Here is a 57671-nt window from a genome sequence, read left to right on the forward strand (position 1 = left end):
TCAGAAATCGTTGCACTGGTAGAATAGTATTGTACGTTGCCGTCGTTATCGGTTTTCAACCATTCGAAAACGTTGGTGCCTACTTCATTACCCAAGGCACGACCTACCATACCTGTAACGGTACGTCCGTAACCCAGTGCAAGTGCAGTAGTACCTGTTGGCTGACCGAACTGACGTACACAGGTTGCTTTCATCTCTGTACCGTCAACGCCTAGCATTACCTGGTCCGCTTTGCCTTTGAATTCCCATTCGTTAAGGCCTTTCATTGCTGACCAAGAGTTACCTCCATCCCAAGTAACAGGAATAGCGAGGTAGTTGCCCCATACACAACGTGTAATTGGGTCAGGCATCTCTTGCAACCAAGGATTGTTGGCATATTCGCCACCACCCATGTTTACGGTTTCGTAGAAAGTAACTTCCATCTCTGAACTGGCAGGCTTGCGTACTTTAGCAGCAGCAGCATTCACATCACCAGCAAAAACGACAGGAGCTTCTCCTCCGTGTGGCAAATCAATTACCCCGTCATGCAAGACAGCGTCCCAGAAAGTCTGGAAGGTGAGGTAACGTGCCTGTGATTGGAAAACAGTGTTTTCCCAATTTTTCTTTAAGTACTCCAGGTATGGCTGCTCTGCAGTAGTATCCAAAGCTGGGCTATTGGCCCAACGGAGTAAGCTTTCTTCTCCAGCACGAGTTCCGGCACGACCAACAGAAGCGAAGATCGGCGAGATAGTAGGCTGAATCAAAGAATATACACCACTCTTAGGCTCGGCATCGCCCCAGCTTTCAAGGTAGTGGTGGGTAGGTGCTACGTAATCACATAGCACATTGGTTTCGTTTGGCGTTCCGCTCGTGCTTATCTTCAGATTCACTTTAGATAAAGCTGCACGGAAGGCCGCTGCACCAGGGAAATTGTAAGCAGGGTTAGCATCATCGAGCACAATCAGTGCATCTACGCTACCACTCTGCATATCTTTTACCAACTTCATCGCTGCACGGTCATCACCCTGGCGGGTCATTAGCGGACTAACGAAGTTCATGGTAGCACCGTAATTGCTCAACATTTCGTTGATGCCGTTTACAAGCACTTGCTCTCCCATGTTGTTAGAGGCTGAAACAACAACACTCTTACCACGGGCGGCCAACAGTTCTTTTGCAATGGCAACCATCTTCTTCTGCTTGTCAGCAGGAAGTTTAGGACCACTTACAGTACTGTTTCCACTTCCTTTAGCAACTTCGTTGTACAAAGCAACAATCGCAGCACCAATTTCAGAAGGCTTCACCGGCACACGGTTGTCAGCATTAGAACCAGAAAGGCTCATGTAGCTTTCTACCTGAATGTGGCGAGACATCTTAGGGTGCTTTGCATTCACCTTACGACCTGCAGCGTACTGACGTGCAAACTCGATAGGAGAAACCCAGCTCCCTAGGAAGTCACAATCGATAGCAACAATGACATCTGCTTTGTCAAAATTGTACTCAGGGATAGCCCGAGTGCCAAAGCTGGCTTCATTTGCCTGCAATAAAGCAGAAGAAGAAACCGGATCATACATAACTACTTCCGTATTAGGGTAAGTAGATGTAAAGTCTGCAATCGCTTGCTTGGTGGTAGGACTGAGGATGGTATTCGCCACGATGCGGACCCGAGAACCTGGCTTCAACTTGCCGGTAATGGTTTTATCAAAATCTTCCCAGCTCATCGCATCAGAAAACTGACCGTCCGCAACGGAACGGGGAGCATCAAAGCGACTAGTATCGTACAAGCCTAATACACTAGCTTGGGCACGAGCACTGGTACCTCCATGAGTAACAGGAGATAAAGAGTTTCCTTCAATTTTGATCGGACGCCCTTCACGAGTTTTCACCAGGATCGGACAGTAGTCACCACCCTGAACGAAAGAAGAAGCGTAGTAAGTAGCGACACCCGGCACGATACTATCCGGCTTAACAACGTAAGGGATAGCCTTACGAACAGGAATGTCACACGCTGCAATAGTCGCAGCACCAATACCAAAACCGAGGTATTTCAAAAAGTCACGGCGGTTTGATTCTAGGCGGGTTTCTACACCACCTTCCGCTGCCAACTCTGCAAATTCAGACTTTTCCGACTGGGCCAACTCCTGATTGTTATTGAGTTGTTCTGTACCTATCCAGACGTTATTCTTATGATTCTTCATTATGCTGATTTGTCTGTCTCTTGATTGCTGTTCTTAATAATGGCATTTCTGGCACTCCAGACCACCGATGTCTTCTACGGTAACTTTGTCCCGTGTTCCGGCCTGAATTTCCTCGTGGTAATTTTCGTACGCTTGGTAGTACTCATTACCCGCAAACTGCACCTCTGTTTGGCGGTGACAGTTGATACACCAACCCATAGATAAAGGTGACCACTGGTAAACCTTTTCCATTTCTTGTACCGGGCCGTGACAAGTCTGACACTCAACCTTACCCACCGACACGTGCTGTGCATGGTTGAAGTAAGCGTGATCAGGCAAGTTGTGAATACGTACCCAGTTGATAGGACCAGCAATTTTATCATCTTCCAGATCGTCGCTGGTCAAGGCACTAACGATGCCTTCCCACTGCTCTTCGATTTGGTTTTCTCCTTCATCATCCATACCACCAGTCGTCTGAACGTACTGATCAGCGATCCACTTTTTGTAAATCGACTCGATCTCGTCACGCTCCAACTGATCGTAGTTCTCAATATATTTATCTGAGCTAGGATCATAACCTACAGAAGCGTAGATTTTCGTCAGCTCGGCAGTCCCATATTGAGAACCATTCTTAATGGCCTTGTGACAATTCATACAGGTATTAGCTGCAGGAATAACAGAATGCTTAGAGCGACGTGCACCATCGTGACAGTACTGACAATCGATCTCCTGAATACCCGCGTGGGTTTCATGCGAGAACTTGATCGGCTGAGTTGGTTCGTAACCTTGCTGACGACCTAGTGCAATGGCGTTATTTACCGTAGTATAACCGCCAAGTACTACCAGTGCAAAAATCACAAAAGCGATAACACCCCGGCTAGTCAATACTTCCATCAAGGTACGACGCTGTACTGCTGCACCTGTTTCCTTTACCTTAATCATATAGTTAAGGTTAGAAACTACGCGAGCCAGTACGACTGCTAACAAGCCAAGCAGTGCTGCCAGGCCGACAAACATCCAAGTATTGTCAGTTTCTACTTCAACTATTTCAGGGCCATCACCACCTCCAGTCTTAGGAGGATAAACACCTGTATAAACTCCATCGATATAAGCCAAGGTATTGGCGATATCCTCATCAGAAAGATTCAGAAAAGAGTTCATTACGGTAGGACCCCAATCTGCCCACAACTGTGTTGCGCGCTCATTGTCTCCACTGGCGACCATCGCCTGTGAATTACGTATCCAAGAATAGAGTGCTTCTTCGCCGCCGTAATCAGCCCAACGTTCTGGTGCACCGCCGAGGTACGGACCAGTAAGATTGGTTTTCATATCGCCAGCGTGGCAAGCCGCACAATTGTTACGGAATATCGTTTTACCTGCTTCGAGGTCTTGACCAAACATGCCGAGGCTGCTCAGTACGAAACCAAGAAGGAGTAAAAAGCGGTGTGTCAAAGACTTATACGTCATCGGTAGTGACCTTTATTACTTTTTCTATTCAAACACAAAAATTCCAGCTGCCTGAAATCGGGGCAAAGATAATTTTGTGACATTTCTTTAACAAACTAATTGCAAAACAACTGCTCTATTTAGATAAATTCTAAACAACGACCCTGATTTGGCCATTCCACAGAATTTTCGGGCAGACAACCGTTGTTGTCTATAATATTTGCAAAAAGCTCATTTAATTCGCTGAATAACAAGCCTCTCCTGATATCAAACTGCTATTGCAGCTTTGATGCCTGGATGAGGATCATAGTTTTTCAACTGGATATCATCATAGGAGAAGTCAAAAATATTTTTGATCTCCGGATTCAATTTCAACGTTGGTAAAGGACGAGTTGCTCTACTTAACTGCAATTTCGTCTGTTCAAGGTGGTTATTATATAGGTGTGCATCTCCAAAGGTGTGAACAAAGTCCCCTACCTCTAAATCACATACCTGTGCAAACATGTGTGTCAATAAAGCGTAGCTGGCGATATTAAAAGGTACCCCCAAAAAAACATCTGCTGATCGCTGATATAGCTGGCAGGACAAACGGCCTTCTGCTACATAAAACTGAAACAAGGAATGACAAGGTGGTAAACCCGCTTTGACCATACCGGGAATATCCGGCGGGTTCCAGGCTGAGACAAGGTGTCGACGTGAATCAGGGTTGCGCTTAATCGCTGCAATAACCTCCGTTATCTGATCTACGCCACCAAAATCTCGCCATTGCTTACCATATACCGGGCCTAGCTCGCCCCATTTAGCTGCAAAAGCATCATCTTCCTTCACCTTGCTTACAAATTCTTTCAGCGCCGTCTTCCATTCCAGACTATGCCGACTGTATTTGTCTGCTAATCCGTTTTCTGAAAGGTAATGCTGAAAAGGCCACTCATTCCAAATATTGACGCCATTACGTACGAGGTACGCAATATTGGTATCTCCCTGGAGAAACCAGAGCAATTCGTGGACAATACTTTTGAAATGAACCTTCTTGGTAGTGAGGAGGGGAAAGCCGTCGCTAAGATCACAACGAAACTGATAACCAAAAACACTCCTAGTACCGGTACCAGTGCGATCACCTTTATCGGTACCATTATCTAAAATATGCTGGAGTAGTTGGTGGTATGCTCTCATGAAAAACTAACAGCTGTTTTGCTGTTTTGTGCAATGGCGAAGGTAGTTATAATTTTGCTTTTCTGTGACACAAGTTTTCCACAATTAGTTTTGGTCGGGTAAATTTAGGAATTCACCTTGGCTAGCCTTCCCCTTATAATCCCCTTTTATTTATTCGTCAGCCCTACCCCGCCAAATGCAACACTGCTCTTTGGGTCACCTGACGCTAGCAACTTAGATACCAGGTAAAATGGCTCATCAGTAGCTACCTTCACCTCCTTATTAAGTAGGCTTTCTAAGTGGAGACGATCATTCTTCCGGCTACTTCCGTCGTCCTTCCAGCTGGCCAACACTGGCCCTTCCGGTGAACCGGACCGCAGCTCAAAACGATAATTCAAAGGCGAGAGATCGCTGGTAAACAGGTCCAAGCCAAGCTTCTCCACGCTCGTTAAATCAAAACCAGGTATTTTTAGCCATCCATCTTGTGGCAACAGTTCCCATACTTCTATTTCTTTCCAGTCACCTTTGCGGAAACCTTCACCCTGATTCCATTCATTGACATTGAAGTAGTTATCACGAAGTACCTTGGCGACGCTCGTCGTAAGTGGCTTGATGCCTTCCTGTGGAACATCTGTGTAAGTCGCCCACAATTGCAACGTTGATTCCCAAGAGGTAGGGTTCCCTCCAATAATGGTACCATTAGCTGGCAGAGAGGCAACCGCAGAGGCTGGGGCATCTACAGACAGAATCCACTCAACGATCAGTGCTGCTTCCGAAGGGGAAATCGTAGGATGCGGCGCCATAGCCGCTTCTCCCCATACACCTCCTCCCCCTCTGATGATCTTTTCGCTCAGGTAGGCCGTTGCTGTTTGTTCTTCTCGGTAGCGATTGGCTATTTGCTGGTAGCTTGGACCAATTGATTTTTCACGTTCTTTATGGCAGGAAGCACAATCCAGGCTCGCAATAATGCTCTCCCCTACCTTATCGCCCAAGCCTTGCAGGTGGCCACCGGCAATTTTGACGTCCTGGGTATATTTGGTTTGTACCATCAGGTTTTCGTTGATCACCATATCGTCATCAGAAACAGCTATCCGGTACATAATCGGCTCTCCCTTAAAATAGATGTCCTGATTACCTTCTACGACAACCTCCACAGTGGGCGCTTCATTACCGGCGTAGACCAGCAGCGTTTCGCTTATGCGCAATGCTCCCTCCGCATCTTTTACGCGACAGCTAACCTGATAATTGCCCTCCTCTTCAAGCCTTAGTGCCAAACGAGGCTCCGTCGTTTCGTACACCTCATACCCCACCTGCCACTCATAACTCAATGACTGACCTTCAGGGTCAGAAACCAGCAATTCCGCTTCTAAAGCAAAAGGAAGCTTTCCTGATAATTTATTGACAAAAATAGAATCTATCTGCGGCGGGCGATTACCCGCATAGAAATCAATCCTTGAAATACCCGCATCCGGATTTTTGGAAAACCAGCCACTGCCGTATTCGAGTAAGTAAATAAGGCCATCAGGCCCTACTTCCATGTCTATGATATTATTAAACGTTTCTTCCGCCAGGAAGGGCTCCAGTTTATCGAGGCTACCATCTTCGTGCATACTAGTAAGGAGTATCCAATTCCGAATCCAGTCGTAGATAAAGAGTTTACCTTTGTAATAATCAGGATAGCGAGTAGCTTCTGGGTATAAATCGGGATAGTACACCGGCCCTGCCATCGCATTGCGCCCACCGCTGCCTACGGCAGGAAACTCATCCGATTCCCCATAAGGGTACCATATAAAGGCAGGCTGTGCGGGAGGCAATTCTTGTAAGCCCGTATTGTTCCGTGAATCATTGATTGGTGCCAGCGGGTCATAAGCGACACCTGTGACCCCATTACGATAATTGTATTGATGGTAAGCGTAGTTATCCCCCACAAACAATGGCCAGCCGAAAAAGCCAGCTTCCTTTGCTTGATTTACCTCGTCGTATCCTCGCGGCCCGCGTGTATCCGTATTGTCAATGCGGGCATCCGGGCCTACTTCCCCCCAGTAGAGGTTACCATTCTTGGCATCCACTGATATGCGGTAAGGGTTACGGTTTCCCATCACGTAAATTTCCGGACGCGTTTGCGGGGTTCCTTCCGCAAAGAGATTACCTACGGGAATGGTATAGCTACCATCGGGTTGAACCTCAATCCGCAGAATCTTTCCACGTAGGTCATTGGTATTTCCTGAGCTTCGACGCGCGTCATAGGGCTCGTGACCAGGGCGTTCATCCAAGGGTGCGTAGCCTTTGTTGACAAATCGCTGGCCACTTTCATCAAAAGGCGTAGAATTATCTCCCGTCGAGAGAAACAGGTACTTGCCGTCGCCACTAAAAGCGATGGAGCCTCCAGTATGACAGCAAATGTTGCGATCAGAGAACACCTCCAATACCGTTTTTTCAGTTGCAAAATCAAGACTATCACCACGAAAGGTAAAGCGAGAAAGGCGGTTGACAGAAGTATCCGCCGGACTGTAATACATAAAAACGTGCCCCGTTTCCGCAAAATCCGGCGAAGCTTGAATCCCCATAAGCCCCTCTTCGGCATTGACGCCTTCAACCTCTGCTTTATGGTAAACGTCCAATTTACCCAAAATGCGGAGTTGCTTGTTGGCTGAAGAATAATGCTTAATCTCTCCGCGTCGCTCAACGACCAGCATATCCAGATTGGGTAAAATGGTAAATTCGGTAGGTTCCGTCAACTGGCCCTCAATGAGCATGGTACGCTCTACTCTATTGTTTTCAGGACGTCGCTGCGCCGTGATATTCTCCTGCTGGTAAGGCTTATTTTCACCGATGGCGTACTGGATACCGCCCAACAAATGTTGTAAGAAAGCTTCTTCCTCATAGCTTTCATCAGTATGCCCTAGTCCAGTATACCAAGCGCGACCACCATCGTATTCATGGTACCAGGCGATGGGGTGTTCTTCTCCATTCTCCCCCCCTGAATAAGACGTTTCATCAAGGTTCAGTAAGACGTTTATTTCGGGATACAGGTTTTTAAAATTGTACCACTCGTCTGTCCGCACCCAATCATGTGGCAAGTGGCGGGTAGACACATGCGTGCTATCCACACAAGTAATATGCGCCTCCTGAATTTTGGGGTGGCTGGCAAACTGCGCCCCCACCAAACGATTGAACCAGCCCCATTGGTACTCGGTATCCGTAGCGGCATGTATGCCCACAAATCCACGACCTGCCTGTATAAATCGTTGCAAATCTGCCTCCTGATTATCATCTAATACATCTTCCGTTGTACTGAGAAAAATGATCGCTGCGTATTGCTGCAGATTTTCTTCGTTGATCAAGCTAGCATCTTCGGTGGTATCTACCAGAAAACCATTTTGCTCGCCCAGTTTGCGAATAGCCTCCTGCCCTTTAGGGATCGATGCATGGCGATAACCAGTCGTTTTGGAGAAAACCAATACCCGCGTCGGACCACTGGAATTATCGCAGGAATTAAAAAACAAAACGGCAAAGAACAAAATGAAGTAACTTCCTTTAAGAAGTACCGGAAAAGCCTTTTTCATGAAGATGGCGATTGATGATATAGAATTGTGCGGCCTAAATTAAGGGAAGTTTTCTATTTTCACAGAATAAGCGTTACTCAATAATGTGCTCGATGAAGTCAATCTACCTATTCTGCTGGTTTTATCTATTCTTTACCAGCCACCCCCAAGCCCAATCCACTTTTTCCAAACGCTACCATTTTGATTTAAATGCTGTAGTGCTTACAGGTGTCGAACAAGTTAGTGACTCCACCTACCTCATTATGGGGATAGCAAGGGATACAATCCCCCCATATTTGGTTTCTTCAATTTCAGTTTTAATTGATGGTCAAGGAAATTCCTTACATGAGAACATCCTACGTAACCCACTGCGCACCGTCGAAGCGGTAGCACAGGACAAACGCATTGATGATCGAATTTACAAACTTGGCTACAGCATTGAACCAGGGGTAGGTACTAAAGCATTATTAATCAGTTACGCCTTAGATGGCGAACCCTTATGGGAAGTGTATCAGCAAGATTTTCGCGATACCGCCACCTTTTTTCGGTTCAATGATATGGTTGTAAGCAATGATAAGATTTATGCCACTGGAAACAATTCATACGTAGGAGAAGGTGACAATTGGTGGGGTGCTGTTTTAGCCATTTACAACACAGAAGGCCAGTTAGTCGGAGGCTTTGTTTATGAAGACCCCCTTCTACGAACCTGGTCAAGGGCCATCAAACAAGTAGATGACAATTTGTTACTTATTGGCGGCGTAAGGGACAACTACAACCGCACCTGGAACAACTACCAGGTGATGAGTAAACTGTGGGCGGTAGATACCCTGGGCAATTTGTTGTGGACCTGGCAATCCGATGAAAACGAACTGCAACAGGGCATTCGGGACATGGCCCTGGCGCCCGACGGCGGACTGGTGATCGCCACCGCCATCGGCGAGGAGTTTCCGATCAATGACGAAGCTGGGATCGTATACTGGGATCACTGCATCCTGAAACTCAATGCCAACCAGGAGGAAGAATGGCGCACCTTGATTGGTAGCCAAGTGTCCTACGATTACAACTCTTATCACCGCATCATTGGGCTGGCAGACAACAGCGGCTACGTGGCTACGGGCTTTGGCTTGCAGTACTACCCCGATGCCGATCCTCTAACTGGCAATGTCTGGGACTACGGAGGGCTGGTCTCCAAGGTAGCCGCCAATGGTGATAGCCTCTGGGCACGCATCATCATTGACCCTACGGTAGACAGCCTTTCAGAGTACCATGAATGCCTGGACCTCATTGAAACCTCAGACGGTGGCTTTTTTGTAGTTGGCGAAGCTTATACCCCCCACCCTACTTTAGCCAGTCAACAAGGCTGGCTGCTCAAGCTCGATGAATGGGGCTGCCTCGTACCCGGCTGCGAGCTGGTAAGCGCCGTCACGGAAGCAGATGGGCCGCGGTTCAAGCTCCTGCTCTATCCCAATCCGGTGCGCGATCAACTCTCCGTTTATCTGGGGCCAGGGGAGTTGCCCACTGGTAGTACCTGGACGATCTACAACACAGCAGGTCAGTTGCTCGATCAACACCCTGCTCGGATGGCCGATGCTACCTATCTTTTGCCCGTGGCTGGCTGGCAGGCGGGTAATTATTGGTTGCAACTGCGCGGCCCCACTGGTGAGCTGCTGGCGCAGGAACAGTTTGTGGTGATGAAGTGATTCCCTTCCTCAATACACCACCAACACATCTCCATTTTGCTGCTGGGTACTACCGTCTACCACTTGCAAAGTCATGGTATAAACATAAATGCCCGCCGGGGCTGCTTTCCCTGCAATCGTACCATCCCATAGACCGGGTGATGAATTAAGTGGCTGGTCATAAGCCTCATAAACCAGCCCTCCCCAGCGATCGAAGATGCGAATCTCTTGAATACCGGAATAACAGGGCTTGGTAAATACCTGAAAGCGGTCGTTTATCCCGTCCCGATTGGGACTAAAGACATTGGGGACGAAGACGTTTATACACGGCAATACTTCTACTTCAAACAAAATGCTATCGGTACAGCCCGACGGCTGATCAATACCCGTAAGCGTATAGGTGCCACTTTGCAGGGGTTCAAAGATTGGATTGGGGCAATCACTACAAGAAAACGCTGCTGGTGGCGACCAGGAAAACCCAGGATCAGTACTCAAACTGCTCGTGGCTTGCAGGGGTATAGTTTCTCCCAACTCCAGCGTTAGGTCGCTCACATTGAGTTCTACTTCAATGCCTGCGGTTTCAATATTGGTGATGACTACACTATCACAGCCCGCTGTGGTCAATAGACTATCTACGTACATACCTGCCTCTGTGTAAATGCTTGGCCCTACTAAGAGGCTATCGCCAAAACACAAAAAGACATCATTGACGATGGTTTGTGGCTCCTGACTGACAATGCGGTAAGGTTGCACCGTCGGACAAGGCCCTGTCATATCAATGGTATCAACAAAATTGATGCTATTGAAATATACTTGCCCATCTATCGTCACGCTGTCTCCTGCACAAAAGATAAAATTGATGGTTGGCAAAAACGGATTTTCACCCGTAAGGGTAGTAATGACGGTACTATCATTGCAAGAGTTAAACAAAGGAATCTGGTCTTCGTAGGTTCCCGCAGCATTGTAGGTATTCCCTCCTACCATAATATTGCCACCAGGAAGATCACATAAATCAAAAACTTGTTCCGTCAGCGGGTTACAAAGGCGAAAGCTAAAATCGTCGATAACCAGATCATTACCACAGCCGCCAGGGGCATTGTTGGTTACCACAATCTGAACACTTGTCTGCATCTGTCCGGTAAAAAAAGTAATCCCGTATTCGTTCCATTCCAGCTCCGCACTCACCGGAATCCCCCCCGTGGTAACCGTACCCAATGTTGCTCCTGTACCTGGATCAATAAGTGTAAAACGAAGATCTGGTTCGCGGCTGCCACCCCCACAAGCAGAGGGCACCACTATATTAGCGACAAAGCAACTGAAAACATAAGTCGTATTGGGGCAGAGGTCATTAAGCGTCGTTTGAAAAAACACACCTGCATCTGCCGAAGCATCGAAGAGCAACATATACCCATCGGTATCATCGGGTGTATGATCGGGAGCGCTGTGCCAAAGGGTACCATTTTGACCACTGTCATTGGTAACATAATAGCGACCGCCAGCACCTAAGCCAAAGGTGTAAGTCGTTGATCCGGCGGGGAGTTCCGGGCCAGGATTAGCGCCACTGCCAAAATCTTCAGAAAAAATGACCGTTCCCAAACTACCATCACAAACCTGGGTATAGCCAACCATAGGGGTAAGCATACAAATCAAAAACAGGATGATTGGACCAATGAATAGCAAAAATGAACTAACTGAGCGCATAAAAAAGAGAGTTGAGGGTGCAAAACTAAAAAGGCTGAGTAGATTATTGCTACTCAGCCTTTTCTTTTAACCTTTAGTTAAATTTATTTCTTAAAGACTTCTGAAAACAGTGCTTTCATCTCCTTCCATGATGCTTCATCCGCCTCTTTGTTATAGGCTAAAGGAAGGTCAAACTTCTCACCATGAGCATCTGCTCCTTCACTGGTAAATGCGTGTACAGCACCTTCATAATTGATAAATTTGTAATCCGCCTCCGCCTTCTCCATTGCAGCGGCGTAAGCAGCAATTTGCTCAGCAGTCACAAAAGGGTCATCAGCACCATTAAGCACAAGTACCTTAGCAGTCGTTTTGCCTTTTTCCGGCATCACTGGCAAGCCCAGGCTACCATGAAAAGAAGCTACAGCATCAATATCCGCCCCCGTATTCGCCATCGAAAGGACTACTCCACCGCCGAAACAGTAACCGATAGCCCCTATATCTTCACTAGCTACTTTAGGATGATCTTTCAACACTTCTAAGGCCGCATTAAAACGCGCCTCCGCGGTTGGAAAATTGCTCATGACGCTCATGGCGAATTTACCAGCATCATCTGGATGATCGGCTTGCTTGCCATCACCATACATGTCTACAGCAAGAGCTACATAACCTAGTTCTGCCAACATTCTTGCGCGTTCACGAACATAATCGTTATGCCCCCACCACTCGTGGACAACCAAAATTCCAGGGCGCTTTTCAGACGCATTTTCGTCGTAGGCAATATAACCCACCATCGCGGTGGTATCCGTCTTGTAGGTAACTTCCTCTCCCATAATCTTGGGCGCTATTGCTGTTTCTTCGGTGCTTGTTTCTTCCGTATCTGTAGCCGCATTTTCTCCGCCACAAGCAGTCAAAAGAAACAGCGTTCCAGTTAAAAACAGGATATAAAAGATTTTCATAGTCGTGAATTTAGTGCTCTAAATATCCTTTAAACAGCAATTACGAACTGAAGTTCAACTCACGAACCTACTCTTACAATTTGTTCCTTTTCAAGCAATTGCAACAATTCTTCTTCCAAAAAATAGCGATAATCCACACGCAGCAAGGGCTCTACTCCAGCCTCTCCTCTCTGAATGGTATAATCTTCCCGAGCGATAAGCCCATCTGCAGTATAGGAGCGGTCAACAACAATTTTTTTACCACCAAGTTCCGTCCATCTTCGCTGGACAATGCGATTTTGGTTATCATAAACCAAGACCATCTTTTCATTAATCTGCCTTTGCCCCAGGTAACTAATTTTCAACTCAGTGACCTTGTCCTCGCGGTCATAACTGACTTTGACCTTAGCTTTTGTACTACTACCTACATTCTGTAGACGAATAATATTGTATAAGTTCTCCGGCGTACCTACCAGCACTTTCGTAAATTGCCAATCACGTTTATTCTCTACCAGGTATTCCATGGAATGGTAATAAACATACTGTCCCCAGCGCTCTGCTATAGGTGATTCCAGTTCTCCGTCTGGTGCAAGATCAATTATTCCGTTGGCTGACTTAGTATTCGCATGTAACCCTGTTACTTCTAGGTGAGAAAGGACATTTTGCTCAAACTGAAGGTTATCCAAATAACGAATGGCAATACCCCACATATTTTCGCCAGGCACCGAGTAAGTATCGTCAAATCCATCAGTACGCACCCTCTCTGTGTTTTCTGTCCCCATAACAATGATAGCATCTGCTCCCATTTCCTGGGCCTGAGCCTTCATCCGATCAAGGAGCGAGCCTAGATTACTGTTATAACTGGTACGTCCTTCTTTGAGTAAACCCAGCCGCAGATAGTCTTGTTGTGGCATATTTTCCCCTGCAAAAAACAATTCTAATTCTTTCTCTTGTTTGGTCAACGGCAAAGCAGTCAATTGACTGTGCTGTTGTTGTTCNTAGGAGCGATAAACATAGCAGGAAGAGCACACCAGTGCTAATAGGATAAGGAGAGTAGCATTACGCATAAAATAGATTTTGAGAGATGTCAGAGAATTTATTAAAATAACAATTGTATTGCAAAAGCAGTTCGTCGGCTCGCAGTACACCTGTCTGTAAGCAATTCTTAAAATCGACAAATAAGCTTAAACAAGAGTAGTTAGACAAGGGTGTTTAACAGGAATTTAACGATTTAGACACCTCAAGAGAACAACCAAGTTTAAAGGAGGCCACTCTATGATTATTTTTTGGGCCATACCGGCAGCGGCGTTGCTTTGCAAACACCACTGCGGCACCAGGCTATCCGGTCGCTATCACTTCCTTCTATCCTTTGGCCCGCTCTCCCGATGGAAAATCGGGATGCGCAGAGCTCCAGGCTACGCCTTTCGCGCTGATACGAGTGGTAATCTTTGACTTACTTTTTCCGATTTTGTAGTGCGGGGTGCGGGGTGCGGGGTGCGGGGTGCGTAAAATACTTCCGATTTCTCTCTTCCGTTTTTTTGCATAGGGTGCGAAAAAAATTGTACAGCCTCTCCTTACACTTTTCCAACCTTTACACCTCTACACCGTCTCAAAGTAGGCATACATCCCTCTCACCTCTTCCTCCATTTCTGGTGAAAGACCCGCCAGGGGAAACTCTAGTGAATGGGGCTCATTGCGCCAAAAGATGGTAAACTGAGGAGCGTAGTTTGCAAACTTTGAAAATCGCTTAAAGAAAGGTTCATTCAGCGTTCCGCCGCCACGAGCAGGCTGCCCCATGGCTGCAGAGGGTTCATCGTCCTTTAATAATTCGTGGTAGCGTAGTCCTAGCTCCGTGAATCCAACGGGCTTGTCAGGGAAGGCTCTCCGCAGGGAGGCGATCACCTCCAAGCCTTTCATCAAAACCTCGCGGCGATGGCTTAGCAATGCCTCTTTTTTGGCGCTCAGGTTATTTGAATAGCAATCAACCCCCAAGATTTCCACAGCATCAGGGTGGATTCCTCTCGCGTAAAGGCTTACCAAATCAGCGTCTTCCTTGAACCAGCTGCCCGCAATATTGGGTGACCAGGTATAAACCAGGTTGTAGATGCCGCAGGTTTCTTCCAGATAAATGCGGCTATTTTTCCATAGTTTCCAAAACAGCTCAGCGGCTTCATTAGGATTATCCGAAAAGCGATCAATAGCCCACCAAAACCAGTGACCATTTGCTTCGTGGTAGGGCCGAAAAACAGCAGTAATTTCTTCCTCCGCCAAGGCATTGGCGAAAATGGCAATACGTTGCAACTTGGCTTGCATGGTTTCCAACCCTTGCCGCTGGCTATCTGTAAGGGCTGCTGGCCACGCTGCCGGGGGCAAATGAATATGCTTTGCTAAACTTTCCAATAGTTCGCGTTCTTCTTCGGTTTTAGTAGCCGCGAATGGGTCAATACCCGGCATTTCGTAAATGCTCTTGTCGCCATGACTCGGATGAAAGGCATGCCAAACCAAAACAGGCACTGTTCCTTCCTTGTGGTAAGCTGCTAAATGCTCTGTCAGTACCTCGATAGCTTGCTGACGATGCAAGAAACTGTGCTGCTCATCTTCCGAGGCTCGCGCTCTGGTTTCGGGAAGCCCCTCGACGACGTGTGCTAAATCATACTGCACCAGGCGAGGCAGATGGATTTCACCGCTTTCGTGAGCTATACCCAAGGCCAACTGCTCTGCAGCGTATTCTGCCTTATTGAAGATCAAATCAGATGTACTTACCTGTTCAGCTTCCTTACTGGCAGGGTCTTTTTCATGCAAGCGCACCCCTGCACGGCCACAAAGGGTAGGTTCCGTAAAGCCGAGCCAACTGGCTCCGTTGTGCTGCATTTGAACTAAAAGATCATGACGGCGAGACTGCCAGATGGCGGGAGATTGTTTCATTGGTGTAAAATACAGTCTTATGTGGACAAAAATCACCTTTGGGTTTGTAAATTTGCGGCTCTTCTATGATTTGGGAAACCTACTGGCCTAGCGATGTGCAGTAGTGGCCCGCAGGGGCAGACCCAGCTCTGCTGGGGCCGAGCGATAGCGAGCTACGGAGCGTAGCGCCCGCAGGGAGGCCCCAAATCATACTAAGTATTGCGCAAAAATAAAGTGCGATTTAGCTTCGCTACTTCTTCGAGGTTTCTCAAGTTTTTCAAATAGCTAACATTTAGACATGACTGATTCTATTGCTAAAGTTTTTAATGGTGAAACCAAACTGGGCATCCTCGGGGGTGGGCAACTCGGTAAAATGATGGCGCTGCCCGCTGCCAACTGGCACCTACCTTACTGGATACTCGACAAAGACGAATCTGTACCAGCTGCACCGTACGCCACAGAATTTGTGGCCGGTGATTTTCGCAAAGAAGAAGATGTACTACGTTTTGGCCGTCAGGTGGATGTGCTCACCATTGAGATTGAGCATGTGCATACGGGGGCTTTGCATCAGTTGGTAAAGGAAGGCGTGATTGTGCATCCTGCGCCCAGTGTGTTGGACATTATCAAGGACAAGGGGGCGCAAAAGCTGTTTTACGAGAAGCATCAACTGCCTAGCTCGCCATTTATCCTGCTAGACGACGAAGCGGCTATTCGGCAAGCCGTAAAAGAAGGTCGAATCCAACTCCCTTTTGTACAAAAAAGTAGAACTGGCGGCTATGATGGCCGTGGCGTAACGGTGATCAAAACAGCTGATGATCTGGCCAACAACTTGCTCCCTGGCCCAGCCTTGATCGAAGAATTGGTGGATATAGACAAAGAACTAGGAGTGGTAGTAGCCCGGAATGCCGATGGAGAAATGAAGTCATTTCCGGTAGTAGAAATGGCCTTTGATCCGGTCGCAAATTTGGTTGACTACTTATTGGCACCTGCTCAAATTACGCAAGCACTGGAGCAAAAAGCCATTGCATTGGCCGAGCAGACGGCAGCAGCCTATGAGCTAAGTGGCCTGCTGGCTGTGGAGCTGTTTCTCACCAAAAGCGGCGAACTGTTGATTAACGAAGTAGCGCCACGGCCTCATAACAGTGGTCATCATACCATTGAGAGTTGCCTGACCAGTCAGTTTGAGCAACATTTGCGTGGTGTACTGAACTTGCCGCTAGGAGATACCCGACTGTTGCAAACTGCCGTAATGCTCAATATTCTTGGCGAGCCCGGTGCTAGTGGCCCGGTCAACTACCGTGGCATGGGCGAAGTGCTGAGTATACCCAATGTGTTTGTACATTTATATGGTAAAAAAGAAACCAGGCCCTTCCGCAAGATGGGCCACGTGACCATTATGGCCGACAATCCGCAGGAAGCATTGCAGAAAGCGGAGAAGGTGAAGGCGGTATTGCGGTGTGGGATATAAGGAGTAGAGGGATTCGGGGCGATTGCATCGCCCTTTGAAGTAGAGGATAGGGTGTCAAATATTGAGAAAAAAATAGGTTCCGCGGGCTTTAGTCCGCATGTCCAGGGTAGTGGAAACGCATGCGGACTGAAGTCCGCGAAACCTGTTAAAACATAAAATAAAAACGATCCACAATGATCAGCATAATAATGGGTTCAGATTCGGATTTACCGATCATGCGGCAAGCTGCCGACGTACTGGAAGAGCTGGGGCTCGCCTTTGAATTGACCATCGTTTCGGCTCACCGGACCCCCGAGCGGATGTTTGAGTTTGCACAAGGTGCGCATGAGCGCGGCATTCAGGTGATTATTGCCGGGGCTGGCGGTGCCGCGCATTTGCCGGGCATGGTGGCCTCTCTATCGCCGCTACCCGTGATTGGCGTGCCCATCAAGTCATCCAACTCTATTGATGGATGGGATTCCATGCTTTCTATTTTGCAAATGCCCAATGGCGTGCCGGTAGCAACTGTAGCTGTTAATGCCGCAAAAAATGCGGGGATTCTGGCCGCTCAAATTTTGGGCGCGCAGGATACAGCAATCCGCCAGCGTTTGATAGACTACAAGAAGTCGATGGCTGAGGGTGTGGCGGTAAAGTATGACCAACTGGAAGCAAAGGGCTATAAGACTTATCTTGAAGAGAAAAAATAGCGCGTGTTCCGAATAGGGTGTCTCGCGCAGAGGCGCAGAGACGCAGAGATTTTTCACAACGGCCCATCGAGTAGTTACACTTCGAAAAAGTGTAGTCAGAACTCGTTGAGTCGTCTCTCTAAAAAATAGTTCCTTATGTGGCGTTCAATGCTCTTTCTGCTGGTTATTGTAATGATGGCGAGTGCCTGCCAGGCCGATCCGGCACCTACCGACGGAGAGGTGGCTCCCCTACCCGACCCTGCTGCCGACTACGAGGACAATCCTTACACTTGGGGCTTTGCTGATCGTGATGGAGAGCTGGTTATTCGCAACAGCTTTGACGAGGTTCGTGCTTTTTCGGATGGCCTGGCTTTGGTGCGCAAGGATGGCCGCTGGCACTACATCAATAAGTCGGGGCAATACGCTATAGACAAAAGCTTTCGAGCAGCCTGGTCTTTTACGGACGGGCGAGCCCGCGCACAAGCTAATGATGGCAACTTTGGTTATATCAACACACAAGGCAAATGGATCATAACCCCTGACTATGAGGAACTTAAGGAATTCATTGATCAACGCGCGGCTTTTCGTCAAGGCCACCAATACGGCTACCTCAATACTGATGGAGAAGTCATCATTGAGCCTCAGTTTACCAAGGCAGGTCCCTTTGCCAATGGGCAAGCGGTCGTCCAAAAAGATGGTAATTACGGCATTATTGACCAGCAAGGAGGCGTTGTAATTGATTGCCAATACGAGCGACTAAAACCATTTGAGGAAGGCCTGGCCCGAGCGCGAAAAGAGGGCCGCTACGGTTATCTTTCGCCGAAAGGCAAATGGATCATTCCAGCGCGTTTTCGCCAAGCTGGTGATTTCAATGAAGGTCTTGCCGCTGTGGCAGAAGAGGACCGCTGGGGTTTGATCAACAAAAAAGGAGAATGGCTGGTAGCGCCACAGTACGAACAGCTATTTTACGCTGGTGAAAACCGCTGGATTGCTGCCAACGCTACTCGGTATCAACTGCTGGACCAAGAAGGGAATGAACTTTTACAAAAACCACTAGACGAAATACACCCCTTTAGTCAGGGGCTCGCCGCTTATCGCGATCTTGAACTTTGGGGGTACCTCCGCCCTGACGGGAGCATCCTCACCTCGCCTCATTATTATCTTGCATGGGCTTTTACCGACGGGCTTGCCCGTATAGCGACTGATCAAGGGCTTTCTTACATTGATACCAGTGGGTTTCTGTTGTTTAGTCCTAAACCCTACTATTTAGAGGTACGGGATTATAGCGAAGGACTGGCGCCGGTACAGGTGTATGAGTAGAAAGTAGTGCATCCCGACAGAGACACAAGCTCTGCCTAACAGATTATAGTGAAGGATTAGCTCCGTTCAGGTGTATGAGGCCAAGGCGTATTGGACATACCTCCCCCGACTCTGTGAGTCGAACCCTCCAGCGGGGTACATGCGTGAGCCGTGGCTCATGTACTTGATCTATATCAAGGCACAACATTTGAGACATTCCCGATTTTATGGCTTTTTCTTAGTAAAGGGAACTAAATCCTCCCCTACATCCTTATTAGGCGTAAAATACGCAATCATGCTTTTTATAAACAACCTTCAGGAAGAACAGTCAGAACACCGCCGCAGGGCTCGTGAATAACTGTTCTATGTTTAATTCTTAAGGAAAAAGCATAGCTAAATAGCCTTCACGAATACCTCGTGAAGGCTATTTTTTTTGACTTCTGGTGTAATGGGTTAGCATATGAGTTTTTGGACCTCATGGTCTGGGTTCAAGTCCCAGGGAGTCGACTTTTTTGAGCTGCCGTAGGCGAATTGGTTAAGCCACCGCTCTTTCACAGCGGAGATTGCGGGTTCGAACCCCGTCGGCAGTACTTTCTTGTAAAAATTGCCTTTTAGTATTCCTTAAAAACTAGGATTCTATTAGGCAATTTTCACCGTACTGAGTACGAAGTATAGGGTATAGGGATTTTAGTTTCACTAAGGGGGGGCGGCATATCAAGAACCATGAATATAGCACGCTCACAGTACAGGACACTTCACGTCTATTAAGTACAAAATAGCGTAATACATCTCTCTACCCTATACGCTTAGTGGCAGTACAACCGCCACCCACCCCTCTACAAATTAATGGAACAACCTACGTTTTCATAAACCTTTGGCTCCATTGTTCGCCGTTGGCCGTAACAATGGTGATTTGATACATGCCGGGGGTGCCAGTTGCTGGTGTCCAGGTAGTTACTTACGCCATCCTTTGACTGATAAATAAGTTGGCCCGCCGCACTGTAGACACTTACCTGTTTGATAGGGGCTTGTGAGGAGATATTCAACTGTTCCTGTACAGGGTTGGGCCAAATCTGAATTTGTGTTTTTTCCAATTTGACTTCCCGAACAGGCGAAATTTCTTCCGTACCATCTACATCCACCATCACCAGGCGATAATACAGGCGTTCAGCACCCGTACGAGGAAGTTGTTGGTCTAGAAAGCTATAAGTCTGTTCCTCCTGGCTGTTTCCAACTGCAGTTTTCTTTCCTACGGAATTAAATGTTTTTCCATCCTGGGAGCGTTCGATCTGGAAATGGCTCAACTGCTCCTCTTGGGCTGTACGCCAATCTAGATGAACATTACTGCCATTTTTCTTTGCTTGAAAATCCAGCAACGCTGCCGGTAATGGTGCGACACCACTATTTTGCACCCACATCGAGTAGGAACGTGCAGGCAGGTCTATGTAAATACTGTTTGTAACGCCTCCCGGACTTGTTTTTACAATAGCCGTAGGGAAAGCCGAGTTTCCAATAACATCATCAAATGTTGCACCAGAAGGGACATTGTCCAGGTTGATTTGCTGATCTACGCGCAATGGTTCATCATCAAAATTAATGGCTACAACAACATCTTCGCCCGTTGGGCCGCCACTTATTTGGTAGATCAAGCACTGGTTTGCATTGCCAGAAAGATAGCTACTTGCATAACCTGTTCCAAAGCTATTCAAGTAGTGATGGTCGGTTGCTCCAAATATAAAATCACGATGCAAATCCATCAATTCAGTGAGTTCAGCCTGCATATTCGTCGCTGGATAGTGGGGCGGTTGGTCACCAAAAAAGTCAGGGTAAAACACACAAGGGAGTCCCACTTTATTGTTGGTAAGAATATATACGTAGGCCAGGAGGGGATTATCTTGCACCGGCTCATTGGTATCCCTAAAATCGTGGTTATTAACAAAGGTAACAGAGCTAAAACCATCGGCACCAGCTGCTACGATACCTGAATTGAAGACGTTTCGAGTATCATAAAAGAAATTGAAATAATGCTGGTCGCAGGCCTCTTTTAGTGCTGAACGCAGGTTAAAATCAAATACACGCACATCTACATTGGCCGTCAGACCGCTCTTGACGCTGTTGACCCAACCATTAAGGGAACCGGTGTTGGAATCAAAAATTTCGCCAACAATCATCCCTGGCTCGATGCCCTCACTGCTCAGGTAGTTGAGCAAATTGGTAATCATAGAGGGGTCAAAATGCTTGACTGCATCCATGCGCAACCCGCCAGAAAAGCCTGCAGTTTCAATCAGCCACTTACTCCATTCGTTGTAGACATCCTGGGTTGACGACTGTCGTTGATCAACATCAAAAAAGAAGTAAGGAAAATCCCAATCTCCCTCCAGGCAGGTAGCATCAATACCGTTGGGTTTAAAATTGAGGTAGTTCATGGCGCCGAGCCCACTGGGGAGGTTGGAAAAATCCGTGCGCGTTTGGAGGGCCAGTTCGTTGATGATATTCGCATTGCGAGGAGCCGAATAAAGATGGTAGGGACGTATATCCACCCCTGTGCCATCTCCACCAGTCTGTGAGACGTAAATTTCGAGAAAATCACCAGAGCTATTAAAATCACCAGGATTTAAGGTGACAAGGAATTCATCAACTGTACAACCGCCAGCATCAATGGAAGCCAGCATATTCCGCCCCAAAGTGATGGTAGTGGAGGCTTCTCCACAACCACCTCCGCCATTAGGCTCTACTTCAGACAAATCGCTCATATTAAGCCATCCTGCCTGTGACGTCTGAAAATAAAGGTTGTATCCCCGCCCATGAAAGCCAGTACCTCCAGAGGCCGAAGAAAACTTAAAATAATAATCGCCCGCATTATTGCCCGTGGCTCCCCCTAGCGGCAAGCGCCAGCGAACTTTGCCGTTGATGGGATAAGGCGTAATGCCGTTATTACAAGTGTTCCCTACATTAGGGTAGTTCATTATATAGTTACGAACAGCCGGGTTGTCCTCGTAGTCGCCACCATCACGGTGGTTATAGACAACATCAGCGACGGCCTCCATACCATTGCTTTGAAGAGCCGAAATCAGGCTATTTAGTTGCGCTCTTGTTCCGAAACGTGTTGCACCATAGTCGCCCAGATCATAGAGGTCTTTGGGGTCATATCCGACGCTACATTCTCCTCCTCCTTTAGCTGGCGGCGGCAACCAAACGTAGGTAAAGCCAGCATTGCCCAGTGTTGTAGCTCTGGATTGCAAATTTGCGGCCCACTTTATTCCCAAGCCTCCACAATTTTCACTGGGATAATCCCAATACCACCCTTGCATCATAAAGTCCTGCGCATTCAGGGCATAGCCCGAAAGGGCTATTACAAGTACTACCAATACTCTCATTACATCTTCTTTTGATCAATGATTAGATTCTAAACCGGACTTTAATAGGATAATGGTGTAAAAATAACAACAAGCTCTTTATATTTACCTAACATTCGGAAAAAATGTATTTTTACCACGCTTTTTTTGCCTATCCTAGTTTAACCCAACAATATTTAGATTACTGGATTGCTATGCTTTGAGTGTAGTAATGAACAGTTATTAATGAGGATCGATCATCGACTTGATTCTCCCTTAAAAGCTTATGTAAAGTGGTCTGAATTTTTCTCGCTTGCTTTCCTATTTAAAACCATAAGCAACTATTGTAAATCTTTTAAAAACCGAATTATGAAACACGTGTTACTTGGCTTTTTTTTAACTTTTTTTCAAACATTAGCAATTGCTCAATCATGTTCTAATCCTTTAATTAGTAACGTAGAAGTCACTAATCAAGGAGAAATAACTCTAACTATTAATACTACAACTAATTTTGGGCAGGGAGTATTAGGTGAAGTAGCTTACAATATCAATGGAGTTCCTCCAATTAATTCCTTTTCAGGTTTGATAAGAGGTAGTTTTCTTTCTGCAAATACTTGGGAAGTAGTCATCGGATCACTTCCTATTGACGAAAGCGTATACATTGAGGTACAAGCCGCATGCTGTAGTGATTTTGATAATTGTAGCACTACTGGTTATGACTTCACTGGATTTGAAATGGCACAAGTAGTTAACTTACCAGTGCAGTTCAAGCAATTAGGAGTTAATGAATTAAAAAACACCCACAACCTCACCTTCACCACCGCCACAGAAACCAACAACGCCTATTTCAACATAGAACGCAGTACCGATAGTCGCAATTGGGAAAAACTGGGCAGCATCGCAGGTGCAGGCACTACGCAACAGGAGCAGCAGTACAGCTTTTTGGACGAGACTCCCCTACCCGGCCTCAATTACTACCGGGTCAAGCAGGTCGATTACGATGGTAGTTTCAGCTACTCGGCGATTGTATCCGCACGCTGGGAGGGCAAAGCACAGGTACACTTGTTTCCTAATCCGACCAATGACCTTCTACAAATTAGCGGCTTGTCAACTACAGATGGGCCGATCACCATCGAAATCATTGACATGGCAGGGCGCGTAATGCTTCGGCAAAACTGGAACCAGTCGGCGATCAATGTTTCATCACTAGCTGATGGGGTTTATTCGCTACGTATCCGTTCTTCAGCGGGGGTGATTGATAATCAGCGATTGTTTATTCATTAATTTGGTGCGGGGTGCGTTTTTTTCCGTGCGAGGTGCGGTTTGGGGTGCGGAGTGCGTTAAATACTTCCCACTTCCGAACTCCCACTTCCGACTTTGGTACAAGGTACGGCTTTGTGCGAAGTGCGAGAAACGTTTACACCTTTACACCTTTCAAGGGTACGAGCTGGTAACCTCTACTTTTCAGAAAGCTCAACCCGCTGGCCCTCAAAAGCTACCTGAAAGCCTCGTTCTGCTACTTCTTGCCGAGCGGGGCTTTTTGTTTGTAAAAGAGGATTCGTATGATTAAGGTGGATAAAATGCACTTTCTGCCTTTCTGTTGAGGGCAGGCCTCCGAGTAAATCCATGGTTTCAGAAACAAAAGGATGGGGAATCTTACTCATGTCTCGGTTAGGCAATTCGCCATCCGCAAAAAAGGTCGCATCCAGAAAGGCGATATCTACTGCTGCAATTTCTTCGGAGAGTGAACGGTGCCAGCGGTCCCATTTGTCGATATCGGGAATAAACAAGAGGCTCTTACCTGGGCCTTCCACCCGAAAACCTACTGTTTCCGAATATTCATCGCGGTGAGGCACCTGAACGGGAGTTACTTTTAGTTGGCCGTTGAGGACTAAGGTGCTATCAGATTTCAGGGGTTGAAGTGCAATATTCCCAAGGTTTACCAATTGAGACCACGGCCCATTGCTGCGCAAAAATGTATCAAGGCGTGGCATAGCATAAACAGGTACAGCTTGTGCGCCCATCACCTCGCGCCCTAACTGAAGCAAGCCGGTATAGTGGCCTAGATGGGCGTGAGTCAAAAACACACCACTAGGCTGGGTAATGGTCGTATTCGGCAATTCTTTCGATAAAAGCTGCCATTGCTCACGGAAATCAGGCGTCGCATCTAGCAACCAAAGCTGCTGAGTGACAGGATCTACCAAACCCAGGCAACTTACTTTTTGAGGTTGCTCCTGCCCTTCCCAAACCTGGGTGCAGCACTCCTTGCGGCAAGCAGTTTGGGGATAACCCGCATCCTGGGCGATCCCTAAAACGATAACGTAGGGACCCGAAGGAATAGCAGCTTCCGGTGCGGGGTCGCTAGCCACAGGCGTGCAAGAGAACACGACCAAGCTGAGGCAAATAATTCCTAAATGATAGGTAAATAAGTGTTTTGACATATTTTTTAATTTATCTTTAAGCATGACAAAACGCCCACCCTTATCTCAATTAATCATCTACGCCCTTGGGCAGCTGGGCTGGTCATTAGCCAGTTTTGGTGCAGCTAATTTACTCGTTTACTTTTATCTGCCACCAGAATCAGATGGGGCGGCCGTATTTCCGGCCTTTATTTACCAAGGGGCTATTCTTGGCGTAGCGACACTCATTGGTTTCATCAATTTTGGTGGCCGTATTTTTGATGCTGTCACTGATCCTTGGATTGCGGCTTGGTCGGACAATCGCCCCATTACGGGCGGTAAACGCAAAAAAGTCTTACGCTTGGCAGCCATTCCTTTCGCAGGTTTATCGTTTTTGCTGTTTTTCCCGCCCGTAGCAGGGCTTAGTGTATACAATGTTTATTGGCTCATAGCCATCGTTTTCCTATTCTACCTTTTTTTCACCTTATATCTGGTGCCTTATAATGCACTCATTCCTGAACTGGGGCATCACCCGCCAGATCGAATGCGCATCAGTACATTGATTTCTATTGCCTGGGCCTTAGGCTTCGTGATAGGAGGAATGGCATACGGCATCCAGGGGTATTTTGAAAATTTCACGGATAGCGTGCAGGCTTTCCAGTGGACGATAGGCGCCTTTGCCGGACTCTCGCTTCTATTAATGCTTATCCCTGCATTTTTCCTGCAAGAAGAAACCTACGCCCAACAGCAGAACGGGTCAACGGTTCCTCCCAAAGAAGCTTTAGGATCGGTTTTTCAAAACAAAAATTTCCGAATATTTATTGGTGCAGACCTATTGTATTGGCTAGCACTTACCTTTATTCAACAAGGCGTAAGCTATTACGTGACAGCACTTTTTGGTTGGCCCAAAGAGCAAGCTTCGGCTTTTCTGGCCATTAGTTTTGTGGCAAGCTTCTTATTGTATTGGCCGGTAAATATTGGGGTAAAACGCTTTGGTAAAAGGAATATGCTACTAAGTGCATTTCTCGTGTTTTGCGCTGTCTTTGCCATAACCGCCCTGGTTCCTCAGATCCCTTTAGGGAAAACTATACTTTTCTATGGGGTAGCCCTTCTTGCGGCTTACCCACTTGCTACATTCGGGATTGTCCCCAATGCATTGATCGCTGATTTTGTCCACGACCATCAAGTCAGTACCGGACAACAACAAGCGGGAATGTTTTATGCTGTGCGCAATTTCATGATGAAAATCGGAATAAGCTTGGCCGTCTTGCTGTTCCCTTCTTTCTTACTCCTTGGAAAAAGTGCAAGTGAACCCACTGGTGTTATTGCCAGTGCGGGTGCCGCTTGCGTGTTTTGTTTACTTGGATACCTCATCATGAGACGAGTAAAGCTTAGTCAGGACTAATAACTCCCATAATACCGCCGCAAGAACCATTCCAAGCTCAACAAAAACAGAATAGCAAAGAAAATGCCCTTTAGGTTGATCAAGGACCTGGTTGTTGTCGTTTCATAGAGTACAGGCTTTACCGTTCCACGTTCCGCTAAAGCTTGTTGCAAGGCATTGAAACCAGCCATATCTAGCAATTCACCTCCGTAACGTTCGCTGAGCAAACGTAGCAAATCATGATCGGCAGTCAGTTCGTACCGTTCTAACTGGACGGCCTGCACACTGAACTGGCCGTTGTAATTCAGGCTTTCCGTTCCCGTATTTACATTGGCGCTAAAGCGGTAATTACCCACTGGCAAGATACCAGCATTGAGCCGGTAAGCCCGTCCTGTTGGGTTGAAGGTATAATTGTACTCTCGTCCTTCTGAATCGGTAATCACCAATTGTGCCGAGGGTTCGTTGATGAGTTCGTAATTGTCATTGTATAGTTCAGCATCAAAAATGATAGGCTCGTTTTCATCGAAAATGTTTGTTGCCAAACTTACGCGAAAACGACGTTTATCATCTTTTACACTCAGGTATTGAATTACCTGGCTGACCAATTCATTGAAGCGGTTATGGTTTTTCTTGTCGAGGTAATCAAACAAACGCCACTTCCAAATGCCAGTTCCGGCAAAAACGGCCATTCTTCGGCCATCTTCTTCACCTAAGCTGAGAAGAGGGTACTCAGTACTGATTCTGCCAATCTCCTGGTACAGCAAAACAGAGGCGTTACTACCTGAGGAGAATTCTCCGAAAGGAGTAACCACAGGGGGCAACACCGGTAGCAAAGCTCTTACCTCTTCATCCACCTTAAACAGGGTGAAATTATTCGCCAACTTGGGTTCTACTTCATTGGTATTCCGTCCGTTTCCGGAAATATTGATCAACTGCTGAGCGCTATTAAAGGCCTGGAGGCCGGACTGATCTCCCGCAAAAAACCAGACAGGAATATTATTGGTTTTTAATTGTGCCAGCAAGTCATTGAGCGATTCGTTACGATTCGGCAATTGATGTAGCACCACCAGGTCGTAATCTCGGATATTGCCATCAAAGGTATTACGATAAGCAACGGTTACTTCATTATTCTGCCCCTCATTGATGCTCTGTTTTAAGGCAGAAATATCCGGGTGGGGAGCGTGGGCCAAAATCAATACTTTTTGCCGGGCTTCCAGTACATCTACATAAATGTCTCTGGTATTGTTGATTGTTGAAGCTTCACCTGCTATAGTTCCAATACTGATACGATAACGATTGACGCCGGCGCGATCAGCGTCTAGAATAAACTCTCGTGTTGAAAAATAGTCGTTCCTGTCAATATTTACCGACTCATTGACGAGTTCACGGCGTTGTCCATTTTCAATACGGGCTATTCTTAAAGGTGTTGTGGTACCTGCGGCGTTCTGTGCCCCGATATCAACCTGAATAGAAAATTTATCTCCGAGGTAAGCTATTTTGTTATGAAAAACCCGCTTGACGAGTACGTCCTTACGTCGTGTCGTATCGCCTAACCCCAGGGTGTAAACAGGAGCGTTAAGCTTAGCATCTGTATAAACGGGATTTGCACCCTCGTTATAAATACCGTCAGAGCTAATAATGACTGCCCCTAGGTTTTGGTTACTGTAAACATCATAAACCTCTCCCAGCAGGTTAGCCAGATTCGTACGTTTATCAGTGAAGGAAAAATCAAGTGTATCTCTTACTTCTTGGCCAAAGGTGTAGTTGACTACCTCGTAATTCTCGGCTAATTGCCCCGTGAGATTTTTCACGGCATTAACGTAGTTTGTACTATCCTCAGGAGACCAGCCAGCAGCCACCGACTCGGAGCCATCTTGTGCAAAAACGATAACGGGCTTCTGTGACTGGGTTTGCGTTGAACGCAAAATTGGAGACAATAACAAAAACGCCAGTACCGACACCGCTAGAAAGCGGAGGATGCTCAGCACACCACTCAACCAAGAGGGAGCGTCACGAAAACTATCGTTGCGATAATACAAGACCAGCGCGTAAATCAGACCTGCCAGTAAACACAAGCCAAGGTACCAAGCAGGATAAGCAAAACTAATTCCCTCCATGTTCAAATTGTTCTCAAAAACGAATCGGATGATCGAAAATAGATAGCTGACAAAGGTAGCAGATTCTACGACATTTACCGGTTGGTGTTTCGTCTGTATTGAAAAATCAACACGACAAATGCCCCACTTTTGTCAACAGATTGTTAAACCAACAGTAGCTTTCCGCTTTTAACTAAGGTTTATCATATCCATTTTTGTATATAGTGCGTTAATTAAACAGCAAATAACAAGCAAATGATGCGTAGAATACTATTTCTTTCTCTTTTCCTTTTAGCTGCCATTCAGATGAGGGCTGCTTATATGATCATCCCTATGGATGAAGAACAACGTAATCACCTGAAAGCTTACGGGATGGCTTACTTCATTCTGGAGAATGAGATTGAAGCTTGGTGGCTGCTCAATTACCGGGGAGGCTCTTTTGCATTTCCCCACACCAGGGTTTTCGAACGGGAGTGCCTGACCAGAGATATTAGCTTCGAAATCATTCCCGACGGAAAATTCAATAGCATCCTGGCTGAAATTGCCGACCCCGAAGCCAACATGGATGCGATGAAGCTTGAAAAAGCGCCAAAAATAGCGGTTTATACTCCTGATGTCAATTTCCGTACAGGAGGAAAAATACAACCTTGGGATGATGCTGTAACCCTTGTGTTGACCTATGCAGAAATCCCCTACGATGTAATTTATGACACCGATGTACTCAATAACAAGCTTGTAGAATATGATTGGCTGCACCTGCACCATGAAGATTTCACGGGCCAATATGGGCGTTTTTACCGGGGGTATCACAACCAACCCTGGTATCGGGAAATGGTAAGCTATCAAGAGTCGTTGGCTGCCGAGAATGGTTTCGCCAAAGTTTCTCAACTGAAGCTTTCCGTCATTCGGCAAATTCGGGAATACGTTTTTGGCGGAGGTTTTATGTTTGCCATGTGCTCCGCAACCGATTCTTATGACATTGCACTAGCAGCAGCTGGCCTCGATATTTGTGCCCCTATGTATGACGGCGACCCTGCTGACCCAACAGCACAGCAGAAACTCGACTTTAGTCAAACTTTTGCCTTTGAGAATTTCTCCCTGACCCGCGACCCCCTGGAGTATGAATTTTCCTCGATTGATAGCGGCACCAAACGCAATGTCAACCCTCAACAGGACTATTTCACACTGTTTGACTTTTCAGCTAAATGGGATCCTGTGCCGACTATGCTCACGCAAAATCACACCCGCACCGTAAAAGGATTTATGGGACAAACCACTGCCTTTTACAACCGATACCTGAAATCAGACGTCCTTATCCTCGGAGAAAACAAACCATCAGGAGAAACACGATATATTCATAACAATTTTGGCAAAGGGTTTTGGACTTTCTATGGTGGACACGATCCAGAAGATTATCGGCACTATGTCAATGATCCCGAAACGGATCTAAACTTACACCCCAATAGCCCCGGTTACCGATTGATTTTGAATAATATTCTGTTCCCTGCAGCAAAGAAAAAAGAGCGGAAGACATAGGGCTGTTCGCTGCGCTCACGGGGGTGCTCGTTTCTCGCGGGGGCGTGCTCTTCCGATAAATCGAAATCGCGGTGATGCTCGCTGCGTCGTGAGCGCAGCAAACACCGCCGTTTATTCCGACCTTTCGTCGGAATAAACACAACCGCGAGCCTTAGTGAACACTTTTATATATCATCAAAAAACAAAAATTACTATGCGTACATTACGTTGGGTTCTTTTAGCCGTAGTTAGTTTCTTGGGAGGCATGTTGCTCATGAAGCAGCAAGTCGCTGAAACCACTCCAGAAGAAGAAAAAAGTGCGCTGTTGGTCAAGAATGAAAACACAGCTCCTGTCGACGACCATTCCCTTACACCAGCAGCATCGACGGTTCCTTTAGGCATGACACCCCAAGAGCAGCATACTATTCGCTTGTTTGAACAAGCTGCTCCTTCTGTTTGCTTTATCACCACTTCTACTTTACGCCGCAATTATTACAGCCGCAATGTAGAAGAAATACCCAGTGGTTCTGGTTCTGGCTTTGTATGGGATAAAGATGGCCATATCGTCACCAACTACCATGTTATCCAGAATGCTGACAAAGCCACTGTTATGCTCAGCAATGGTAAAACGTACCAGGCTACTAAAGTTGGGCAAGCTCCTGAAAAAGACCTTGCTGTTTTAAAAATAAATATTCCTAGTAACGAGCTCACGCCAATCCCGGTAGGGACCTCCATGAACCTACGGGTAGGGCAAAATGTCTATGCAATCGGTAACCCTTTTGGCTTAGACCAAACGCTGACGACAGGTGTTGTAAGTGCTTTAGGCAGGGAAATCAAATCTGTTGCAGGTATTCCCATCAGGGATGTTATTCAGTCGGACGCAGCGATCAATCCTGGAAATTCAGGAGGGCCATTACTCAATTCTTCGGGTGAATTGATTGGTGTTAACACTGCCATTTATAGTCCTTCCGGGGCATCAGCTGGTATTGGGTTTTCCATTCCTGTGGATGTCGTCAATTGGGTTATTCCCGATTTAATCCAATACGGAGAAGTTAATAGACCTCTAATTGGCGTAGAACTAACGCGTCCTTTACGAAATATTTCTGGTGCAGTAGTGCTCAACGTAGTTAAAGACAGCCCGGCTGAAACTGCGGGGCTTGNTGGTACCAAAGCAGATAACAACGGTAACATTATTTTAGGAGACATAATCATTGCTGTAAACAATGATCCTATTACCACCAATAGTGACCTTTATCTTGCTCTCGAAAAATACCAAGCTGGCGACCAGGTAAACATCCGGGTAAAACGAGATGAGCGTGAAGTAGCAGTTACACTAAAGTTAAAAGCTTCCGCTGAACAATAGATGTAACGTAATTTCGCCATCAATATAACAACATGGCTATTTGTAACAAACCCCATGATTTCTATTAGTGAAATCATGGGGTTTGGTTTTTAGCTCTAAGTTATGCGGTTGATCAACACGGATTTGATGACAATCAAAATTCGAGATGAGTCATGTTTGCCCCTAAGGAACCAGCCAGTTGCTTTCCCACTGACCATCTGTCCAAACAAATCGGGCTCGTCGATGCCCTTCCCGATGGAGCTGAAGAAATTCAAGTTCTTTAACCTGGTTATCAATTGCCATAAAATTAGCACGGGCAGCATCCGTTTGTATTGAACTCATAGTGAAAAAACCAGCAGGCAAAGCATCCTTAGGTCGAGTAATAATCGTCCCAGGTGGTTTTATGGACGCATAAGTCGAACGAGCATAAACGGGTAACCCTCTCCATATACGATCCGCTTCCTCAACAGACACTACCACTCCTTCAGATTGGATACGTAGTTGAATTTGGCTAACTGTGTTATAAAAAAGCCAAGAAAACCTCAACCTTTCATCTTTTTGACTTATTTTTGCTGACCTAAGGTCTGTATAAAACCTAAGGTGTCGTTCTTTCTGGCTCACCTTACGCAAAACTACTGTGCGCTGACTTACTTGACTCCCTGTTAAATTCGCGATAACCGGAAGTCGCCATGGATGATTGTTCTCCTGTGAGGCTTCCTCCAATTGCTGCCAGGAATATGTCCAGACCGCAGGTAAGTCATTAAAAATTTCCATAAAATTTTATTTTTTCTTACCCTTTTGAAAAAAAAGGTAAAATTTTTCGTCTAACGTGTATAGTGAATTTTTAATAGGTGTTAAACTATTCTACCAAAATAAAAATTCACATATACAAGAAACTGATTAACAGTCCTTTGAGCTAGATTTGTTAAAAAGTGTTAAAAATAAGTTCTAGGTTAGTCTTTGTTGTGACCTTTTTTACAATCAGCGTCTGAACATCGAACAATACGGAAACAATATCGTTTCAAAAGCAGCGCTAAAGTGCGCACACTATGCACAATGACTAGAAGGTTTTCATGATATGAATATGGGTTTTAGGTGTTTTTAAGGAGGAGGTTACCTCCTCCCTTTTCACCGCCCCCTCATGAACGCTTCAAAGATATTTAAGAATTGAATATGGGTTTTAGGTGTTTTTAGGAGGAGCATTCTTTTGCTCCTCCCTTTTACCCATCTCACGAGTTAGAAGGTTTTCATGATATGAATATGGGTTTTAGGTGTTTTTAGGAGGAGCTACAACAGCTCCTCTTTTTTGTTATAAAGGCTGAGGGAATAAATAATATACGCAAAAGACGTAGCAAACTTTTTGCGAACTCCCTTACTTATTACCTTTGGCGAAAAAGAATGTATATATTATTAATCTCACTTGTCATAGGACTTTTTGTAGCTATGCTCTTCGTCAACATTTACTTTAGAGTAAAAGTGATGAAATCTTACAGAGTCTTGGTACAAAACCGCGTTGAATTTGGAGCTAGCCACGTTTTCAGTAATCAAAAAATGAAAGAAGAGATACTTCCTCAGTATCCCCACCTCACCACCGAGATACAGACTTTTGCTAACCATTTGCGCTACTCCATCAAGATGGCCACCGTCCTGTTGGTACTGATCACTATGTTTGGTGCCATTCTCATGTATTACGGCCGTGGATAGCAACTAATTTTCCCTACTTTTGCAGCCACTTGTTTTCAGCTCCTTATTTGTCGTACCAAGGATAACTATCGTCTTACACCTTACATTTCTCAACAAACCAAGCAGCTGTCTGTAAGTATTTACGTTTAACTAAGGAAAGAGCATATCTCTATTACTTCAAGCAGTACTCATGTTGAAAATTGGCGTTTTGGGAACCGGGCACCTGGGAAAGATTCATTTGAAATGTATTGGCTTGGCAGCTACTACCTATGAATTGGTTGGCTTTTACGACCCTGACCCTACTGTGGCGAAACAAGTAGCCGAAACTTATCAGACCAAAGCTTTCCCGGATGTGGCGGCACTTATTGCTGCCGTAGATGTTGTAGACATCGTCACCCCTACCACTACTCACTACGCGCTGGCGAAACAAGTTATAGAGGCAGGCAAGCATCTATTTATTGAAAAGCCCATTACCCATAAACTTGACGAAGCCAAAGCTTTGGTCAATTTAGCAAAAGAAAAAGGGGTAAAAATACAAGTAGGTCACGTTGAACGTTTCAACCCAGCCTTATTGGCACTCGGAGATACCCCAGTTGCTCCTATGTTTATTGAGGCTCACCGATTGGCAGTTTTCAACCCTCGTGGTACCGACGTTTCTGTAGTTCTTGATTTGATGATTCACGATCTAGACATTATCCTCAGTCTTGTAGACAGTGAGGTAGCAGAGGTTCATGCCAGTGGTGTAGCGGTAGTCAGCGAAACCGTTGATATTGCCAATGCTCGAATTGCTTTTGAGAATGGATGTATTGCCAACCTAACGGCTAGTAGAATCTCCCTAAAGCAAATGCGTAAAGTCCGTTTTTTCCAAAAAGACGCTTATATCAGTTTAGATTTATTGGAAAAGCAAGCGCAACTGATCCGTCTTTATGATGATCAGGAAACCGTGCCTGAAAGTGGGCAACAATTTGAATTGCAGACCAATAGCGGGCAGAAAACGATACACATGGATATGCCGGACATCGAGCCCGTCAACTCCATTAGATTAGAGCTGGAAACTTTTGCCGAAAGTATACTCAACGATTCACGCCCCAAAGTGAATGGAGAAGATGGCTATCGCGCCTTAGCATTAGCTTATCAAATTACAGCAGCCATTGAGGAAAGCTTGCAAAACAATGCGCTTAACTAATTACTGATTATGAAAAATCTTTGGAAACTACTTGGGCTTCTCTCCCTTGTTTTTAGTCTTACAACTTGTGACCTGATCAACCCTGAGGAGGAAGTTCCCGCCTATCTTGAAATCAACGATTTCACCCTGACGACCCAACCAGGTACCCAAGGTTCCGATGATGAATTAATTACCGAGGTTTGGGTTTTTGTGGATGGTACCTTCCTCGGAATGTATGACCTTCCCGCCCTCGTCCCTGTACTCAAGGCAGGCCCAACCGAAATTCGATTAGAAGCAGGTATCAGAGACAATGGCATTGCTTCTTTTCCTGATATCTATCCCTTTTATGAACCTTACAAGGTAACGCTTGACCTCAAAGCCAATGAAACAGCTGTAATCAATCCTTCGACCAGCTACCTCAGCGAGGCCAAATTTGCCTTCATCGAAGATTTTGAAGATAACCGTCCTCGTATATTTACAGATCTTATTGCTGGAAATACCGAGTTAGAAAGAACTCAAGACGATGTATTTGAAGGCAATTACTCTGGCCGTTTTGCCCTTTCCCGTGAATATAGTCCGGTAGTCGAAATTGCCACGTCCGGCCTCTTTAGCGGCTTGCAGGAAGGAGGCGTATATGTATACCTGGAAGTTAACTATAAATCCGATGCTCCAGTAGTTTGGGGTTTTGTTGGTGACCCTGATCCAATTGCCGGCCCACTGCGTTTTTATGACCCTGGTTTTTCGGCAAAAAACGAATGGAACAAGATTTACTTCAACCTGAGTCAGCTTTTATTTAACACCGAATTTGACGAATACCAGGTTGGTTTTCAAGCTTTCCTACTGGAGGAAAGTCCAGATTCTTCTACGATTCTATTAGATAATATTAAACTTGTGCATTTTTAACCCAAGAAGGTGAGTTTGGCTTCGGTCATACCCCGTAGCGTACGATATGAATAGACAGCGTACAATAGACACTTTTATTTACCGCATAGCCGACTACTTAACCGCGTTGCTAGCCTGGGCTTGCTTTTTCTTTTATCGAAAACAGCTAGAAGGTGTTCACTTAGGTTGGGAAGTTTTGAATGATCAGAATTTCATTCTTGGCTGTCTGCTAATTCCATTAGGTTGGATTTCCTTTTATGCCATTTTTGATCAATACCAGGATGTTTATCGCCTTTCCAGATTAGCAACACTAGCCAGAACGCTTTTTCTAAGTTTTTTCGGGGTTCTTTTTCTCTTTTTCACCTTAATCCTGGACGATTTTGTCACTAACTATAAAACCTACTATTCCTCTTTCCTGACCTTGTTTTTTCTTCATTTTACTTTTACTGCAGTAGTTCGAATGGTACTACTCACCCGTGCCAGTTGGAAATTAAAGGCAGGCAAAGTCAAGTTCAACACACTTATCATAGGCGGCAACCAGAATGCAGTAGAACTCTATCAGGAAATTATCAATCAGGAGAAGAGCCTCGGATATCATTTTGTTGGCTTCATCGATGCTAACGGAAATAGCACCAACGAACTGGCCGAGAACCTGACTGCACTAGGCAAGATCGAAGATCTAGCTGCGGTTATCCAGGAATACACCATCGAAGAAGTCATCATCGCCATTGAGACCTCGGAGCACAACCGACTTCGGGAAATGATGAATATCCTCTTTGATCTGGATCGCAATATCCTGGTAAAGATTATCCCTGACATGTATGACATATTATTGGGTACTGTAAAGATGAATCACGTTTACGGTGCGGTGCTCATTGAGATAAGTAGGGAACTCATGCCCCGATGGCAACGACTCATCAAACGAGGTATTGACATCTGTGCTTCTGCTGTCATGCTGGTACTTTTAGCACCCGTTTATGCTTATGTAGCCCTCCGTGTTCGGCTATCTTCAAAAGGCCCTATTATTTATCAACAAGAAAGAATAGGACTCAACAAACAGCCTTTCATGATCTACAAGTTCCGGTCTATGCCTACGGATGCGGAGTACCAGGGCCCACAACTGAGTTTTGACGGCGATAATCGCTGTACTCCTTGGGGAGCAGTTATGCGCAAGTGGAGACTAGATGAATTACCTCAGTTTTGGAATGTGCTCAAAGGAGATATGTCGCTGGTAGGCCCGAGGCCCGAACGTCAGTATTATATAGACCTCATCGTAGCCAAGGCCCCACATTACAAGCATTTGCTGAAAGTTAGACCAGGAATTACCTCCTGGGGGCAAGTCAAATACGGCTACGCCAGCAATGTGGACCAAATGGTCCAACGACTAAAATTTGACATCCTCTATATCGAAAACATGTCGCTGGCGCTCGATTTTAAGATTATGTTTTACACACTTCTTGTGCTCTTACAAGGAAAAGGTAAGTAGTTTTCCAAAAAATGCTTTTCTTGGGTGACCTATTGCGTACTAAACAAATTCGCCCTTCATGCTACCTATCCAAAAGCGACTAAGTAATTTTTTCTACGGCATCCTTAGCCTACCTTCCACTGCACTGGGTTTTGCCCTCTCGGTACAGATATCAGCATTGAGCTGGCTATTGAGCACCAAGTATGAACTGGCTATTGACGAAATCGGATTGGTGTGGGCAGCAGGGCCTATTGCCGGTATTTTTGGACAAATTATTTTTGGTGTGCTCAGTGATCGGGTATGGTTTTGGGGTGGTCGGCGACGGCCATTTATTGTCATTGGTGGAATACTTGCGGCCTTAAGTTTATTGGCGCTTCCCAATCTCGAGATCATTTCCAGTAGCCTTGGTTTAGAAGGTATTCTGGGGGTAGCTATTGCGGTTGCGCTGGCGTTGGATCTATCCATCAATGTTGGCTTCAACCCGACTCGTTCTATCATTGCCGATGTCACGCCGGAGGGTGCCGAACGCACCAAAGGGTTTACTTATATGCAAACCATATCGGGCACCTTCGGAATGATGGCATACGTCATTGGTGCTGTTTTAGACAAATACTGGTTGATCTATATTGGCGCAGGCCTGGTGTTATTGTTTACCGTAATTCCTCCTTTCTTCATCGAAGAGCCTCGTGATTTTGAGGAAGAAGCCGATGAAGAAAAAGAAAGCGGTGGCTGGTTGGAAAGCTTGATGGCTATTCGACCGTTGTGGGGCTTCCTTATCTATGCATTGTACCGCATTCCTGTCAGAATTTTTGAGTGGGAAATCAATAATTATTACGTAGAATACTTGTGTGTTGGTCTTACCGCTTTTCTGATTATTCAGACCTTGTTGCAAAAAGAGGAAGGCAAGCCATTGGCAGTTGCCAGCCGGATTGGTTTTCAAAAAGTACTAGCTGCTCATAGCTTTACCTGGATTGGTGTGCAGACCATGTTTATCTATATGTTTGCCTTTTTGCAATACCGCTTACCGGATTTAGACAACGACGGTGTTGGGCGAGTAATTGACATCTCTTTTCTGGTACTCAATGGCATCGCAGCACTCCTCCCGGCCTTTCTGCTGGAGCCTTTGACTCGGAGAATTGGTCGTGTCCGCACTCATTTAATCTGTGTTGGAATCATGACGATTGGCTACCTGGGTTTATGGCTGATAGGCACCAGTGCCAATATGATTTACCTCTTGATGGTCGTCATCGGTATTGGTTGGGCGGCGACGATTAGCTTGGTCTTTGCGATCATGTCGCAAAAGGTCGAAGCTAAAAAAATGGGCCTCTACATGGGGCTATTCAACCTATCGGTGGTCTTGCCACAGTTGGTAGCCAGCCTCGGTATTGGTGAATTCCTCAAAGAAGCTGACGACAAGAGTCTGACCTTCCTGATTTGTGCCGTATGCCTTGGCGTGAGTACCCTGGCCTGGAGTTTGGTAAAAGAAAACGAGGAAGAGGTATCTATAAGGTAAATTCATTCACCTTATCACTTGAACCACCAAAGAGCACCAAGATTTTTCAACCATATAAGGGATTATAAGGGCATTTAAGAGGGGCCGGCTAGGGGAAATTCACGAATTTACCCGATGAAGGGATATTTGAACCACCAAAGAGCACCAATATTTTTCAACCATATCAGGAAATATAGGGGGTTATAAGGGAAGGGAATTTTGACAAGGTAAGTTCACAGATTTACCCAACATTGGCGAATTTAAACCACCAATGGGATTTAAAAAAAACAATGCGCCACTGTATCTCAATAGATACAGTAGCGCATTATGAACTCCATAGCGAGGCCAAGTCAATAACTATCAGATCTTCTAGGAGTGATTTTGGCTTTCAGGCCTTCCCTATCGGAGAATAGAGAAACTGATTATTTCTCCAAAGTCATATCCAGCATCAAGTCAATCTCGAAATCGAGACCGAAGACGGGATCAGAACCGGACTCTTTGACATTGGCCACCAAATCGATTTTGGTATCAGGAGAGTAGCTGGTATCAAACTCGATAGTTTCCACATCGTTTTCATCACCAGCATCAATATCACTCATGGTTAAGCGACCATCTACAACGGTATATGTGCCGCTGCCAATACCACCGGTGACTTCTTCCGTTTCTGTTTCACCATCTACCGTGGTTGTCAGAGTGTAATCTCCGGTAGAAGTCCAGTTTCCTGTAGCATCAAAGGTAACGGTGACGGTACTGTTGCTGATTGTCGATACCGACTTAGTTGTTTCAAAAACGCCAGCAAAGCCAATCCCTACATCGGCATCAGCGTCGTAGGCGGTAAGGTTCCAGGTGCCTACAATTGCCTCATCGTCTAATTTTACTTCCGGGTCGTCCTTATCACAAGAAGAGAAAGAAAAAAGACCGACCATCAAGAGCGCATAAAATGAAAATTTCATAAAAAAGGATTTTTGTAAAGTGTAAGATTGTTTACCCTTAATTGTGCTTAGTTAAAAAAGGTAATCATCAGAGAGAAAATTTTTAAAAAAAATCAATCCTTCTTTTCTACAGCTTCTCATAAATAGCCAAAAGCTTCTTTTCTTCCTCTTCCCAAGTCAGGTATTTTGCTGCCTCCAAGTTATTTTGTTGAAGCTGAGCGTAGCGGTCGGGAGTATCGACGAGCCCCTGGATCGCAGAAGCAATTGTATTGACCTCCAAGTCGGCGAGCAACTCAAAGGTATCGTACTGATCGTGCAGGGCCCGGTATTCCGGAAAGTCCATGTGCAAAGCTGGTACACCTGACTGGATATAGTCGAAGGTCTTGTTGGCCAGAGAGTAATAATAGCTCAAGCCTGTATTTTCGAGTAGATTGAGGCCCAACCAAGCCTTTTCCGTAAGAGCGGGCAATTCTGCAGGAAGCACAAAACCAAGGAAGTGGACGCGGTCTTCGAGTTGATGATCAACGACCAACTGGTGAAGTTTTTGCTCCAGATCACCAGAACCAGCGATGTGGAGGACAAGCGTTGGTGGTAGTTGCTTCATTGCCAAGATGGCCGCTTCGAGGCCACGGCCTTCATTGAGCATTCCCTGGTAGAAGATGATTTTTTTATCAGGAATAATCTGGTTATGTAAGGCCGATTGGCGATAGGGCACGTTGCGTACCACCTTAAACGAGGTCCCGTAACGTTCTGTCATTAATTCGGCCAATGCTGGTGCAACGGTATAGGCATGTTGGAGGGAAGGGATGATCCAATCCGCCAAGGCCGACCAAAGCCGCTGCACCTTGGGGCGGCGAACGACTTCGGGGACTTCCGTAAAATACTCGTGCGCATCATAAACACAAACGCCCCTTTGGAGACGGCTGATAAGATAAGAAGGTAACAAGGTGTCGAGGTCGACGGCATTGATGATCTCTGCCCGCTGCTGGTAGAGGTAATACAGTAAGCGAAGATTGTACTCGAGGTAAAAGAGTTTGCCCGTATGGAACCAACAACGTAGGCGATGCTGCTGAAAAGGATGATTTACTAATGGGCGGGAATGAGGCAAGCGTCGCCCCACCAGTGTGACCCGATGCCCCGCAGCTTGCAGCGTACTGCAAATACGAATCATACGTTGATCCTGGCTGAGGTCATTGGTGACGGTACAAATTATACTGGACATAGGGCGAAGATACATCGGCGGGGATTTTGAACCACTAAAGGTGCCAAGGTTTTATTTTTTAGGTAAAGACGTGGATACAATCTACGCCGAACGGGAGCCTCTCAGGTAAAGGCAAATTCGTGAATTTACCTTTTTTACCCGACAGGTAGCAACCAAGCGAGGGGTGTTTTTGTTGTAGTGGTCAGGTGCCATAAAGGGTATGCCCGCGCAAGCTGCCTGGAAGGCCCGCGCGAAGCAAGGGGACCGCAGGACGGAACGCAGTGAACCCTGGAAGGGAGCGACCCCACAGGGGATGCGCCCATATAAAAATAACCCGCGAAATAACGGTAGTGATGATTGGATGGAGATTTAAGCATTTTGTGCCCGGTGAGGAAGAAGGGAGCCTTTTTGATCAGTTGCTGAAGCTGTTTCAGGAGTTGATTGTGTATACCTCTGGAGATGTGGCGGAGTCGCTATCGTGGCTGACGCAGCTGGATAAGGAGCATAATCTCACCAATGAGGACTACGGGATGGCGGACTTTATTCAGGACTTGATAGACAAGGGCTATATTCAGCCCCAGGATTCGCAGAACCCCAATTTTGTGCCTTCTGCAAAGTTGGAATTAGAGCTAAGAAAGAAAGCGCTGACTGATATTTTTGGTGATATTAAGAAGACCAAACGCGGTAATCACAATACCCGCTATGGCGGTGGTGGTGACGAGCCTACCTCGGAGTTGCGGCCCTACGAATTTGGCGATCCGCTGGATCAGATAGCTATTAGTGAAAGCCTGCGCAATGCACATATCAACCACGGCATTGATGACTTCAGGCTGACTAACGACGATTTAGAAGTGAGGGAAACCCACTACCAAAGCCAGATGAGTACGGTGCTAATGATTGATATTTCGCACTCGATGATTCTGTATGGTGAAGATAGGATAACGCCCGCCAAGAAGGTAGCCATGGCGCTGAGTGAATACATTACGACGCGGTTTCCGAAGGATACGCTGGACATTATCGTGTTTGGTAATGATGCGTGGCCGATTAAGATCAAGGACCTCCCCTATTTGCAGGTAGGGCCTTACCATACCAATACCGTTGCTGGCCTGGAGCTGGCAATGGACATCCTCCGGCGCAGGCGCAACCCTAACAAGCAGATATTTATGATTACGGACGGGAAACCGACCTGCCTGAAGCGAGGAAAGAAGTACTACCAAAACAGTTTTGGGCTGGATCGTAAAATTGTAAACCGGACGCTGAACCTGGCTGCACGCTTGCGCAAAGTGAATGTACCTGTGACTACCTTTATGATTGCCCGCGACCCCTATCTGGTGGAATTTGTGGAGCAGTTTACGAAAGCCAACAATGGCAAGGCATTCTTTAGTAGCCTGAAAGGTTTGGGCGAATTTATCTTCCGGGATTACAAGAACAACAAGAAGAAGCGGTAGCGCGATATTGCAGGCAATCTTTGATCTGTTTTTCCGTTATTGGGAATGGGTTGCTGAATAACTCGACCGGAAAATCTGTAAGAATTGAAATACGTACTATTTACACTGCTGCTACTCACCCTGGGTAGCTCAACCAATACACTGTGGGGCCAAAATCGCCTAAACGCTGAGGACACCAAGTATGTAAACGCCGTAGAGGACACCCTGGGCTTGCTGGCTTATGCTTTTGTGAACGATTCACTTGAAGAAAATCGTTTTCTAGCCGTCAGAGCTTTCATTCCAACATTGGTAAAGGCGCTTAAAAAGCCGGGGAGCTTCTCCTACCCTTTTGATCAGCTCAACAGTGTGTCTATCCAATATCCGGCGGATAGTACTTTCCGGATTTTCACTTGGCAGCTCTATGTTGATAAAGATACTTACCGCTATTTTGGGGCAATACAGATAAACAGTGATGAGCTGAAGCTCTTCCCCTTGGTGGATCGCTCCTTTGAGATGGAAGAAGACCTGGATGCTGCGGCCTTGAGTCCAGATCGCTGGTACGGCACCGTTTATTACAACCTACATACGGTTGCTTACGGCGACGAAACCTACCATTTACTTTTCGGCTATGATGGCTATGAATTTTTCCGCAAACGAAAAGTTGTGGATGTCTTGCGTTTTGTGGATGGGAAGCCTGTATTTGGCGCTCCCGTGTTTGTAAAACAAGAAAACGACGGCAGCTTTAGCCAAAAGAACAGGCTGCTACTGGAATATTCTGCTGCCGCCAGTGTACGCTGCAACTATGACCCAGCGTTGGATTTGCTGATGTTTGATCACCTGACTATGATTGGCGGAGAATACGGTGAAGGGCCGGTACAAATCCCAGACGGCACTTATGAGGCTTATCGCCTAAACAATGGCAAATGGGAATACGTAGAAAAAGTATTTGATCAAATTCTTGATGAAGCTCCCCGTCCGAGCCCGGTGTTAAATGGCCGAAAAGGGAAGGATTTGATTGGGAATGGGGGGTAGTTTGGTGTAAGGGTTTAAAAAGTGTAAGGGTGAAAGAGTTGATGGTTAGTTTGTTAGGTGGTTGATTGTTAGATGGTTGTTGGTTAATGGTGATCTATCCTGCCATATCTGAAGCGCCGACAAATTGGGCGAACTCTTGGGTGTGCATTTTCATTACAGTCAAGGTATCTTCGTGGGTGACCTCGCCGGCAGGGTTCATCAATTGGGCGATGCTGGAGATCGGGAGTTGGTTGGGCAAAGTTGTTGCGCCCAAATAATGGAGAACTCCTGCAAGGTGGCTCATACCTCTTAGATTACCTGCACGGCCAGTGGCTACGCCTACCAAGGCCGCTTTTTTACCTTTGAAATTGCGGGCATAATTCCGAACGGAACAGGCATCAATAAACAGTTTCAATACACCAGGGAAGCTACCATTGTACTCGGGACTGATGAATACAAAGCCATCCGCGGGTAGGATATATTCGTCTTGAATTTTGGCCAAATCCTGATGTTGCCCTCCTTCTTCGTACATTGCAGAAGACAACCAAGTTTGGGGAATATCTTCCAAAGCAAGGAAACGAACTTCTTCTTTCCCTACCAATTCAGATAAAAATTCGTAATATTTATGAGCAAAGGCCCTACACCTGCTACCTTTGCGATTTGTTCCGGAGATGACCGTAATCATTAACTTTGCTTAAATTTATTTACAGCTTAACATTGGCTAGACCAAAAGGTTGCACTTTTGGCTTGCAAGTGGCAGCACAAGCTCTAAATTTACAAAAACATATTTCATCAATGAAAGTAACCTATTACGGACACGCCTGTGTGGCAGTTGAAACCAAAGGAAAGACTATACTCTTTGATCCTTTTATTTCTCCCAATGAAAAAGCGTCGCATATAAATGTGGATGATATCCATGCCGACTTCATCCTGTTGACCCACGCGCACATCGACCATGTAGCTGATACAAGGGCTATTGCTGCTCGCTGTGGCAGTAAGGTGATCAGCAACTATGAAATTACCAATCATTATGGTGCTAAAGGCATTGCTCACCACCCGATGAATCATGGTGGCAAAGCCAGCTTTGAGTTTGGCACAGCCAAGTATGTTAATGCGGTGCATACCAGCAGTTTCCAGGATGGTTCTTATGGCGGACAGCCAGGAGGTTTTGTGGTGTGGAATGAAGAGGGCTGCTTCTACAATGCCGGAGATACTGCGTTGACCATGGATATGAAATTAATTCCGATGACCTGCCCGAAACTAGATTTTGCGCTGCTGCCGATTGGCGATAATTTCACCATGGGCTATGAAGATGCTGTGCTTGCAGCCGAGTTTGCGCAGGTCGATAAAGTCATTGGAATTCACTATGATACGTTCGGATATATCGAAATCGATACGGTTGCGGCAAAAAAGGCTTTTGCGGATAGCGGAAAAGAGTTAATTTTGCTGTCGATTGGAGAGAGCATAGAGATATAATAGTCTACCTTGACAGACTGTTACCTCGTTCTTTCCGATTTCAAAACAGCTTACAGGATACCTTTTTTAACCATTTACAGTTTTTTAATCTCCATTTCGCTTTATGGGAAAAGTCATTGCTATTGCCAATCAGAAAGGAGGAGTCGGTAAAACGACTACTGCTATTAACCTTGCTGCCAGTCTGGCAATTTTGGAAAAGAAGGTACTCCTTATTGATGCGGACCCGCAGGCCAACGCCTCTTCAGGCGTGGGTGCTTTGGAAGAAGATGTAGACACCTCGCTTTACGACTGTCTCATCAATAACCTGGAGCCACACGACGCCATTTACGAAACCGATACACCGAATCTACACTTGATGCCATCGCACATCAACTTGGTAGGCGCGGAGTTGGAATTGGCTGGTTACGAAGACCGTTCTTTTGTCTTGAAAGGTGTTGTAGACAAAGTGAAGGACGATTACGATTACGTATTCATTGATTGCTTGCCCTCCTTGGGCATCGTTACTATCAATGCGCTTACTGCTGCTGACTCTGTTTTGGTGCCTGTGCAGTGTGAGTTTTTTGCACTGGAAGGGCTTTCAAAGCTGCAAAACAGTATTAATCTGGTGAAGGAAAACTTCAATCCGGATATACAGCTGGAAGGTATTCTCATGAGTATGTACGACAGCCGCTTGCGGCTGGCTAACCTGGTGGTAGATAAGGTAAAAGAGATTTTTGGAGAACAGGTCTATGACACCATCATCCACCGTAATGCCCGTATTGGCGAAGCTCCTAATATGCACATGCCTATTGTACTCATCAATGCCAGTAGCCGTGGTGCGGTCAACTTTTTGAATTTGGCCCAAGAGTTTTTACGTAAGAATAATGACGTACTCGTGTAAGTTCACTCTCTCATTGTTCCTTTGATTAACATGAATAAACCGGTAAGCCCTTTAGTATGGCAAAGAAATTAGGATCAAAAGCTTCGAAACAACAATTAGGATCAGGTATTGACGCACTCTTTGGAGGAGGAGGTACCAGCCGTGCTAAAAAGGCGGAAGTAGATAAGGCTATTGCAGAAAACCCGGCAGAAGTAGTTCGGGAACTGGCCAAGAAGTTTGCGCTAATTCCCCTCGCTCACATTGAACGAAACCCTGATCAGCCTCGCTACGAGTTTGACGAAGAAGCTCTAAGTGAATTATCTGATAGTATAAAAATCCACGGTATCATCCAGCCGCTTACGGTGCGTTACCTGGAACCTAAGCGCTATCAGATCATTTCTGGAGAACGCCGTTGGAGAGCATCGAAGTTGGCCGGCCTAAAGGAGGTACCTGCCTACATTCGCGTTGCCAATGACCAGACGCTACTGGAGATGGCCATCATCGAAAATATCCAACGGGAAGACCTTAACCCTTTGGAAATTGCCAACTCTTACAACCGACTAAAGCAGGAATGTGAGCTTACCGACGAGCTCCTTGCCGAACGCGTAGGCAAGAAAAGAACCACCATCACCAACTACCTGCGGCTACTCAATTTGCATATTAGCGTACAGGATTCACTCCGCAAGGAACAAGTTTCTATGGGGCATGCAAAAGCAATTGCAGGGTTAGACATCCTCTTACAAGCGGACTTCCTTAAAGAACTGATCAATAAGAAATGGTCGGTTCGGCAAACAGAAGCACAAGTTAAGGCGTACCAGAAGCCTAAAAAGGCCGTTAAGAAAACAGAAGTAAAGGTTGCCAATAAGCATCAGGCAGAATACGACAAGATTCTGCAAGACTTCAAAGCCTTTTTTGGCAGTGGTAAAATCAAGATTCAACTAGAGGACAAAGAAACCGGCAAAGGACATGTAGTTATCCCTTTTGACGACCACGACCAACTGACGGATTTATTTAAGTGTGTAGAGCAGTAGACTTATGCCGCATTGGAAAAAATACTGTTGGGTTCTCCTTTGTCTCCTGGGGCAGCAGTTTTCCGGTTTGTCGCAAGAAGTGGACAGTTTACCAACTGCTAACCAAAGCCTTGCCAGGGAGGTAGACCTGGCATTAACCATCCAAGAACCAAGAGTCTATGTACCTCGCACTGCACTGATGTGGTCGATAGTACCTGGCGGTGGGCAAATTTATAACCGCCGTTGGTGGAAGGTGCCACTGGTATTTAGTGCCTTCTCCGGTGTTTTTGCGGTATTGGATTTTAACCAAAGCAACTACCAGCGTTTCAGAGATGCCTATCAATTAGAACTCGCAGGCGAGGAACACGAATTCTCTAGCCGAGGTTATGATGCCAGCAGGCTATTGGTATTTAGAGATAATTTTAACAAATCCCGGCAGACCAATTATTTTATGCTTTTGGCCGTTTATCTACTTCAGGGAGTAGAAGCATACGTGGATACCCACTTGCGCAATTTTGATATGGATGAGGATTTGAGCCAATGGCAAGTGATGCCGGTGATCATTCCAGCTGGCGTAGGCCAAAGCCCAAACGTGGTGCTGCAAGTCCAATATTCTTTCTGATTATTCGTTTTCTTTCTCGGTTTTGTAACTCCTTAATAATTTCTTCTGTCAATTGGCAGACGCGGAATTCAGGAGGTTCCGTGCAGCAATTTCCTATATCACCTTGTCTTAGTAGTGCATTGTTAACTTAAACATCCCCAAAATGACGCGCTTACCACTTCTCTTACTGACTTTTTTATTAGGCTTTTCTTCCCTGTTGGCACAACGCTATTCAGGCATTGGTGTTAATCTTTTTCCTAATTATTCTCATCGCCGGATTGTAAACTTGGACCTCAATATGATAGGTCAGGCTGATTCATTGGAAATCAGCGAATTTGCCCGTCCATCCTACGCCGGGGGAATTGTACTGAGTTACAGAGGCAAAAAAGCCGGCGTGCAAGTAGGCTTAAACTACAGTCAAACAGGCTACAGAGGTAAACGAACCGCTATAGCGTTCAACGACCCCAATCGAGCCAATTTTGACGATGAACAATACAGCTTCCGCGCTCAAAACATTGAGATTCCTTTCTCCGTCCTATTCTATCAAAACCTCTCCGAAAAAGACGACTTCTTCTTTTCATTGGGTAGTGGCCTGAGTTATAACCTCAGCAATCAGGATATTATCACCCGTTTTAACGGAGAATCCAGCGCAAGAGAAGTCAATACTATTGATAGCGAAGATTTTCGAAAAGTCAACTATTGCTTTCAAACCTCTATGGGCTGGGAGCATAAGTTATCCCAAAATATGTTGTTCAGCATTGCCCCTACCTTCCGGCTATGGCTCGCTGGTATCTACCGAGATTCTTTGCTCAACCGAAACCTCTATCAGTTTGGCCTAAGGGCGACGGTAAGATTTGATCGGGAATTGGAGTTTTTTTGATGGTTGATGGTTGAAAATCTGAAATTCTTTAAAGGGTTTTACTGGTTTGTTTGTTGGATAGTTCGATGGTTAAGCCAAAACGAGCGCGCGCATCCTGCCTTCCCTTACAGAACCTATACCGAAATAAAGTCATTTTTGACCATGAGAAGCCTGAACCATCAAACCAACAACGATCTAACTATCAACCTACCCTACTCCGACTTTGCTCCAACTCTTCCAACTTGCGTTCCAACCAAGCGCGGTTGAAAATGGAATCAGTTTGTTTCATATCCTCTTTAATTTTGGCCAGGCGCTGAACGGCCTGATCAATATCCATATAAGAATACTGTGCGCGTAACTTAGCCAAGCGGCGGGTGAGTCGAAAAAGATGGTAGTACCCGCTACGCCGAGAGTCGGCCAGCAAGCGATTGCGCTGAAGGTACTGCCGGAAAGATTCCACCAATGCGTGCAGGGCCTCAAATTCATCCAGCTCGTAATAGGTGCGTAACAACAGGGCCTTAGCACCAAGGTTATATCGCAGATCACTGTATTCAACCTGCGTGAGTAACTCCAATACCTTACCGAACTCTCCTACTGCGTGGCAATAGGCGGCTTTATTAAACCGATAGGCGTTTTCCGCCGAGGCAGGAGCCAAAGCTTCCTTTTGCGTCTCAATAAAATGGTCTACCCATTCCAGTTCGCCTAGTCGAAGGGCAGCGGTGACTATATTCTTGTAATGCCATTCAATTAAGTAACCACCTTCGTGGAGAAGCTCTCTTGCCAACTGGGCATTGTACAGGCCGAACAACTCGCGAAGAAAGGGCAGTTCGTTGCGATTAATTCGCGCAATGCAAAAGTTTTGCAAATAATTATAAATAGCGGTAAGCTCGTGCGTTTGAAACCTACTTTCATTTTGTTGAAAAATCATCAGGGCCGCCTGGTAAGCACTCAAGGAGGGCTGATCTATCATTTGATACAGTTGATAGTACACTTGTACCGCAGGGGCTTTACTGTATGCTTCGGGATTGAGGCGGAGTTCTTCCAATACCCCTTCCAAAAGACGGGCCGAATAATCATCTTGCAAAATCTGCCGGCGCATTTGTAACTGTACCGCGTCCCGCAATTTTTCTAAAACATAGTATTGATCTAGCGCATGCTCTTTCTCTACCAGACTCTGGTCCTGAGCACGCGGCTCCCATACCGTATAAAACTCGTTCGCTTCTTCGGCCAGAGCCATCACCTGACGGTAATAATCGGTATCTCTATGGCTGGTATTATTCAATGCCTTTTTGCTCTTTTTAAGCTGTCGCTCGTAAATGGCCCACTGCCGGCGTTCGCGCAAAGCGATCAGTAACCATTGCTCCCTTTGCTGGTTCTTAGCGAGTTGCTCCTCAATCAAGAAATTTTCACAAAGCCGCCATGCGTATGTAAACAGAAGCGCTACCTTCGATTGATCGAAATCATCCTTGGGAAAAAGCTTCTTCCAGATCATTTTCCGATCACAAAGACGTTGAGGAAACTCCGGAAAACATTTATCCAAATAGCTCACCAATGCTTGCGTTGCTTCGTGCTTATGATGGTAAGGAGACAGCGAAAACTCCGTAAAGCGGGTCATCTCTTTACGTGAAAAGGTTTTTAAAACGTTTAGCAAATGATGATTGTGCATATTTTTCTCAATAAAAAAAGATCATTAACCATTAAAAATCAATAGATTACAATAAATAAATTGACGTTTTTTATCAAAAACAGGAATACAAAATACTAAAAATTACCTTATACAAACAGCACATTTGTATTGTCACCAGTTTAAAATGATGCCAACATGAACAATATCCCACGCTACTTCTTCTTATTCTGCTGTTTGCTGATCACCCTTCAAGTGATTGCACAGCCTACAAATTGCCTGGATTTTACTGAACCAGAAATCGGCACAACCTTCAGTCAGGAGAATGGCAACACCCCTGACGAAGTCGTCTATCAATATGATGGTGTGAACCTGAGTATGGGTTTTTTCACGGATCAGAATGGCAATATCAATTTTGATCGAATCGAGGTGGTTGATCCTTTTATTGAAGACTTCACGGCACCTTCTCTGTATATCAATTATTCCACTGCTACTTTTGAGTATGCCAATTTGGTAAATACCTTATGCTTCACGGGTTTCCTTAGCGGCCATGAAATCAATTTTGGCATCAACGGTGAAGTAGGTGTCTTTGAAAGCCTTCTAGATCCTAACATCCAGGAAGAATGGCCTGATTATGAGATCATTATCACTTCTTTAGGAAACACTGCAGGAAGTTTAGTATCAGTATGCATTTTTGGCCCAATCGAAACATTCACCATTGGCGGCATTGAGTTTTTATTGGATGATGTTTGTACCGATGAATTTATCAACTGCGCCTTCAATGAACCCAACTTACAGGCTTTTTGCCAAAACAGTGGGGCTATCGGCCTTAGTCTGGACTTTGGTGCTATTATAGGTGCCAATGATTTTGTTGACGTCTATATTGAGGATGAGCTCTACGACTTCTACCCTACCGAAGCCTTTCCGCTTGTGCTGGAAAATGCCATTCCTTCCGGGCAACAAAACACCGTGAATGTTACAGTATGTATAAACGATATCCCTGAATGCTGCTACACCGAGGATATAGCACTCCCTACGTGTATCGACGAAAGCTGTATCACCTTTTCAGAGATAATACCGGGAACAACCTATGATCCTGACACAGATGTAGAACCTGGTGATGTTATCATGGAATTTCCTGGTGTAAATGTGAGCATGGGCATCTATAACAACGCAAATGGCGGTAGTGAGTTTGATGAAATTCGAGTTATCGAACCCTGGATTTCCAATCTTGATGCACCTTCCATGTACATCAACTTTGCCACTGCGACCTTCTCCTACTCCACACCGGTAACCTCTGTATGCTTTAATTCAACCGTAAACAACTTACCTATAAATTTTGGGATCAATGGCACCGTTAATGTTTATGACAACTGGTTAAATCCAGATTTACTAACAGCGTTTCCTAACCACGTTATTACTGTTACACCTTATGGCCCCAATGCTAATGGGCTGGTGAGTGTGTGTATTTCCGGTATTATTGAAGACTTTACCATCGGTGGAATTGAACTACTGGTGGATGACGTCTGTAGCTACGACCCTGTCTGTGACATCAGCAACTTACAAGTGCTACAATACAACTGCCAGGAAGATATTCAACCTTACCGTTTTCTCCTTACGTTTGATCACAACCGAGCGCCACTAGACTCTTTCAACCTGCGTATTGGTGGCGAATTTTATGGCCGTTATGCTTATGCCGACCTCCCCCTTAGCGAACTAGAAATTGAGGTCGCTCCAGGCACAGCGCTACAATTCCTAGTCCGTGATGTAAATACAGAAAATTGTGCCGAAGACCTTACCGTCTTAACACAAAGCTGTGAGTCCGTCTGTGATAATTTTGCGGCAACGATTCTTGGCATAGAATGTGCTGGCCCAGAGGGTTATCAAATTTCGCTGGTTATCACTAGTCCTATGGTTGGCCAATATGTAACCATGGAAGGGCTGAGTAATGGTATCATTTACGGAGGTGCTCAAACACACCCTTCTATGGTACAAATTGACCTCTTCGGAACACCTGACCCTGAAGGTTACATCCTCGCAGATAGTCTTAGCGGATGTTCTACCATCATAGGGCCACTGGATTTCAACCCGGAAGACTGCTACCAGTGTGAACTATATGATGTCGTTATTGAGCCTACAGATTGTAATCCCAACAACGTTTATGGTGTAACCATTGATCTGATGAGCACCAATGATTCTGAGCCTTTACTCATAATTCTAGATGATGATCAAACCTTTGGGCCTTTCTTTCCATCAGAGTTCCCAGTGACCGTAGGTACACTAATTGGCAATCCGAATGAGGTTGTTACTGTTGAAATCATCAGCATTAATGGCCAATGCTCCTACTTTACTGAATTCATCCAAAACTGCCAAGACTGTCAAAACTTCCAGGCAGAGCTCGTCAATATCGAGTGTTTTTCCGATGATTCTTTATTAGTACAACTATATGTTTACGGTATAGAAGAAGGTGAGCCTTTAAGGATTACGAGCAGCGCTCATCCTGATTTCGTCTACGAAGGCTTATTCGTATCCAATCCTATAGCATTGCTTCTGCCACTCGCTAATGTCAATTCTTTCTCCCTTTTTGTGCAAGCACAGGGTATTGATTGTGAGACACAAAGTAATCATCTTGAAGTACCTGTAGGCTGCGGAGGTCAATGTTCCGACTTTATTGCCGAGCCTCTGGGACTTGACTGTGACCCCAATAACTTCCTTCATGTTTCCTTTGAACTCTATGGTATTGAACCAGGGGAACCACTACGTATTACAACAGGCCCTCCCTCCAACACCTTCATTACAGAGTTGACATTCTCAGGCAACCCTATTCAGGTTTCAATACCTCCTATAGTAGGGCAAGATGTGCTCACAATTGTGGTGCAAGCCCAAGGAATTGACTGTGAAACCACCTTGTCCTTTACCATTCCAGAGGATTGTATGGACGGTTGTAACAATTTCGCAGCTGACATTCAATTTATTGAATGTTACGAAGACCTTCCTTATGCCAGCTTGTCCATTCTATTAACAGGAGTAGACGCAAATGGCCAAGAAGTGCTCATACAAAACACGAGTACCGGCACTTTCTACGCTATTCAACTGACGACGAATCCTTTTGTGATCCCTTGGCCAACAGCTGATCAAGGAATACTACAGATCACAGAACTTGGTAACGGCTGTAGTACAGAAGTTGCCTTTAATGCACCATCGGATTGTAGTGATAACTGTGACGGGCTGTTTGAGGTGATTGAGGTATTCTGTACCGAAGGAAACCCTGCGTTTGTTTTCACTGCTCAAGGTCCAACAGGTCTACCCTTCTTTGTACGTGCAGGAGGCCAAGAATACCCCTTTGTATACGGACAAGACAGCTACGAATTAATCATCGACGGAGATGTTGGTGTATTCAGCTACGAACTCCGCTTCCGCGACCAACAAGCGGGATGTGTACAAGAAGTATTGGTAGATAATCCTTGCTTCTGCTTTATAGAAATCATCTCTGCTACACCAACAGAGTGTGATGATAATGGGCTATTCTTTATCGATCTAGAATTCGAAGCATTAGTGAGTTGGGACAATGGCCTCTTCGTCTTAGAAGCAGGTGGCTATACTCAAACTTTTGAGCAAGGTTTTATAAGCACCACCATCGGTCCATTCGAAAGTGGCGTAATTGAAGTTATTCTTACCGAAGTTACAAGTTTAAGTTGCGCTGAGTTTATTGCTGTCGAGCAGTTTTGCGAACCAATAGAATGTGAAACCTCTAACCTCGTCATTGAAGGAACCAATTGTAATGCCAACGGCGACTATTTCCTAGACGTTGATTTCGACGCCAATATTGATGGGCCATTCGTGGTACTTAACGAAGCTACCGGAGAAAGCCAGACCGTTACATTGGATCAACTTCCCGTGCAGTTTGGACCATACAATATCAATGAAATTCAAACGTCGCTGATTATTGTTTACTACGAAGCTACGAATAGCTGTACCATTGAAGAACTCTACGTTCACGAATGTGAATTCGAATGTCCGCTACAAGAGATCATTGTTACAACCACAGACTGTGACCCTAATGGCCTTTATCAGGTTATCGTAGGTCTTGAAGCATCCGATAACGGACCATTTACCGTAATCAATACGGAAACAGGAGATTCATTTACCGATGTTTCCATCAATGATTTCCCGCTAACATTTGGGCCTTACAGTGCCGATGAGTACCCTGCCTCCTTAATCCAGGTTATTTATTCGAATGCTCCTTTTCCATGTATTCTTGGAGCGGATTACGCCATTGATTGTGGCACCGGCGGCGAATGTGACTTCAACGATGTCTTCGCAGAAGCTTACGACTGTGACGGCGACCAATTCATGGTAGACGTGGCCTTTAACAACCCCAACGGTGGGCCATTAGGCTTCTACATCTTTGGTGACGGGATGATCTTTGGTCCATTTGCTTATGGCGAACCGTTCTATACTTTCGGCCCTCTTGATGGCAGTGAAGAAGAACATGACATACTTCTTCTTGACATTGCCAGTCCTGCTTGTTTTGGCAACTACAACCTCAACTACAGCTGTAGCGACGATTGCAACATTCAGCAGGTAATTGCGACGCCTACTGAGTGTGACGGAGAACTATTCAACGTTGAATTAAATGTAATTGGCAACAACTTGGGAGAAACCTTTGCAGTAGTCGGAAACGGCAATAACTACGGGGTCTTCAATTATGCTGACTTACCTATTCTGCTCGGTCCTTTTGAAGGAGATGCAACGACCAGCTACGAATTTGGTGTGATCGATTTACAAAACCCTGGTTGCACCAATTTCACAGAAATTGAACCTATTAACTGTCTTCCTTGTGATATCCGTGATTTAGTTTACGAAGTTGACTGTGGTAATGACACTTACTCATTGACGCTTAACTTCATCTACGAGAATCCGGAAAGTGATGGCTTCCGACTACAGATAGGTGGCGAAACTGTTGAATCTTTCGCTTACGCTGAATTACCCATCACGATCACTCTCCCCTACGCTATTAATGGAGAAATCATTCGGGTAGAAGATTTCACAAATGAACTTTGTGGAGAAACCATCGACTTCGAGGTACCTTGTTGTTCATTGGGCAACATCATCAACGAACTTGAAGTAGCTGACTGCCAGGATAATGGTGAATACTATTTCACGGTAGGCAACTTCAACGGTGGCAACCTTAGTGATTCACTCGTGATCAATTATGCACCAGCAGGTAGCAGTATTATTGCTACAGAAGTTGTTGCATACAGTAGCCTTCCTGTTTCGATTGGGCCTTTAGCCGGCGACGGTGCAACCTCTTATATCGTGGTGCTCAATGACCAGGAAAATGAGTGTGCAGCGACAACGACCATTGAACCTGTCTTCTGTGATAACGATGCCTGTGTAGAGTTTGAAGGAGTAGAGGGTGTCTTTGCCCCTGCCTTTGGCTACGACTCCGGTGACGTAATTACGGTAGAAAACGATGTAATTCTGACCTACGAACGCAACCCGAGTACCAACTGTGCCTGTAACCTGTTTGTAACAGACGGTATTCCTGGAATTAGCTTTGGGAATGGCCATATCGTAGCTACTCAGAATTCTGGCTTCGGGCTCAATTTTAGCCAAGTGAATACCACTTTCAATACTGTAAACATCGACTACTATTATAATGGTGGTGAGTTTGGTATCAGCGTGAATGGGCAAACAGCTGCTATTGTAGGCAACATCAACGATATTCCTTTGAATATTGCCCCTGGTGTGGAATTACAAGTAACTCCTGACGCTAACAACCCTGGAACAGGTATGTTGACCTTCAGTGGAGACAACATTGAGACGATCCTGCTCTTTACGGATGACAGTGCAGGATTCGACAATGTTTGTATGAGCCTTGATGACAACGTGTGGCCAGGTGATACCAATTCCGACAACATCGCCTCACATGTGGACTTGTTGAGTATTGGTCTGACCTTTGGAAATACCGGACCTTCACGTAACGCTATGACCAGCGAATGGGCGGGACTGATCAGTCAGAACTGGGGTGAAAACTTCGCTGACGGAACCAACCACAAGCATGCTGATGCAAATGGTGACGGTGTCGTAGACATGGATGACATTGAAGTATTGGAGCAGAATTACGGTTTAGAACATGGCCCGACGACTATCTTCGAGCCACTCCCCTACACCGATCTTGATCCTCCGATTTTTGCAGACCTTAGTGAGAATGATCAACTTCCAGCTAACACTGTAGTAGAAATACCTGTAGTAGCAGGAAGCCCTGATCAAGATATCCAAAATATCTACGGACTAGCGTTCACCTTGGAGCTTGACCCCGAAATTTTCAGCATGGGCACCTTGGAGGTTATTTACCCAACCTCTTGGTTTGGAGAACCAGGCATCAATACAGCGACTATTCATCAGGTTTACCCTGATGGCCGTGTCGAAGTAGCGATCAGCCGCACCGACCATAACAATGTCTCAGGTTTCGGCCCGATCATGTACCTACGAATTATCATTGATGATATTGCTGGTGTAGAAGTCCCTACGGAAGTAGTAGTGAAAAACCTACGGGGTCTCAATCACGAGGAAGAGCCCCTGGTATTGCGCCCTGGCACCAGCACTGCTATAGTAACAAAAACCGACGATGGTTTTGATCGAAATGCACTGATTGACTCATTTGGCATCTTCCCGAATCCAGCAACAGATTGGGTGCACTTCCAAAACCAGTACCACATGGCTCCTAACAGAATTGACATTTTCAATGCTGCGGGTCAGCACATACAAAGTCTGAAAGAGCCAGGTATGCACTTAGATGTAAGCCTCCTGCCAGCAGGCGTGTATATGCTTCAGGTACACCTGGAAGGCCATATTTTCACGGAAAAACTGGTAAAACTTGATTAATTCGATGCGAATGCATCGTTGAAGAATATTCCAAAACGTAGATTTACGAGGCAGTCCTATCTGAAAGGGCTGCCTCTTTTTCATTTAAACACTATCTTTGCCACACAAACCAAAATCCCTTAAAAATGATAAAGAGTCTTTTAAAACTCGGCCTCCTGCTATTAGTTTGTGTACTCGGATACAATTACTTCTTTGGTACAGAAGCAGAAAAAGAACAGTCGGAAAGGATATTCGGTAAAGTAAAGGACGTAGGCAAAGACGCCTGGGCACTGCTAAAAACTGAAAAGGAAAAATACCAAGAGGGCAAATACGATGGTGCCGTTGATAAAGTTGGCAATACCGTAGAAAGCCTGGGGGATTTATTAGGAAGCCTTAGCCGCACAGCTAAAGACCTCAACGATTCTGGTGCCCTTGATCGACTCGGAGAGCTACAAGCCAAACAAAAAGAGTTGGAAAATCAACTGGCTGGAGAAACGCCCGAAAGCTATGATGCCCAGGAGCAAGAAAGGGTAAGCGGAGAAGTACAGGATTTGCTTCGACAAACAGAAGAGTTGATGAAGGATATGGAGAAGGAGTAGCGGATAGCTGTTTTCGGAATTTCACTATGTGACCACACGGGCTTGCTTTTCAAAACAACAAGTAGTAGTTTGATTTATAACGCATTACAAAAAAATGCGTCACCAAGTAATTTTTTATCTTCGCAAGGGCTTTGCCTTATGATACTGTGCGATGAGTATTGTTTTGACCGGTACTATTGTTAGTGAATCATTTGGTTTAGCTAACTAACAAACCTATCAAAATTTTGAAAAAATGAAAAAAAGTCTACTACTAGCAATAGTAAGTTTTACCCTTGCTTATTGTACTACCGTTTATAGCCAAGGCTGTGTGGCGATAAGAGGAAATTCTTCCTGCGGAAGCAGTCTTGGAAGTACCTTAAACCTCAGCAAAGGTGAATTTAATGTACTTTCTGGATTTAGGTACTTTAAATCGTTTCGCCACTTTAGAGGAGATGTTCAAGAAGCAGACAGACTAGAGCACCACACGGAAGTGATCAATAAATCTACTTTCTTAGATTTCTCGCTGAACTATGGGATTTCAAATAGGCTTTACGCCAATATTATTTTGCCTTTTGCCTTTCATAACCGTTCTTCAATGTATGAACATGGAGGCAACCCGCCGAATGGTTTAGGTGAGCGAAATGAAACCTCCTCACAAGGGCTTTCCGACATCAGACTGGGGATTGGATATTGGTTGTTCGACCCCAACACGCATGATTTCAATTACTCCATTGGTATTGGCGTAAAGTTGCCCACAGGAAAATATGATTATACAGATACCTTTTACAACCAGGGGGAGAATAAAGATGAAGACTTGGAGAAAGTGGTTGATCAATCTATCCAGCCTGGCGACGGCGGATTAGGATTAGCCTTAGACGTTCAAGGATACCATCCAATATCCAGTCATTTCGGGATAGGCACCAACCTGTATTACTTGTTCAATTTCCAGGAAACCAACGGCGTACTTACCAGAAACGGGAACAGTGAATTTTCATGTCCCGACCAGTTTGCCTTACGTATCGGAGCCTTTTACAATTCCCTGAAAAATGTGAATTTCTATTTAGGAGGAAGAGTAGAAGGCGTACCTGCAACCGATATTTTTGGAGGCAGCGCTGGGTATCGTAGACCAGGTTATGCCGTTTCTGTAGAACCAGGCATCGGATACAATAAAAACAACTATTCTATTTTTGCAAGCGTTCCCCTTGCCCTCTACCGGAACAGAATCCAAAGTTTTGAGGACAAAGAACGAACCCAACAAACGGGCGTATACCGCCACGGAGACGCCGCATTCGCTGATTACTTAATCAACGTTGGCTTTTCTTACCGATTTGGAGGCCATGGCCACATGGACATGGATATTCCAAAATTTGAAGATGTAAAGACCAGATAGAATACAAAAACATAAGTCAGCACGGGTTTTGATTGTCATCAAAATCCGTGCTGACCAACCGCAAAACTTATCGTTAAAAACGAAACCCCGTGATTTCTATTAGCAAATGGATAGTTTAACGCAAGCTGCCCTGGGAGCAGCCATTGGTG

The 57671-nt window shown here is 45.6% G+C and carries 39 protein-coding genes and 1 tRNA gene (2 of these 40 cut by a window edge); 25 read left to right on the plus strand and 15 right to left on the minus strand.

What is annotated here, in order from left to right:
- From A3EU_RS0100225 to A3EU_RS0100240, 4 genes are all read right to left on the minus strand, one after another.
- Positions 1-2174, minus strand: the 5' portion of a protein-coding gene (locus A3EU_RS0100225) for a TAT-variant-translocated molybdopterin oxidoreductase (protein ID WP_020534102.1). The gene continues 1138 nt to the left of window position 1, outside the view; the window shows 2174 of its 3312 coding nt (coding positions 1-2174); it begins with the start codon at positions 2172-2174; its stop codon lies off the left edge, out of view.
- A 33-nt stretch (positions 2175-2207) separates the two neighbouring features.
- Positions 2208-3620, minus strand: a complete 1413-nt coding sequence (locus A3EU_RS0100230) for a cytochrome c3 family protein (protein ID WP_020534103.1) — start codon at positions 3618-3620, stop codon at positions 2208-2210.
- Between the two features lie 246 nt (positions 3621-3866).
- Entirely contained in the window at positions 3867-4772 is a 906-nt protein-coding gene (gene thyA, locus A3EU_RS0100235) for a thymidylate synthase (protein WP_020534104.1), read from the minus strand.
- Positions 4773-4918: 146 nt separating this feature from the next.
- The gene (locus A3EU_RS0100240; protein ID WP_020534105.1) at positions 4919-8317 is read right to left on the minus strand and encodes a ThuA domain-containing protein; all 3399 of its coding nucleotides are present in this window, start codon (positions 8315-8317) and stop codon (positions 4919-4921) included.
- A 92-nt stretch (positions 8318-8409) separates the two neighbouring features.
- Here A3EU_RS0100240 and A3EU_RS0100245 point away from each other — a divergent pair, with 92 nt between their 5' ends.
- Complete coding sequence (locus tag A3EU_RS0100245; RefSeq protein WP_020534106.1) at positions 8410-9996, plus strand: T9SS type A sorting domain-containing protein; 1587 nt, start codon at positions 8410-8412, stop codon at positions 9994-9996.
- A gap of 9 nt (positions 9997-10005) precedes the next feature.
- Here the strand turns inward: A3EU_RS0100245 and A3EU_RS0100250 are convergent, their stop codons facing one another.
- From A3EU_RS0100250 to A3EU_RS0100270, 3 genes are all read right to left on the minus strand, one after another.
- Positions 10006-11676: a T9SS type B sorting domain-containing protein gene (locus tag A3EU_RS0100250; RefSeq protein ID WP_020534107.1), complete on the minus strand. Its 1671-nt coding sequence runs from the start codon at positions 11674-11676 to the stop codon at positions 10006-10008.
- 83 nt (positions 11677-11759) lie between these two features.
- Positions 11760-12611 (minus strand): dienelactone hydrolase family protein, encoded by an 852-nt coding sequence (locus A3EU_RS0100260; protein ID WP_020534108.1) that lies wholly within the window; start codon positions 12609-12611, stop codon positions 11760-11762.
- A gap of 1578 nt (positions 12612-14189) precedes the next feature.
- Positions 14190-15515: a glycosyl hydrolase gene (locus tag A3EU_RS0100270; protein WP_020534110.1), complete on the minus strand. Its 1326-nt coding sequence runs from the start codon at positions 15513-15515 to the stop codon at positions 14190-14192.
- 277 nt (positions 15516-15792) lie between these two features.
- Here A3EU_RS0100270 and A3EU_RS0100275 point away from each other — a divergent pair, with 277 nt between their 5' ends.
- The 4 genes from A3EU_RS0100275 to A3EU_RS0100290 all read left to right on the plus strand — a co-directional run bounded on the left by A3EU_RS0100275 (position 15793) and on the right by A3EU_RS0100290 (position 19516).
- Positions 15793-16962 carry a 5-(carboxyamino)imidazole ribonucleotide synthase gene (locus tag A3EU_RS0100275; protein WP_020534111.1) on the plus strand — a complete coding sequence of 390 codons (1170 nt, stop codon included), beginning with the start codon at positions 15793-15795 and terminating at the stop codon, positions 16960-16962.
- A gap of 173 nt (positions 16963-17135) precedes the next feature.
- Positions 17136-17648, plus strand: coding sequence for a 5-(carboxyamino)imidazole ribonucleotide mutase (gene purE / locus A3EU_RS0100280; protein WP_020534112.1), 513 nt, complete (start codon positions 17136-17138; stop codon positions 17646-17648).
- A gap of 135 nt (positions 17649-17783) precedes the next feature.
- Entirely contained in the window at positions 17784-18947 is a 1164-nt protein-coding gene (locus tag A3EU_RS0100285) for a WG repeat-containing protein (RefSeq protein WP_020534113.1), read from the plus strand.
- 495 nt (positions 18948-19442) lie between these two features.
- Positions 19443-19516: transfer RNA gene (locus A3EU_RS0100290), tRNA-Glu, on the plus strand.
- Positions 19517-19762: 246 nt separating this feature from the next.
- Here the strand turns inward: A3EU_RS0100290 and A3EU_RS0100295 are convergent.
- On the minus strand, positions 19763-22303 hold the full coding sequence (locus tag A3EU_RS0100295) for an alpha-amylase family glycosyl hydrolase (protein WP_020534114.1): 2541 nt from the start codon (positions 22301-22303) through the stop codon (positions 19763-19765).
- 327 nt (positions 22304-22630) lie between these two features.
- On the opposite strand from A3EU_RS0100295, the gene A3EU_RS0100300 reads away from it, so the two are divergent.
- Entirely contained in the window at positions 22631-23545 is a 915-nt protein-coding gene (locus tag A3EU_RS0100300) for a T9SS type A sorting domain-containing protein (RefSeq protein WP_020534115.1), read from the plus strand.
- A 173-nt stretch (positions 23546-23718) separates the two neighbouring features.
- On the opposite strand, the gene A3EU_RS0100305 is transcribed toward A3EU_RS0100300, so the two are convergent.
- Positions 23719-24702, minus strand: a complete 984-nt coding sequence (locus tag A3EU_RS0100305; RefSeq protein WP_020534116.1) for an MBL fold metallo-hydrolase — start codon at positions 24700-24702, stop codon at positions 23719-23721.
- A 22-nt stretch (positions 24703-24724) separates the two neighbouring features.
- Here A3EU_RS0100305 and A3EU_RS0100310 point away from each other — a divergent pair, with 22 nt between their 5' ends.
- Positions 24725-26065 carry an MFS transporter gene (locus A3EU_RS0100310; RefSeq protein ID WP_020534117.1) on the plus strand — a complete coding sequence of 447 codons (1341 nt, stop codon included), beginning with the start codon at positions 24725-24727 and terminating at the stop codon, positions 26063-26065.
- On the opposite strand, the gene A3EU_RS0100315 is transcribed toward A3EU_RS0100310, so the two are convergent.
- A complete protein-coding gene (locus tag A3EU_RS0100315; RefSeq protein WP_020534118.1) occupies positions 26062-28161 on the minus strand; it encodes a hypothetical protein in 2100 nt (699 codons plus the stop codon). The genes A3EU_RS0100310 and A3EU_RS0100315 overlap by 4 nt on opposite strands.
- 234 nt (positions 28162-28395) lie before the next feature.
- Between A3EU_RS0100315 and A3EU_RS0100320 the strand changes: the two genes are divergently transcribed.
- Positions 28396-29676, plus strand: a complete 1281-nt coding sequence (locus tag A3EU_RS0100320) for a hypothetical protein (RefSeq protein WP_020534119.1) — start codon at positions 28396-28398, stop codon at positions 29674-29676.
- 379 nt (positions 29677-30055) lie between these two features.
- Complete coding sequence (locus A3EU_RS0100325) at positions 30056-31018, plus strand: S1C family serine protease (RefSeq protein ID WP_425412632.1); 963 nt, start codon at positions 30056-30058, stop codon at positions 31016-31018.
- Between the two features lie 162 nt (positions 31019-31180).
- On the opposite strand, the gene A3EU_RS0100330 is transcribed toward A3EU_RS0100325, so the two are convergent.
- Entirely contained in the window at positions 31181-31771 is a 591-nt protein-coding gene (locus tag A3EU_RS0100330) for a PNPOx family protein (RefSeq protein WP_020534121.1), read from the minus strand.
- Between the two features lie 777 nt (positions 31772-32548).
- On the opposite strand from A3EU_RS0100330, the gene A3EU_RS34920 reads away from it, so the two are divergent.
- From A3EU_RS34920 to A3EU_RS0100355, 5 genes are all read left to right on the plus strand, one after another.
- A complete protein-coding gene (locus A3EU_RS34920) occupies positions 32549-32701 on the plus strand; it encodes a hypothetical protein (protein WP_245569318.1) in 153 nt (50 codons plus the stop codon).
- 169 nt (positions 32702-32870) lie between these two features.
- Positions 32871-33866, plus strand: a complete 996-nt coding sequence (locus tag A3EU_RS0100340) for a Gfo/Idh/MocA family protein (protein WP_020534123.1) — start codon at positions 32871-32873, stop codon at positions 33864-33866.
- Positions 33867-33875: 9 nt separating this feature from the next.
- Entirely contained in the window at positions 33876-34748 is an 873-nt protein-coding gene (locus A3EU_RS0100345; protein WP_020534124.1) for a hypothetical protein, read from the plus strand.
- A gap of 46 nt (positions 34749-34794) precedes the next feature.
- Positions 34795-36213, plus strand: coding sequence for a sugar transferase (locus tag A3EU_RS0100350; RefSeq protein ID WP_020534125.1), 1419 nt, complete (start codon positions 34795-34797; stop codon positions 36211-36213).
- 58 nt (positions 36214-36271) lie between these two features.
- Entirely contained in the window at positions 36272-37705 is a 1434-nt protein-coding gene (locus tag A3EU_RS0100355; RefSeq protein WP_020534126.1) for an MFS transporter, read from the plus strand.
- Positions 37706-38106: 401 nt separating this feature from the next.
- On the opposite strand, the gene A3EU_RS0100360 is transcribed toward A3EU_RS0100355, so the two are convergent.
- Both A3EU_RS0100360 and A3EU_RS0100365 read right to left on the minus strand, forming a co-directional pair.
- The gene (locus A3EU_RS0100360; protein ID WP_020534127.1) at positions 38107-38637 is read right to left on the minus strand and encodes a hypothetical protein; all 531 of its coding nucleotides are present in this window, start codon (positions 38635-38637) and stop codon (positions 38107-38109) included.
- Between the two features lie 106 nt (positions 38638-38743).
- Positions 38744-39838, minus strand: a complete 1095-nt coding sequence (locus A3EU_RS0100365) for a glycosyltransferase family 4 protein (RefSeq protein WP_169433304.1) — start codon at positions 39836-39838, stop codon at positions 38744-38746.
- A 332-nt stretch (positions 39839-40170) separates the two neighbouring features.
- Between A3EU_RS0100365 and A3EU_RS0100370 the strand changes: the two genes are divergently transcribed.
- Both A3EU_RS0100370 and A3EU_RS28885 read left to right on the plus strand, forming a co-directional pair.
- Positions 40171-41265, plus strand: a complete 1095-nt coding sequence (locus A3EU_RS0100370) for a vWA domain-containing protein (protein WP_020534129.1) — start codon at positions 40171-40173, stop codon at positions 41263-41265.
- An 84-nt stretch (positions 41266-41349) separates the two neighbouring features.
- Positions 41350-42276 (plus strand): hypothetical protein, encoded by a 927-nt coding sequence (locus A3EU_RS28885; RefSeq protein WP_020534130.1) that lies wholly within the window; start codon positions 41350-41352, stop codon positions 42274-42276.
- 94 nt (positions 42277-42370) lie between these two features.
- Here the strand turns inward: A3EU_RS28885 and A3EU_RS28890 are convergent, their stop codons facing one another.
- Positions 42371-42940: an NADPH-dependent FMN reductase gene (locus A3EU_RS28890; protein WP_020534131.1), complete on the minus strand. Its 570-nt coding sequence runs from the start codon at positions 42938-42940 to the stop codon at positions 42371-42373.
- A 110-nt stretch (positions 42941-43050) separates the two neighbouring features.
- Between A3EU_RS28890 and A3EU_RS0100385 the strand changes: the two genes are divergently transcribed.
- The 5 genes from A3EU_RS0100385 to A3EU_RS0100405 all read left to right on the plus strand — a co-directional run bounded on the left by A3EU_RS0100385 (position 43051) and on the right by A3EU_RS0100405 (position 47081).
- Positions 43051-43731 (plus strand): metal-dependent hydrolase, encoded by a 681-nt coding sequence (locus A3EU_RS0100385; RefSeq protein ID WP_020534132.1) that lies wholly within the window; start codon positions 43051-43053, stop codon positions 43729-43731.
- Positions 43732-43834: 103 nt separating this feature from the next.
- Positions 43835-44611 (plus strand): ParA family protein, encoded by a 777-nt coding sequence (locus A3EU_RS0100390; RefSeq protein WP_020534133.1) that lies wholly within the window; start codon positions 43835-43837, stop codon positions 44609-44611.
- A 56-nt stretch (positions 44612-44667) separates the two neighbouring features.
- Entirely contained in the window at positions 44668-45621 is a 954-nt protein-coding gene (locus A3EU_RS0100395; protein WP_020534134.1) for a ParB/RepB/Spo0J family partition protein, read from the plus strand.
- A 4-nt stretch (positions 45622-45625) separates the two neighbouring features.
- Positions 45626-46222: a DUF5683 domain-containing protein gene (locus A3EU_RS28895; RefSeq protein ID WP_020534135.1), complete on the plus strand. Its 597-nt coding sequence runs from the start codon at positions 45626-45628 to the stop codon at positions 46220-46222.
- A 142-nt stretch (positions 46223-46364) separates the two neighbouring features.
- Entirely contained in the window at positions 46365-47081 is a 717-nt protein-coding gene (locus A3EU_RS0100405; RefSeq protein ID WP_020534136.1) for an outer membrane beta-barrel protein, read from the plus strand.
- A gap of 181 nt (positions 47082-47262) precedes the next feature.
- Here the strand turns inward: A3EU_RS0100405 and A3EU_RS0100410 are convergent, their stop codons facing one another.
- Positions 47263-48726, minus strand: a complete 1464-nt coding sequence (locus A3EU_RS0100410) for a hypothetical protein (RefSeq protein ID WP_026211154.1) — start codon at positions 48724-48726, stop codon at positions 47263-47265.
- Positions 48727-48882: 156 nt separating this feature from the next.
- Here A3EU_RS0100410 and A3EU_RS0100415 point away from each other — a divergent pair, with 156 nt between their 5' ends.
- From A3EU_RS0100415 to A3EU_RS0100430, 4 genes are all read left to right on the plus strand, one after another.
- Positions 48883-55575, plus strand: a complete 6693-nt coding sequence (locus A3EU_RS0100415; protein ID WP_020534138.1) for a T9SS type A sorting domain-containing protein — start codon at positions 48883-48885, stop codon at positions 55573-55575.
- A gap of 125 nt (positions 55576-55700) precedes the next feature.
- A complete protein-coding gene (locus A3EU_RS0100420) occupies positions 55701-56153 on the plus strand; it encodes a hypothetical protein (RefSeq protein ID WP_020534139.1) in 453 nt (150 codons plus the stop codon).
- Positions 56154-56385: 232 nt separating this feature from the next.
- Positions 56386-57522, plus strand: a complete 1137-nt coding sequence (locus A3EU_RS0100425) for a transporter (RefSeq protein ID WP_020534140.1) — start codon at positions 56386-56388, stop codon at positions 57520-57522.
- 106 nt (positions 57523-57628) lie between these two features.
- Positions 57629-57671, plus strand: partial view of a metal-dependent hydrolase gene (locus A3EU_RS0100430; protein ID WP_020534141.1) — the beginning only. 926 nt of this gene lie beyond the right edge of the window; only the first 43 of its 969 coding nucleotides appear in the window; it begins with the start codon at positions 57629-57631; its stop codon lies off the right edge, out of view.

Origin of the sequence: Lewinella cohaerens DSM 23179, from assembly GCF_000379805.1 — a bacterium.
In the GTDB taxonomy this organism is placed as follows: Bacteria; Bacteroidota; Bacteroidia; order Chitinophagales; family Saprospiraceae; genus Lewinella; species Lewinella cohaerens.

What these genes read in the sequence shown, in the direction of transcription:
- A3EU_RS0100230 (WP_020534103.1), bottom strand. Translation starts at nt 3,620, where the DNA reads ATGACGTATAAGTCTTTGACACACCGCTTTTTACTCCTTCTTGGTTTC.
- thyA (WP_020534104.1), bottom strand. Translation starts at nt 4,772, where the DNA reads ATGAGAGCATACCACCAACTACTCCAGCATATTTTAGATAATGGTACC.
- A3EU_RS0100240 (WP_020534105.1), bottom strand. Translation starts at nt 8,317, where the DNA reads ATGAAAAAGGCTTTTCCGGTACTTCTTAAAGGAAGTTACTTCATTTTG.
- A3EU_RS0100245 (WP_020534106.1), top strand. Translation starts at nt 8,410, where the DNA reads ATGAAGTCAATCTACCTATTCTGCTGGTTTTATCTATTCTTTACCAGC.
- A3EU_RS0100250 (WP_020534107.1), bottom strand. Translation starts at nt 11,676, where the DNA reads ATGCGCTCAGTTAGTTCATTTTTGCTATTCATTGGTCCAATCATCCTG.
- A3EU_RS0100260 (WP_020534108.1), bottom strand. Translation starts at nt 12,611, where the DNA reads ATGAAAATCTTTTATATCCTGTTTTTAACTGGAACGCTGTTTCTTTTG.
- A3EU_RS0100270 (WP_020534110.1), bottom strand. Translation starts at nt 15,515, where the DNA reads ATGAAACAATCTCCCGCCATCTGGCAGTCTCGCCGTCATGATCTTTTA.
- A3EU_RS0100275 (WP_020534111.1), top strand. Translation starts at nt 15,793, where the DNA reads ATGACTGATTCTATTGCTAAAGTTTTTAATGGTGAAACCAAACTGGGC.
- purE (WP_020534112.1), top strand. Translation starts at nt 17,136, where the DNA reads ATGATCAGCATAATAATGGGTTCAGATTCGGATTTACCGATCATGCGG.
- A3EU_RS0100285 (WP_020534113.1), top strand. Translation starts at nt 17,784, where the DNA reads ATGTGGCGTTCAATGCTCTTTCTGCTGGTTATTGTAATGATGGCGAGT.
- A3EU_RS0100295 (WP_020534114.1), bottom strand. Translation starts at nt 22,303, where the DNA reads ATGAGAGTATTGGTAGTACTTGTAATAGCCCTTTCGGGCTATGCCCTG.
- A3EU_RS0100300 (WP_020534115.1), top strand. Translation starts at nt 22,631, where the DNA reads ATGAAACACGTGTTACTTGGCTTTTTTTTAACTTTTTTTCAAACATTA.
- A3EU_RS0100305 (WP_020534116.1), bottom strand. Translation starts at nt 24,702, where the DNA reads ATGTCAAAACACTTATTTACCTATCATTTAGGAATTATTTGCCTCAGC.
- A3EU_RS0100310 (WP_020534117.1), top strand. Translation starts at nt 24,725, where the DNA reads ATGACAAAACGCCCACCCTTATCTCAATTAATCATCTACGCCCTTGGG.
- A3EU_RS0100315 (WP_020534118.1), bottom strand. Translation starts at nt 28,161, where the DNA reads ATGGAGGGAATTAGTTTTGCTTATCCTGCTTGGTACCTTGGCTTGTGT.
- A3EU_RS0100320 (WP_020534119.1), top strand. Translation starts at nt 28,396, where the DNA reads ATGATGCGTAGAATACTATTTCTTTCTCTTTTCCTTTTAGCTGCCATT.
- A3EU_RS0100330 (WP_020534121.1), bottom strand. Translation starts at nt 31,771, where the DNA reads ATGGAAATTTTTAATGACTTACCTGCGGTCTGGACATATTCCTGGCAG.
- A3EU_RS34920 (WP_245569318.1), top strand. Translation starts at nt 32,549, where the DNA reads ATGAAAGAAGAGATACTTCCTCAGTATCCCCACCTCACCACCGAGATA.
- A3EU_RS0100340 (WP_020534123.1), top strand. Translation starts at nt 32,871, where the DNA reads ATGTTGAAAATTGGCGTTTTGGGAACCGGGCACCTGGGAAAGATTCAT.
- A3EU_RS0100345 (WP_020534124.1), top strand. Translation starts at nt 33,876, where the DNA reads ATGAAAAATCTTTGGAAACTACTTGGGCTTCTCTCCCTTGTTTTTAGT.
- A3EU_RS0100350 (WP_020534125.1), top strand. Translation starts at nt 34,795, where the DNA reads ATGAATAGACAGCGTACAATAGACACTTTTATTTACCGCATAGCCGAC.
- A3EU_RS0100355 (WP_020534126.1), top strand. Translation starts at nt 36,272, where the DNA reads ATGCTACCTATCCAAAAGCGACTAAGTAATTTTTTCTACGGCATCCTT.
- A3EU_RS0100360 (WP_020534127.1), bottom strand. Translation starts at nt 38,637, where the DNA reads ATGAAATTTTCATTTTATGCGCTCTTGATGGTCGGTCTTTTTTCTTTC.
- A3EU_RS0100365 (WP_169433304.1), bottom strand. Translation starts at nt 39,838, where the DNA reads ATGTCCAGTATAATTTGTACCGTCACCAATGACCTCAGCCAGGATCAA.
- A3EU_RS0100370 (WP_020534129.1), top strand. Translation starts at nt 40,171, where the DNA reads ATGATTGGATGGAGATTTAAGCATTTTGTGCCCGGTGAGGAAGAAGGG.
- A3EU_RS28890 (WP_020534131.1), bottom strand. Translation starts at nt 42,940, where the DNA reads ATGATTACGGTCATCTCCGGAACAAATCGCAAAGGTAGCAGGTGTAGG.
- A3EU_RS0100385 (WP_020534132.1), top strand. Translation starts at nt 43,051, where the DNA reads ATGAAAGTAACCTATTACGGACACGCCTGTGTGGCAGTTGAAACCAAA.
- A3EU_RS0100390 (WP_020534133.1), top strand. Translation starts at nt 43,835, where the DNA reads ATGGGAAAAGTCATTGCTATTGCCAATCAGAAAGGAGGAGTCGGTAAA.
- A3EU_RS0100395 (WP_020534134.1), top strand. Translation starts at nt 44,668, where the DNA reads ATGGCAAAGAAATTAGGATCAAAAGCTTCGAAACAACAATTAGGATCA.
- A3EU_RS28895 (WP_020534135.1), top strand. Translation starts at nt 45,626, where the DNA reads ATGCCGCATTGGAAAAAATACTGTTGGGTTCTCCTTTGTCTCCTGGGG.
- A3EU_RS0100405 (WP_020534136.1), top strand. Translation starts at nt 46,365, where the DNA reads ATGACGCGCTTACCACTTCTCTTACTGACTTTTTTATTAGGCTTTTCT.
- A3EU_RS0100410 (WP_026211154.1), bottom strand. Translation starts at nt 48,726, where the DNA reads ATGCACAATCATCATTTGCTAAACGTTTTAAAAACCTTTTCACGTAAA.
- A3EU_RS0100415 (WP_020534138.1), top strand. Translation starts at nt 48,883, where the DNA reads ATGAACAATATCCCACGCTACTTCTTCTTATTCTGCTGTTTGCTGATC.
- A3EU_RS0100420 (WP_020534139.1), top strand. Translation starts at nt 55,701, where the DNA reads ATGATAAAGAGTCTTTTAAAACTCGGCCTCCTGCTATTAGTTTGTGTA.
- A3EU_RS0100425 (WP_020534140.1), top strand. Translation starts at nt 56,386, where the DNA reads ATGAAAAAAAGTCTACTACTAGCAATAGTAAGTTTTACCCTTGCTTAT.